The 57,671-nt window shown below is 69.7% G+C and carries 44 protein-coding genes (1 of these 44 only partly in view); 24 read left to right on the forward strand and 20 right to left on the reverse strand.

The genetic code is table 11. The features are described 5' to 3' along the window. The 4 genes from pgm to OHB49_RS38030 form a co-directional block, all read right to left on the reverse strand. Window positions 1-682: the start of a phosphoglucomutase (alpha-D-glucose-1,6-bisphosphate-dependent) gene (pgm, locus tag OHB49_RS38015; RefSeq protein WP_329165446.1), read on the reverse strand. Its footprint begins 959 nt before the window's first position; the window shows 682 of its 1,641 coding nt (coding positions 1-682); it begins with the start codon at window positions 680-682; its stop codon lies beyond the left edge, outside the window. Between the two features lie 47 nt (window positions 683-729). Beyond that, the gene (locus tag OHB49_RS38020) at window positions 730-1,476 is read right to left on the reverse strand and encodes a 4'-phosphopantetheinyl transferase family protein (protein WP_329165447.1); all 747 of its coding nucleotides are present in this window, start codon (window positions 1,474-1,476) and stop codon (window positions 730-732) included. A 670-nt stretch (window positions 1,477-2,146) separates the two neighbouring features. Next, window positions 2,147-2,500: a DUF1622 domain-containing protein gene (locus OHB49_RS38025; RefSeq protein WP_329165448.1), complete on the reverse strand. Its 354-nt coding sequence runs from the start codon at window positions 2,498-2,500 to the stop codon at window positions 2,147-2,149. Between the two features lie 111 nt (window positions 2,501-2,611). Beyond that, a complete protein-coding gene (locus tag OHB49_RS38030; RefSeq protein WP_030973257.1) occupies window positions 2,612-3,259 on the reverse strand; it encodes a cysteine hydrolase in 648 nt (215 codons plus the stop codon). 819 nt (window positions 3,260-4,078) lie between these two features. Here OHB49_RS38030 and OHB49_RS38035 point away from each other — a divergent pair. The 7 genes from OHB49_RS38035 to OHB49_RS38065 all read left to right on the forward strand — a co-directional run bounded on the left by OHB49_RS38035 (window position 4,079) and on the right by OHB49_RS38065 (window position 15,118). Continuing rightward, a complete protein-coding gene (locus OHB49_RS38035; protein WP_329165450.1) occupies window positions 4,079-4,561 on the forward strand; it encodes a GNAT family N-acetyltransferase in 483 nt (160 codons plus the stop codon). 476 nt (window positions 4,562-5,037) lie between these two features. Then, complete coding sequence (locus OHB49_RS38040) at window positions 5,038-9,327, forward strand: discoidin domain-containing protein (RefSeq protein ID WP_329165451.1); 4,290 nt, start codon at window positions 5,038-5,040, stop codon at window positions 9,325-9,327. 219 nt (window positions 9,328-9,546) lie between these two features. Continuing rightward, window positions 9,547-10,971: an extracellular solute-binding protein gene (locus tag OHB49_RS38045; RefSeq protein WP_329165453.1), complete on the forward strand. Its 1,425-nt coding sequence runs from the start codon at window positions 9,547-9,549 to the stop codon at window positions 10,969-10,971. 87 nt (window positions 10,972-11,058) lie between these two features. Continuing rightward, window positions 11,059-12,018 (forward strand): carbohydrate ABC transporter permease, encoded by a 960-nt coding sequence (locus OHB49_RS38050; RefSeq protein ID WP_329165454.1) that lies wholly within the window; start codon window positions 11,059-11,061, stop codon window positions 12,016-12,018. Window positions 12,019-12,031: 13 nt separating this feature from the next. After that, a complete protein-coding gene (locus OHB49_RS38055; protein ID WP_329165456.1) occupies window positions 12,032-12,982 on the forward strand; it encodes a carbohydrate ABC transporter permease in 951 nt (316 codons plus the stop codon). Window positions 12,983-13,098: 116 nt separating this feature from the next. Next, window positions 13,099-14,721: a glycoside hydrolase family 13 protein gene (locus tag OHB49_RS38060; protein ID WP_329165457.1), complete on the forward strand. Its 1,623-nt coding sequence runs from the start codon at window positions 13,099-13,101 to the stop codon at window positions 14,719-14,721. A gap of 79 nt (window positions 14,722-14,800) precedes the next feature. Then, on the forward strand, window positions 14,801-15,118 hold the full coding sequence (locus tag OHB49_RS38065) for a hypothetical protein (protein WP_030973271.1): 318 nt from the start codon (window positions 14,801-14,803) through the stop codon (window positions 15,116-15,118). A gap of 67 nt (window positions 15,119-15,185) precedes the next feature. Here OHB49_RS38065 and OHB49_RS38070 read toward each other — a convergent pair whose 3' ends face one another. Continuing rightward, entirely contained in the window at window positions 15,186-16,433 is a 1,248-nt protein-coding gene (locus tag OHB49_RS38070; RefSeq protein ID WP_329165459.1) for an MFS transporter, read from the reverse strand. An 80-nt stretch (window positions 16,434-16,513) separates the two neighbouring features. On the opposite strand from OHB49_RS38070, the gene OHB49_RS38075 reads away from it, so the two are divergent. Next, window positions 16,514-17,407, forward strand: coding sequence for a LysR family transcriptional regulator (locus OHB49_RS38075; RefSeq protein WP_037852580.1), 894 nt, complete (start codon window positions 16,514-16,516; stop codon window positions 17,405-17,407). A 7-nt stretch (window positions 17,408-17,414) separates the two neighbouring features. On the opposite strand, the gene OHB49_RS38080 is transcribed toward OHB49_RS38075, so the two are convergent. Both OHB49_RS38080 and OHB49_RS38085 read right to left on the reverse strand, forming a co-directional pair. Further along, entirely contained in the window at window positions 17,415-18,716 is a 1,302-nt protein-coding gene (locus OHB49_RS38080; RefSeq protein ID WP_329165461.1) for an RNA polymerase sigma factor, read from the reverse strand. Beyond that, complete coding sequence (locus OHB49_RS38085; RefSeq protein ID WP_030973279.1) at window positions 18,716-19,072, reverse strand: YciI family protein; 357 nt, start codon at window positions 19,070-19,072, stop codon at window positions 18,716-18,718. Before OHB49_RS38085 ends, OHB49_RS38080 begins: the two co-directional genes overlap by 1 nt. Before the next feature lie 198 nt (window positions 19,073-19,270). Between OHB49_RS38085 and OHB49_RS38090 the strand changes: the two genes are divergently transcribed. The 5 genes from OHB49_RS38090 (at window position 19,271) to tmpA (ending at window position 25,775) form a co-directional block, all read left to right on the forward strand. After that, complete coding sequence (locus tag OHB49_RS38090) at window positions 19,271-19,897, forward strand: GNAT family N-acetyltransferase (protein ID WP_329165463.1); 627 nt, start codon at window positions 19,271-19,273, stop codon at window positions 19,895-19,897. A 165-nt stretch (window positions 19,898-20,062) separates the two neighbouring features. Continuing rightward, window positions 20,063-20,944: an ABC transporter substrate-binding protein gene (locus OHB49_RS38095; RefSeq protein ID WP_329165464.1), complete on the forward strand. Its 882-nt coding sequence runs from the start codon at window positions 20,063-20,065 to the stop codon at window positions 20,942-20,944. An 86-nt stretch (window positions 20,945-21,030) separates the two neighbouring features. Beyond that, window positions 21,031-21,915 carry a hypothetical protein gene (locus tag OHB49_RS38100; RefSeq protein WP_329165465.1) on the forward strand — a complete coding sequence of 295 codons (885 nt, stop codon included), beginning with the start codon at window positions 21,031-21,033 and terminating at the stop codon, window positions 21,913-21,915. Window positions 21,916-22,411: 496 nt separating this feature from the next. Next, complete coding sequence (locus OHB49_RS38110) at window positions 22,412-24,040, forward strand: transposase (RefSeq protein ID WP_329165466.1); 1,629 nt, start codon at window positions 22,412-22,414, stop codon at window positions 24,038-24,040. Between the two features lie 100 nt (window positions 24,041-24,140). Then, window positions 24,141-25,775, forward strand: a complete 1,635-nt coding sequence (tmpA, locus tag OHB49_RS38115) for a 2-trimethylaminoethylphosphonate dioxygenase (protein ID WP_329165468.1) — start codon at window positions 24,141-24,143, stop codon at window positions 25,773-25,775. 33 nt (window positions 25,776-25,808) lie between these two features. Here tmpA and OHB49_RS38120 read toward each other — a convergent pair whose 3' ends face one another. The 3 genes from OHB49_RS38120 to OHB49_RS38130 all read right to left on the reverse strand — a co-directional run bounded on the left by OHB49_RS38120 (window position 25,809) and on the right by OHB49_RS38130 (window position 30,584). Then, complete coding sequence (locus OHB49_RS38120) at window positions 25,809-26,615, reverse strand: GntR family transcriptional regulator (RefSeq protein WP_030973289.1); 807 nt, start codon at window positions 26,613-26,615, stop codon at window positions 25,809-25,811. A 200-nt stretch (window positions 26,616-26,815) separates the two neighbouring features. Then, a complete protein-coding gene (locus OHB49_RS38125; RefSeq protein WP_329165470.1) occupies window positions 26,816-28,783 on the reverse strand; it encodes a phosphocholine-specific phospholipase C in 1,968 nt (655 codons plus the stop codon). A 31-nt stretch (window positions 28,784-28,814) separates the two neighbouring features. Continuing rightward, window positions 28,815-30,584, reverse strand: coding sequence for a hypothetical protein (locus OHB49_RS38130; RefSeq protein WP_329165471.1), 1,770 nt, complete (start codon window positions 30,582-30,584; stop codon window positions 28,815-28,817). Between the two features lie 457 nt (window positions 30,585-31,041). Here OHB49_RS38130 and OHB49_RS38135 point away from each other — a divergent pair, with 457 nt between their 5' ends. Both OHB49_RS38135 and OHB49_RS38140 read left to right on the forward strand, forming a co-directional pair. Next, window positions 31,042-32,691, forward strand: a complete 1,650-nt coding sequence (locus OHB49_RS38135) for a phosphodiester glycosidase family protein (RefSeq protein ID WP_329165472.1) — start codon at window positions 31,042-31,044, stop codon at window positions 32,689-32,691. Window positions 32,692-32,918: 227 nt separating this feature from the next. Then, window positions 32,919-33,182, forward strand: coding sequence for a type B 50S ribosomal protein L31 (locus OHB49_RS38140; protein ID WP_030973297.1), 264 nt, complete (start codon window positions 32,919-32,921; stop codon window positions 33,180-33,182). A 32-nt stretch (window positions 33,183-33,214) separates the two neighbouring features. Here OHB49_RS38140 and OHB49_RS38145 read toward each other — a convergent pair whose 3' ends face one another. The 5 genes from OHB49_RS38145 to OHB49_RS38165 all read right to left on the reverse strand — a co-directional run bounded on the left by OHB49_RS38145 (window position 33,215) and on the right by OHB49_RS38165 (window position 37,775). Continuing rightward, entirely contained in the window at window positions 33,215-34,762 is a 1,548-nt protein-coding gene (locus OHB49_RS38145; RefSeq protein ID WP_329165473.1) for an acyl-CoA synthetase, read from the reverse strand. A 166-nt stretch (window positions 34,763-34,928) separates the two neighbouring features. Continuing rightward, window positions 34,929-35,753, reverse strand: coding sequence for an SDR family NAD(P)-dependent oxidoreductase (locus OHB49_RS38150; protein WP_329165474.1), 825 nt, complete (start codon window positions 35,751-35,753; stop codon window positions 34,929-34,931). Beyond that, on the reverse strand, window positions 35,750-36,121 hold the full coding sequence (locus tag OHB49_RS38155; protein WP_030973303.1) for a MaoC/PaaZ C-terminal domain-containing protein: 372 nt from the start codon (window positions 36,119-36,121) through the stop codon (window positions 35,750-35,752). Before OHB49_RS38155 ends, OHB49_RS38150 begins: the two co-directional genes overlap by 4 nt. Then, window positions 36,118-36,576, reverse strand: coding sequence for a MaoC family dehydratase N-terminal domain-containing protein (locus OHB49_RS38160; RefSeq protein ID WP_329165475.1), 459 nt, complete (start codon window positions 36,574-36,576; stop codon window positions 36,118-36,120). Before OHB49_RS38160 ends, OHB49_RS38155 begins: the two co-directional genes overlap by 4 nt. Next, window positions 36,576-37,775, reverse strand: a complete 1,200-nt coding sequence (locus OHB49_RS38165) for a lipid-transfer protein (protein WP_443079605.1) — start codon at window positions 37,773-37,775, stop codon at window positions 36,576-36,578. The genes OHB49_RS38160 and OHB49_RS38165 overlap by 1 nt, the downstream gene beginning before the upstream one ends. Window positions 37,776-38,110: 335 nt before the next feature. Between OHB49_RS38165 and OHB49_RS38170 the strand changes: the two genes are divergently transcribed. Beyond that, window positions 38,111-39,268, forward strand: a complete 1,158-nt coding sequence (locus OHB49_RS38170; RefSeq protein ID WP_329165478.1) for an acyl-CoA dehydrogenase family protein — start codon at window positions 38,111-38,113, stop codon at window positions 39,266-39,268. A gap of 169 nt (window positions 39,269-39,437) precedes the next feature. Continuing rightward, entirely contained in the window at window positions 39,438-40,268 is an 831-nt protein-coding gene (locus OHB49_RS38175) for an acyl-CoA thioesterase (RefSeq protein WP_329165479.1), read from the forward strand. Here OHB49_RS38175 and OHB49_RS38180 read toward each other — a convergent pair. Beyond that, window positions 40,258-41,460 carry a TetR/AcrR family transcriptional regulator gene (locus tag OHB49_RS38180; protein WP_329165480.1) on the reverse strand — a complete coding sequence of 401 codons (1,203 nt, stop codon included), beginning with the start codon at window positions 41,458-41,460 and terminating at the stop codon, window positions 40,258-40,260. The genes OHB49_RS38175 and OHB49_RS38180 overlap by 11 nt on opposite strands. A 254-nt stretch (window positions 41,461-41,714) precedes the next feature. Here OHB49_RS38180 and OHB49_RS38185 point away from each other — a divergent pair, with 254 nt between their 5' ends. Further along, window positions 41,715-42,647, forward strand: coding sequence for a carbohydrate kinase family protein (locus OHB49_RS38185; protein WP_329165482.1), 933 nt, complete (start codon window positions 41,715-41,717; stop codon window positions 42,645-42,647). 77 nt (window positions 42,648-42,724) lie between these two features. Here the strand turns inward: OHB49_RS38185 and OHB49_RS38190 are convergent, their stop codons facing one another. The 4 genes from OHB49_RS38190 to OHB49_RS38205 form a co-directional block, all read right to left on the reverse strand. Next, window positions 42,725-46,042: a S8 family peptidase gene (locus OHB49_RS38190; RefSeq protein WP_329165483.1), complete on the reverse strand. Its 3,318-nt coding sequence runs from the start codon at window positions 46,040-46,042 to the stop codon at window positions 42,725-42,727. After that, window positions 46,039-46,371, reverse strand: coding sequence for a sulfurtransferase TusA family protein (locus tag OHB49_RS38195; protein ID WP_329165484.1), 333 nt, complete (start codon window positions 46,369-46,371; stop codon window positions 46,039-46,041). Before OHB49_RS38195 ends, OHB49_RS38190 begins: the two co-directional genes overlap by 4 nt. A gap of 94 nt (window positions 46,372-46,465) precedes the next feature. Next, window positions 46,466-49,597, reverse strand: a complete 3,132-nt coding sequence (locus OHB49_RS38200; RefSeq protein WP_329165486.1) for an ATP-binding protein — start codon at window positions 49,595-49,597, stop codon at window positions 46,466-46,468. 387 nt (window positions 49,598-49,984) lie between these two features. Next, on the reverse strand, window positions 49,985-51,298 hold the full coding sequence (locus OHB49_RS38205; protein WP_329165487.1) for a hypothetical protein: 1,314 nt from the start codon (window positions 51,296-51,298) through the stop codon (window positions 49,985-49,987). A gap of 284 nt (window positions 51,299-51,582) precedes the next feature. On the opposite strand from OHB49_RS38205, the gene OHB49_RS38210 reads away from it, so the two are divergent. The 6 genes from OHB49_RS38210 to OHB49_RS38235 all read left to right on the forward strand — a co-directional run bounded on the left by OHB49_RS38210 (window position 51,583) and on the right by OHB49_RS38235 (window position 57,585). Further along, a complete protein-coding gene (locus OHB49_RS38210; RefSeq protein ID WP_329166768.1) occupies window positions 51,583-52,668 on the forward strand; it encodes a beta-ketoacyl-ACP synthase 3 in 1,086 nt (361 codons plus the stop codon). Then, complete coding sequence (locus OHB49_RS38215) at window positions 52,655-53,884, forward strand: beta-ketoacyl-[acyl-carrier-protein] synthase family protein (RefSeq protein ID WP_030973326.1); 1,230 nt, start codon at window positions 52,655-52,657, stop codon at window positions 53,882-53,884. The genes OHB49_RS38210 and OHB49_RS38215 overlap by 14 nt, the downstream gene beginning before the upstream one ends. Before the next feature lie 71 nt (window positions 53,885-53,955). Continuing rightward, window positions 53,956-55,827 carry an acyl-CoA dehydrogenase family protein gene (locus OHB49_RS38220; protein ID WP_329165489.1) on the forward strand — a complete coding sequence of 624 codons (1,872 nt, stop codon included), beginning with the start codon at window positions 53,956-53,958 and terminating at the stop codon, window positions 55,825-55,827. Next, window positions 55,824-55,997 (forward strand): hypothetical protein, encoded by a 174-nt coding sequence (locus tag OHB49_RS38225; protein ID WP_158711190.1) that lies wholly within the window; start codon window positions 55,824-55,826, stop codon window positions 55,995-55,997. Before OHB49_RS38220 ends, OHB49_RS38225 begins: the two co-directional genes overlap by 4 nt. A gap of 89 nt (window positions 55,998-56,086) precedes the next feature. Then, window positions 56,087-56,365: an acyl carrier protein gene (locus OHB49_RS38230; protein WP_329165490.1), complete on the forward strand. Its 279-nt coding sequence runs from the start codon at window positions 56,087-56,089 to the stop codon at window positions 56,363-56,365. Beyond that, window positions 56,362-57,585 (forward strand): beta-ketoacyl-[acyl-carrier-protein] synthase family protein, encoded by a 1,224-nt coding sequence (locus OHB49_RS38235; protein WP_329165491.1) that lies wholly within the window; start codon window positions 56,362-56,364, stop codon window positions 57,583-57,585. Before OHB49_RS38230 ends, OHB49_RS38235 begins: the two co-directional genes overlap by 4 nt. Window positions 57,586-57,671: the final 86 nt, after the last annotated feature.

Consider the following 57,671-nt stretch of genomic DNA (forward strand, 5'->3'; position numbering starts at 1 on the left):
CGGCGGCACGGACCGCGTCGAGGTCGAGCACGGACGGCAGATCCGCCACGTAGCTGCCGAGGAAGTCGTACGTCGAGGTGGTCGGCGCCGCCAGCGCGCGGACGTACGGCAGCCGCCGCACGTCCTTCATGCCGGCCGCGATGATCTCGTTGGCCCGCTCCTGGATCCAGCCGGTCGCCTCGGACCCGGCCGGGCCGCCGTTCGGCGGGTTGTACTTGAACCCGCCGTCGCCGGGCGGATTGTGGGACGGCGTCACCACCACACCGTCGGCGAGACCCGACGTACGGCCCCGGTTGTGGGTGAGGATCGCGTGCGACACCGCCGGGGTCGGGGTGTAGCCGTCGGCGGAGTCGATCAGCACCGTCACGTCGTTGGCGGCGAACACCTCCATGGCGGTGACCCGAGCGGGCTCCGACAGCGCATGGGTGTCCGCCCCGAGGAACAGCGGCCCGTCCGTGCCTTGTGAGGCCCGGTACTCGCTGATGGCCTGGCTGGTCGCGGCGATATGGTCCTCGTTGAACGCAGTGGCCGTCGACGAACCGCGGTGGCCGGAGGTGCCGAACGAGACCCGCTGGTCCGGCTCGGCCGGATCGGGGTGCAGCGTGTAATACGCCGTCACCAGCCGGGCCACATCGGTGAGGTCCTCCGGCCGCGCCTGCTGTCCAGCTCGTTCGTGCGGCATCTGCCCACTCCTCCGTATCGGTCGGTCGTCCTGCTCTGCCCGCCGGATCATTTTCGCCGGTGGCCGTCCGCGACCGGTGGCTGCCCCGCCGCACGGACGGCCACCGCGGCCGCATAGCCGGCCGGAACCAGCACATCGGCGACCGTCCAGCCCGCCGGCCCGGGCCGCGGCACGGGCCCGGTGCCCAAATGGTCGAGGGAGAGATCGCGGGCCAGCCCGATGCCCTCGCCCTTGAGATACGCCTCCTTGCGCGTCCAGGCCCGGGCGAAGGCGACGGGCCGGTCCGACGCAGGGAGCGCCGCCAGCTCCCGGGACTCCGCCGGATGCAGCATCGCTCCGACCTCCGCCGCGGCCTGACTGCCCGGTACGGCCTCCACATCGACGCCCAGCGGCACGGCGGCGAACGCGAGAAGCGACAGGTCCCGGCTGTGCGAGAGCGAGAAGTGCACCCCGCCGTCGGTCACGGGCCGGCCGTGCGGACCACCGCAGGACGGGCACGGCTCGCGGACCATCCGTACGTCGCGGGGTTCGACGCCCAGCCGGGCACCGAGCAGTATCCGCAGCGCCACATGGGCCGCGACATAGCAGCGGCGGTCGGCCGACGCGGCGAAGCTCTCGGCGCGCCGCTGTTCCCCGGCGTCGAGGATCCCGGGGGCGAGCCGCTCCGCACGATCACCGTGCCGCACGGCGTCCACGATCCACATGACAGGTATCCGGGCAGGCCACGACGGCAGCGCACCCCGGTTGGCATCCTCCGGGTCGAACTCGATGGGCTGATGCACAGGTCGAGTCATCCATCCCTGTTCTTGCGCGGTATCCCCGGTTTCAGCCGGGGAGGGGAACGCATTCTAAGCCCGGAGGCGCGAAGCGCCGGAGTTCGCTCCGCCTCTGTCGTCACGGTCGGATAGGCCGCTTCTGGCCTTCGATGTACTGGCCGATCACGGTCAACGGTGCATCGCCGCATGACCTTGCGAAGTAGGAGCGCCAGGACCCTCGCAGCCCCGGCCCTCGACCTTCGCCTAGACCTCCCGACCTCGAAGCCGCCGCCCGCAGGTCGGCCACCCGCGCCTGCGCCCTCGTCAACCGCGCGCTCTGCGACGACCAGGAGAACGCCCCACCGAACGATTCGCTCGGTACTACAACTGGCCGCTGCGCTGCCTGAACGAAGTTTCGAACACCTCGCCCGCCAGGAATCACGGAACTTGTCCACCCCCGACGACCGGGACGCTTTGACTCCGCTCAGGCGAATGCGGCACTGCGGCACCGAAACGTCCCGGGCGTGCCACCTGTCGGGCTTCATCTTTGTGATGGACCAATATTTGGCTGGATACACCACGAGGAAAATAATCAACGTGTACAGGGGCACAAGCAATGGTGCCGCGAACGTTCGATGAGACTGAGCCCTGGCCTAAGAATTCACGGCAGGGATGGCGCCGCTCCGCTGGCCGACGGCGCCACGCGGGGTCAGTCTTCGGCTTCGGCCACTGGCTTCTGCCATGGCCACCGCCCGGTGATCTCGAGCTCGAGAGAAAAGCTGAGGAAGGTGCGGATGCCCACGATCACGGCCAGCACTCCGACGCCTGCGTACGTCGGTTCGACGGCGACTGTACGGATGATATCGCCGGCTACGAGGAACTCCAGCCCCAGCAAGATCGATCGCCCGACGCGACGGCGATAGCCGCGGTACACGCCCGCCTGTCGGCGACTGATCCGGATAGCCGCGAGAACGGTCGCCAAGAGCGTTCCCACGACTATGATGGCTACGCCGGCGGCGTCAACGCCTCGACCGACCAGTTCCACGATGTGTTGGAACTCCACAGCATCCCCTTCTCGCGCCGACCCGAATCCGCCCGTTTGTGGACCGCAACCTCTGTTGCCACCGACTAAATCTCGGACGGAAGCGAGCTCTATTTACCGGCTGCGAGTTCCTCAGTGCATTCGATCGAGTACTTCGTCAGTCGACAGCAACGCATGGGCGAAGAAACGGTAGTTGATGATCGCCGCCTGATAGCCGTCGCCCCAGACCGGGTGTCGGGGTCCAGCTGTTGCGTCCCTGACCACGGCGACCTCAAATCCCTCCTCGATGAGGTGACGCATATGGGACTCGACGCACATGTTCGCCAGCATCCCGCCAAGAATAATCCTTTGTATTCCCCGCTTGCGCAGCTGCAGAACCAAGTCGTTGGTTTCCGGTCCGAATACCTTGTGCGGGCTGGCGACCACCGTTCTGCCGTCTTCGATATAGGGTTTGAAGCGGTCCAGCCAGTCTGCCCCGGAGTTTTGGAACCCGGTCAGATCGAGCTGTCCCGTCCGTGCGAACGTATGGGTCTCGAGCTCGCTTGTCTCGAGCGGCCCGTTCATTCGCCATCCGTTGTCGGTCGGGTAGAAGTAATGGGGCGAGATGAAGACCTCGTATCCGCCCGCCTTCGCCGCCTCGAAGATTCTCTCCATATTCTCGACGGTCCTGTTCTCTGTGACGCTCGCTCCCACCGCGTCCCAGTTCGCTCCGTCCTCGCTCAGCACGTCGTTCTGTGGATCGATGAACACAACCGCCGTGTCGGTCTTCTTGATTTCCACCTGGCGCTCCTCACGCGTCAACAAACCACTGGTGTGCGAGCATTCGGTACAGCAGATGTCCTTGAAGCACATTCCGATTCCGGTGACGCGAGGTCGCTTCCTGAGCCGGTGCGGATTGTTCCGACACCAAGCGGCATCACTCGAGTGCCATGCTCACTTCGGGGTGTGTGCCCTGAGGAGGCGCTGTCCCGGTCATTCGCCCTCCGTTCCACTGTGACCCATCGCGGGGCGTTCTGCATCGGTGAATTGCTGCACCTCGGTCGCCGTCCCTGCCAATTCCACCGGCCCGGCTGAGATCAGTCGGCCCGCGGACGAGCACAGAACCGCGTCCATCGCGACCGGACACGGCGCCGAGCCAGGTCCTGTCCGGCGGATCATGTGACTGCCTTGCGACCCCACTCGAACGTTCGCCTGCGGGCAATTGCATTCTGGTGCGCCGCACCAGAGCGCCCGATTAGCCTCCCTGTCATGCCCATTGAGATGAATGACACCGTGCGCAGCCTGCTTGACGCCCGTCGGCGGGGCCTCATGGGGACAGATGGGGTCAGTTGGGGGCCGGAAGGACGGGGAAACCCCGTGAACGATCATCGTGCCCTGAGTGCGCCCATGTGTGCTGACCTGCTGAAACGGCGAATCCGGGGGCGGTCAGGGAAGGGGCGCGCTCTGGTGAGGTGAGGAAGCGTCAGCGGCGTGAAGCGCTGCCCTGATTCTATTTGTGTGGCGGTCCGCACGGCCTCCGGCATAGGTTCGTCCGCGATGCGAGCAGCTCACCGCGCACGGGGAGGCGCGAAGGGCTCCGCCCGGACACGGAGAGACGACATGGCACCGAACGAGCCCGCACCCGCCGGCCGCCCACTGCTGCGGAAGGCCGCAGTCAAGGACGCAGAGCCCCTCACCCGGCTCTTTCTCGCCTCCCGCGCCCAAACCATGTCGTATCTCCCGAAGTTGCACAGCGACGCGGACACCCTCGCCTGGATGACCCACGTCGTCCTGCCCGGGACCACGGTGTGGGTCGCCGAGACCGGGACGGGCGACATGCTCGGGTTCGCCTCCGTCGAAGGAACCGAGCTCGAACACCTCTATCTGCGCCCCGATGTACGACGCCGGGGCATCGGTTCGCTGCTTCTGGCGAAGGCCCGCGAGATCTCTCCCGAAGAGCTCACCCTGCATGTCTTCCAGCGCAACACCGATGCCCGGGCGTTCTACGAGCGGTACGGATTCACCGCCGTCGACTTCAACGACGGCAGTCGCAACGAGGAGAAGGAACCGGACGTCCTGTACCGGTGGACGGCGCGGGGCTGACCGCATCCGCCGGATGTACGCCCCGGGGCACGGGTTCGCCCAGGGGCCTCCTCTGCACCACCGGTCTCTGACGCCGACCGGCTGAATCAGCACCACGCGCGCGGGGTCCGCATCTGCGGGCCCCGCTTCGTGCTGCGCCGCGTGCCATCGTCCCGCCCACCCGTGAGCAGGTACCTTGCATGACCTTTCACGGTTACGCAAATTGATTGCATAATTTACAGATCACTTACGGAGTGATCGGTACACCCATAAAGGCCTATCTCTAGGCCCAGTTGGCTGAGAGTCGCTGCCATCCCGCGCGCATCCTTCGGCTATCCGTTCTGCGAAAACTGTGGACTGACTCTCAATCCTCTGCAACTCTCTGACCGCAAAACGCAAAAGTCCCGTCAGGCAGTGCAGAAATGCGTGCCGTGCACGTCCGCAGACAGAGCCGCGCCCTCGACGCGCCCTGCGCCGAGGCCGAAGATCGGGGACATATGAGAACCCAATGCTGGAGACGGCGGGTCCTTTCCGCCGTCGTCACCACCAGTCTTCTGATGATCGGCTGGCCGGCGCTCACCGCCTCGGCGGCCGGCGGTCCGAACATCGCCGTCGGCCGACCCGCCGCCGCGAGCAGCGCCAACAGTGAGTACACCGCCCGGAACATCACCGACGGAGACCGGTCGACCTACTGGGAAGGAGCCGGCAGCAGCCTGCCCCAGTGGGTGCAGACCGACCTCGGAACCGGCACCCGCATCGACCAGGTCACGCTGAAGCTGCCCGCGGGCTGGGAGAGCCGGCAGCAGACACTCTCGCTCCAGGGCAGCGCCGACGGCACCAGCTTCTCGACGCTGAAGACCTCCGCCGCCTACACCTTCGCTCCAGGCAGCTCCAACGAGGTGACCATCGCCTTCCCGGCCACCCAGACCCGCTTCGTGCGTGTGAACATCACGGCGAACACGGGCTGGCGGACCGCGCAGCTCTCCGAGCTGGAGGTCCGTGCGGCGGGGGAGTCGTCGGTCAATCTTGCCGCGGGACGCACGCTGAAGGCGAGCAGCTACACCGAGACGTATGTGGCCGCCAACGCCAACGACGGCAACCCGGCCACCTACTGGGAGTCGCGCAACGGCGATCTGCCGCAGTGGATCCAGGCCGACCTGGGAGGCTCGGTGCGCGTGGACCGAGTGGTGCTACGGCTGCCGGACGGCTGGGAGCCCAGGACCCAGACACTGAAGATCCAGGGAAGTACCAACGACTCGGACTTCACCGACCTCACCCCGTCCAAGGACTACGCCTTCAGTCCCACCGGCGGTGAGACGGCGACGGTCTCCTTCGACGCCACCACCACGCGCTACGTGCGGGTGCTGGTCAGCGCCAACACCGGCCGGGCGGCCGCCCAGCTCTCCGAACTGGAGATCTACGGTCCCGGGACCGGCGACACCGATCCGCCGACGGCGCCCGGGGGGCTGGCGTACACCGAGCCGACGACCGGTCAGATCAAGCTGACCTGGCAGGCGTCGACGGACAACATGGGCGTCACCGGCTACGACATCTACGCAAACAACGCACTGCTGACCAGCGTGGCCGGGGACGTCACCACGTATACCGACACCCGTCCCGCCGATGCCACCGTTGCCTACTTCGTGCGGGCCAAGGACGCGGCGGGCAACGAGTCGGCCAACAGCAACACGGTGACCCGCAGGGCGGACACGGGGGACACGCAGGCGCCGACCGTGCCCGCGGGCCTCTCCTTCACCGAGCCGGCCTCCGGTCAGATCAAGCTGACCTGGCAGGCGTCGACGGACAACAAGGGCGTCACCGGCTACGACATCTACGCAAACAACGTCCTCCGCAAGAGCGTGGCCGGCGACGTCACCACGTACACGGACACCCAGTCCGCGGGCACCACCGTCTCGTACGTCGTGCGAGCCAAGGACGCGGCGGGCAACATATCCGGCGACAGCAACACCGTCACCCGCAACGGCAGTGGCGGATCGGCCTCCAACCTCGCCGTCGGCAAGCCGATCACCGCCTCGTCCGTGGTCCACACGTTCGTCGCCGAGAACGCCAACGACAACCAGCTGACGACCTACTGGGAGGGCGCGGGCGGCAGTTATCCGAACACCCTCACCGTGAAGCTGGGAGCCAACGCCGACACCGAGAGTGTCGTGGTCAAGCTCAACCCGGACAGCAGCTGGGGCGCCCGGACCCAGAACATCCAGGTCCTCGGACGTGAGCAGAGCGCCACGTCCTTCACGAGTCTGGTCGGGGCGAAGGACTACGCGTTCAGCCCCGCGACCGGCAACACGGTAGCCATCCCGGTCGATGCCCGGGTCGCCGACGTCCAGCTGAGGTTCACCTCCAACACCGGATCCGGTGCCGGCCAGGTCGCGGAGTTCCAGGTCCTGGGCGCCCCGGCTCCCAACCCGGACCTGCAGGTCACCGCGATCGGCGCCGCTCCTGCCGCCCCGGTCGAGTCGGACGCGATCACCCTGGCCGCGACCGTGCGCAACAGCGGAGCGGTCGCTGCGCCGGCGAGCAAGCTCGAATTCCGGCTCGGCGGCTCCAAGGTGGCCACCGTGCCGGTGGGCGCGCTCGCAGCCGGATCGTCCACCCAGGTCAGTGCGGACATCGGGCCGCGCGACGCGGGCTCGTACGAACTGAGCGCCGTCGCGGACGCGGCGGGCGAGGTCATCGAGCAGAACGAGACCGACAACACCTATACACGTGCGGACGCGCTGGTGGTGAAACCGGTGTCCAGCTCGGACCTGGTGGCCACCGCGGTCACCACCTCGCCGTCGGCACCGGCCGACGGCGACAACGTCACGTTCTCCGTCGCGGTGAAGAACCAGGGCACCGTGGCATCCGCGAGCGGCAGCCACGCCATCACGCTGAGTCTGATCGACTCCAAGGGCGCCACGGTGAAGACCCTCACCGGTACGCACAGCGGAGCCATCGCCGCCGGTGCGACCACCGCGCCGGTGAACCTGGGCAGTTGGACGGCCACCAACGGCTCGTACACCGTGAAGGTCGTGCTCGCCGACGACGCCAATGAGCTCCCGGTGAAACGGGGGAACAACACCAGCACCGAGTCGCTCTTCGTCGGCCGCGGGGCCAACATGCCGTACGACACGTACGAGGCGGAGGACGGCGTCACGGGCGGCGGCGCCCAGGTCGTCGGCCCGAACAGGACCGTCGGTGACGTCGCGGGCGAGGCGTCGGGCCGCAAGGCCGTCACCCTCAACAACACGGGCAACTATGTCGAGTTCACCACCAGGGCGAGTACCAACACCCTGGTGACGCGGTTCTCCGTTCCGGACTCCGCGGGCGGCGGCGGCATCGACACCGAACTCAATGTGTACGTGGACGGCACCTTCCTGAAGGCGATCGACCTCACCTCGAAGTACGCGTGGCTGTACGGCGCCGAGACGGGCCCCGGCAACGCGCCGGGATCCGGGGCGCCCCGGCACATCTACGACGAGGCGAACATGATGCTGGGAAAGACCGTTCCCGCCGGGAGCAGGATCCGGCTGCAGAAGGACGCGGCCAACACCAGCACCTATGCGATCGACTTCGTCAGTCTGGAGCAGGTCGCGCCGGTCGCCAACCCGGCCCCCGCCTCGTACACCGTCCCCGCCGGATTCACCCACCAGGACGTCCAGAACGCCCTGGACAAGGTCCGGATGGACACCACCGGACAGCTCGTCGGCGTCTATCTGCCGGCAGGTGAGTACGAGACGTCCAGCAAATTCCAGGTCTACGGAAAGGCAGTGAAGGTCGTCGGTGCGGGGCCCTGGTACACCCGGTTCCACGCCCCGTCCGGGCAGGAGAACACCGATGTCGGATTCCGCGCGGAGGCCAGTGCGAAGGGTTCATCGTTCGCGAACTTCGCGTACTTCGGCAATTACACCTCGCGCATCGACGGACCGGGCAAGGTGTTCGACTTCTCGAATGTCTCCGACATCGTGATCGACAACATCTGGAACGAACACATGGTGTGCCTGTACTGGGGAGCGAACACCGACGGCATCACCATCAAGAACTCCCGCATCCGCAATCTGTTCGCCGACGGCATCAACATGACCAATGGCTCGACCGACAACCTCGTGACCAACAACGAGGCCCGGGCCACGGGCGACGACAGCTTCGCACTGTTCTCGGCGATCGATGCCGGGGGCTCGGACATGAAGAACAACGTCTACGAGAATCTGACCTCGATCCTCACCTGGCGTGCCGCGGGAGTCGCCGTCTACGGCGGCTACAACAACACCTTCCGCAATATCCGTATCGCGGACACCCTGGTCTACTCGGGGATCACGGTCAGCTCGCTGGATTTCGGATACCCGATGAACGGCTTCGGGACCGAACCGACCACGATCGAGAATGTGTCGGTCGTCCGTTCCGGCGGCCACTTCTGGGGGTCGCAGACCTTCCCCGGGATCTGGTTGTTCTCGGCGTCCAAGGTGTTCCAGGGCATTCGCATCAACAACGTGGACATCGTCGATCCGACGTACAGCGGCATCATGTTCCAGACCAACTATGTGGGAGGGCAGCCCCAGTTCCCGATCAAGGACACCGTCCTCAGCGACATCTCGATCTCCGGAGCCCGCAAGAGCGGCGACGCGTACGACGCCAAGTCCGGCTTCGGGCTGTGGGCCAACGAGATGCCGGAGGCCGGCCAGGGGCCGGCGGTCGGTGAGGTCACCTTCAACGGCCTGACGCTGAGCAACAACGCGCAGGACGTGAAGAACACGACCTCCACGTTCCGGATCAACATCAACCCGTAACACGGAACCGCAGGTCAGGGACGCCGCCCGGAAGGCTGGGCGGGCGGCGTCCCGGGCCGCGCGAAAGCTCCGCCACGCACGTCACATGCGTAGCACTGTCAAACTTTTACGAAATCTGCGCGAGATATTGCGCACTCATGTCAGCGGTGGTTGAGTGTGCCGCGCCCCGGCAGAGAGCCGGCCGAGGGACTTCCACGCCCATGCCCGAAGGGACCATCGATGAGAAGTGCTGGGTTCCGCAGTCATCGCCGTACACGCCGCACCTCCGCGGCCGCCCTCGTCACCGCGCTCGCCCTGACCGCTCTCGCCTCATGCGGCACGAGCAGCAGCGGCGACAACAACAACGGCGGCGGCTCCGGCGGCTCGTCCGACCCGTCAGCTCCGCTGGACCCGAAGGCGAAGGTGACCCTCTCGATCGACTGCATGCCGCCGGCCGCGAAGGCCGCGGAGCTGCGGGAGTGGAACGAGGACATCAAGACGTTCAACAAGAAGTACCCGAACGTCAAGATCAACGGAAAGTCCACCCCGGGCCAGTGCCTGGAGCCGCCGCGCTTCACCGCCATGCTCAAGGCGAAGTCGCAGCCCGATGTCTTCTACGCGTACTTCACCGACCTCGAACAGGTACTGGACAACGACGGGGCGACCGACATCTCCGCGTACGTCACCGACAAGTCGGTCCCGGCGCTGAAGGACATCCAGCCGCAAGTCCTCGACGTGGCCCGCAAGGACGGCAAGCTCTACGCCCTGCCGACCAGCAACTACACCATGGGCCTGATGATCAACCGGAAGCTCTTCACCCAGGCCGGTCTCGACCCGGACACACCGCCGGCCACCTGGGAAGAGGTCCGGGCCGCCGCCAAGAAGATCGCGGGCCTCGGCAAGGGCATCGCGGGCTACGGCGAGTACAGCGCGGCCAACACAGGCGGCTGGCACTTCACCGCCGCCCAGTACTCCCTCGGCGGGGACGTGGTCGACTCCACCGGCAAGAAGGCCGCCTTCAACGACGACACCGGCAAGCAGGTTCTCCAGCAGCTGCACGACATGCGGTGGGAGGACAACAGCATGGGCCAGACCCAGCTGCTGAAGTGGGGTGATCTGCAGAAGCAGATCGCCAGCGACAAGCTCGGCATGTTCCTCGCCGCGCCCGACGACATCACGTACATGGTCCAGCAACTCGGCGCCAAGTACGAGAACTTCGGCATGGGCCCCATCCCCGGCGCCAAGGGCACGCTCTTCGGCGGCAACAACTACATGATCAAGAAGGGCAGTTCGCCCGACCAGATCAAGGCCGCCGTCGCCTGGCTCAACTTCAAGAACCTCACCCAGGGCAAGGGCCAGTTCGACTGGGCGCGCACCAAGGCCGACCAGCTGCCCGTCGGACTGCCGCAGCCGAACTTCTTCCTGGGCGACACCAAGACGAAAGACGACGCACAGCGGGTCGCCAACGCCACGATGCCGGTGGAGAACTTCAAGGCCTTCATGGACAACCCGGTCACCGGCAAGGCCGAGCCGCCGAAGGCCCAGGAGATCTACAAGATCCTCGACAACGCCATGTCCGGCGTCCTGACCAACAAGAACGCAAACATCGACAAGCTGCTCTCCGACGCCGAGAAGCAGGTCAACCAGGTGCTGGCGAACCAGTGACGGACGCGCGGGGCCGGGTCACGCGGACCCGGCCCCGCCCCCGACCGTCCATCCGCGTCTGAAGTACACCGGCACCGAGGAGACACCATGTCGGCCCCCACCCTGTCCACCAGCAAGGCGACCAGGCCACGCCACGGACACCCGGGCCCCGCCCGCCGGAACTCCGCCCGCGAGGAGTTCGTACGAGCCGTGCGCCGCAACATCTCGGCGCACGGATTCCTGATCGGTGCGGTGCTCTGCTTCTCGTTCTTCTCCTGGTATCCGATGGTCCGGGAATTCATCCTGGCCTTTCAGAAGAACGAGAACGGAAAGACCACCTGGGCCGGCTGGTCCAACCTCAGTTACGTCGTCAATGACCCGGCCTTCTGGCAGGCCTGGCGCAACACCCTGCTCTTCACCGGCCTGGCCCTGCTGCTGGGCTTTCTGGTCCCGTTCGTCGTCGCCGTCGTACTCAACGAATTCCGGCACGGTCAGGGCTACCTGCGGTTGCTGGTCTATCTGCCGGTGATGCTGCCACCCGTCGCCTCGGTCCTGCTCTTCAAGTACTTCTACGACCCCGGCTACGGACTCTTCAACCGCATCCTGGAGGTCTTCCACCTCCCCGCCCAGCAGTGGCTGCAGTCCACGGACACCGCGATGCTCTCCGTCGTCATCGCGGCCACCTGGATGAACATGGGCGGCGCCACCCTGATCTACCTCGCCGCACTCCAGTCGATCCCCGGCGAACTGTACGAAGCGGCCGAACTGGACGGCGCGGGACTGCTGCGCAGGGTCTGGCACGTCACGATCCCGCAGACCCGGCTCATCCTCTCGTTGCTCCTGCTGATGCAGATCATCGCGACGATGCAGGTCTTCACCGAGCCTTTCCTCCTCACCAACGGTGCGGGCCCCGAAGGTTCCACCACGACCGTCGTCTACCTCATCTACCAGTACGCCTTCAACTTCAACAACTACGGCAGTGCGGCGGCCCTCGGACTCGTCCTGCTCGTCGTCCTCGCGGGTTTCTCCGCGGTGTACGTACGACTCAGCCGCAGCAGCGAAGACTAGGAGGGGCCCGACCATGGCATCGAACGCCTTCGTCTCCCGACGGCGCGTCTCCGGACAGCGCAGGGCCGAACGGCGCGCCGCCGACCTGGGACGCCAGCGGACCCTGATCTCACCGGCCCAGCTCGCCCGGCCCCGCGGCAGGACCATCTACTGGATCGTGTTCGCAGTGGTGATCGCTCTGTTCACCGTGGCCTTCCTCGGGCCGCTCTACTGGATGGTCACCGGCGGACTCAAGACCACCCAGGAAGTCGTGCAGAGCCCGCCGACCGCCTTCCCCACGTCGGTCCACACGGAGAACTATTCCCGGGCGTGGACGGTGATGGACCTGTCCCGGCTTCTCTTCAACACCCTCTACTACGCGTTCGGCGCGCTCGTCTTCCAGCTGCTCTTCGACGTCGCCGCCGCCTACTCGCTCTCCAAGCTGCGGCCCATCTTCGGCAAGGTCATCCTCGGCATGATGCTGGCCACGCTGATGATCCCGGCCACCGTCCTCGTCGTACCCCAGTACCTCACCGTCCTCGACGTGCCGATCGTGCAGCGCAATCTGCTCAACTCCCCCTGGGCGATCTGGCTGCCGTCGGTCACCAACGCCTTCAACATCTTCCTGCTGAAGCGGTTCTTCGACTCGATCCCGCGTGAACTCCTCGACGCCGCCGCGATCGACGGGGCCTCGCCCCTGCGCACCCTGCGCTCCGTGGTTCTGCCGATCTCCCGGCCGATCCTCGGCGTCGTCTCCATCTTCGCGATCGTCGGCGTCTGGAAAGACTTCCTCTGGCCGATGCTCACCCTGCCCGACCCCAGCAAGCAGACCCTCAACGTGGGCATCTACTCGCTGGCGAGCGGTGTCCCGGAGAACGTCCTCATCGCGGCACTCACCATCGCGTCCATCCCGACGCTGCTCATCTTCCTGCTCTTCCAGCGAAACATCATGAGCGGACTCACCGCGGGTGGCCTCAAGGGCTAGAGGCCACCCACCGCAGCAGCCTTCTCCTCCTCAGCGCTCCGCCGCCGGCCCTCCCATCCAGCGCCCCGCTGTCCGGGGCCGACGGCGGAGTCCCACCTGCCCGAAAGGAACGCCACGTGGCAGCCAACCGTCCGTCCGAGGCCACCGTGAACTGGTGGCGCGACGCCGCTATTTACCAGATATATGTACGCAGCTTCGCCGACGGCGACGGTGACGGCACCGGCGATCTCGCGGGGGTACGGGCCAAGCTGCCCTATCTCGTCGAACTGGGCGTGGACGCACTCTGGTTCACCCCCTGGTATCTCTCGCCGCTCGCCGACGGCGGATACGACGTGGCCGACTACCGCACCATCGACCCCGCCTTCGGCACCCTCGCGGAGGCCGAGAAGCTGATCGCGGAGGCCCGTGAGCTGGGCATCCGTACGATCATCGATATCGTCCCCAACCACGTCTCCGACCAGCACGTCTGGTTCCGGGCCGCCCTCGCGGCCGGCCCCGGAAGCCCCGAGCGGGAGCTCTTCCACTTCCGGCCCGGACGCGGCGCGGACGGCGAGATCCCGCCCAACGACTGGGTCTCCGAATTCGGTGGCACGCCCTGGACCCGGCTCGACGACGGCGAGTGGTACCTGCACCTGTTCGCCACGCAGCAGCCCGACCTCAACTGGGTGCACCCGGCGGTCCGTCAGGAACACGAGGACGTCCTGCGCTTCTGGTTCGAGCGAGGTGTGGAGGGTGTACGGATCGACTCGGCGGCCCTGCCCGCCAAGGACCCCGCACTGCCCGACTTCGTCGAGGGCCGCGACCCCCACCCCTACATCGACCGGGACGAACTGCACGACATCTACCGCTCCTGGCGCGCCATCGCCGACGAGTACGGGGCCATCTTCGTCGGAGAGGTCTGGCTCCCGGACGCCGAGCGCTTCGCCCGCTATCTGCGCCCCGACGAGCTGCACACCGCCTTCAACTTCAACTTCCTGGCCTGCCCCTGGGACGCCGGACGGCTGCGCTGCGCCATCGACGACACGCTCGCCGAGCACGCCGCGGTCGGCGCCCCCGCCACCTGGGTCCTGTGCAACCACGATGTGACCCGGACCGTCACCCGTTACGGACGTGAGGACACCGGCTTCGACTTCGCGGCGAAGACCTTCGGCACCCCGACGGATCTCGCACTCGGCACCCGGCGTGCGCGCGCCGCGGCGCTGCTCTCGCTGGCCCTGCCGGGCGCGGCCTACCTCTACCAGGGCGAGGAGCTGGGCCTTCCGGAAGCGGACATCCCCCGCGGCCGGATCCAGGACCCGATGCACTTCCGCTCCGGCGGGACCGACCCGGGACGCGACGGCTGCCGGGTGCCGCTGCCCTGGTCGGCGCAGGCGCCGTACGCCGGTTTCGGATCCACCGTCGAGCCCTGGCTGCCGCAACCCGCGGACTGGTCGACGTACGCCGCCGATCTGCAGCGCACCGATCCGGACTCCATGCTCAGCCTGTACCGCGCGGCGCTCCGGCTGCGCCGCACCGCGCCCGGCTTCGGCAGCTCGGGGGCACCGGGGGAGCAGCTGGTGTGGTTGCCGACCGCGCCCGGGGTGCTGGCCTTCACCCGCGGCGAGCGCCTGATCTGCATCGTCAATCTGACCGAGGAGCCCGTCGAACTGCCCAGCCACACCGAGGTCCTGCTCATCAGCGGCCCGCCGGCCGACGGAGGGAGGCTCCCGCAGGACACCGCGGCCTGGCTGCGGGTCTGATCCCGGCGCGTACCCGCGGGCCGACACGCGGGTCCGCGGGCGGATCGCGGCGGACTCGAGGCTGCGGCAGAGTGGGCACATGGATGATCTCAACGCCCTCGCCGACGAGCATCTGGCCGCCGCGCGTACGTCCCCGCACGGCCGCAGCGCCCACCTGCTGCTGCGACAGGAGCCGCTGCGGCAGACGGTCATCGCGCTCACCGCGGGCTCGGCCCTCGATGAGCACAACGCGCCGCCCGCGGCCTCGCTCCAGGTGCTGCGCGGGGCCGTCCGCCTCACTGCAGCCTCCGGCGACGTGGAACTGACCTCGGGAGGACTGCAGCCCATCCCGCACGAACGGCACGGGCTGCTGGCGCTGGAGGACGCGGTGGTCCTGCTGACCGCGGTCAACGACTGACTCCTGCCACCGCTCCGGGATGCGCGTCGGGACCATGGCGCGCCCGGCGCGGATGCCCGTGACGGCGTCACCAAGTCCGTACGCGTACCCGCTCCCACACCCACAGCACGAGGCTGCCCGCGGCGAGGGAACCTCCCAGGACGCATACGCCGGACCAGCCCGCGTGCGACCAGACCACCGAGGCGAGTGCGGCCCCTGCCGCCCCGCCCAGGAAGAACACGGTCATGAAGCCGGAGTTGATCCGGTTGCGGGCTTCGGGGCGGAGCGCGTAGATCACGTACTGACTGCTGTTCAGCCCCGCCTGCTGGGCCACGTTCAGGGAGATCACGCCGACGGCGAGCCACAGCGGAGAGGACTCGCCCGCCAGGAGCAGTGGCCAGGAGAGGGTGAGCAGGGCGGCCGACACCCCGGAGACCAGCTGCACCCGGCCGCGGTCACCGAGCCTGGCCGCGACGTTCATACCCACCACGCCGATGACGCCCAGCAGACCGAAGAGCCCGATCGCGGCCGCGTTCCAGCCGAAGGGCGGCCGGGCCAGCAGAAAGGTCAGCGCGGTGAGCTGCACGCTGTACGAGGCCATCGAGAAGGCCGCGACGGCTGACCGCATGCGCAGCAGGGGCTCCTCGCGCAGCAGCGCGAGTGTGGAGCGCAGCAGTCCGCCGTAGGGCATCGGAGTGGTGGCGCCAGGCCTGGGCAGCCGGGGCAGGTTGCGGTGCAGAAGCACGGCCATGGCCGCCATGAGCAGGGCGTTCATCCAGTAGGCGGTGCGCCATCCGCCGAGTTCCGACAGCGCGCCGGAGGCCAGCCGGCCGACCAGTCCGCCGAGCAGGACACCGGACATGACGACGCCGACGATCCTGCCGCGTTCGGCCGGAGCCGCGAGGGTCGCCGCGAACGGCACCACGATCTGGGCGCCGACGGACATCAGCGCGGTAAGAGCCGTCCCCGCTATGAGCAGGGGGCCGCTGGGGGCCGTGGCCGTCAGCAGCAGGAAGAGCGCGGTGAGACCGAAGAGGCCCACGGCGAGCCGGCGGCGCTCCATCACATCTCCGAGCGGCACCAGCAGGATCAGGCCCAGCGCGTACCCGGCCTGGGCCGCGGTCACGATCAGCCCCGCCGCCGTGACACCGATGTGCAGGTCGGCCCTGATCACGTCGAGCAGGGGCTGGGCGAAGTAGTTGCCCGCGGCCGAGAGCCCGGCTGCGACGGCCATCAGAGCGACGAGTCCGCGCCCGAGCACGGGCAGCGGCTTCGGAGTGGTCGTCGGGACGTCGGGGTGCCGCGTCCCGTGGTGTCTCTGTGCGGAAGATGCCATGTCCCACAGCCTCGGGGTGCGGCCACTGATGAGTCCAACACATGTTTTTCATTCCATCGATCGTGATCCACGATGGATGGATGGAGCTTCAGCAGATGCGATACGTGGTGGCGGTGGCGGACCTGCGGAACTTCACCCGCGCCGCGAAGAAATGCCTGGTCGTCCAGTCCGCACTGAGTCATCAGATCGCGCGTCTGGAGAAGGAGCTGGGGGCCCGGCTGTTCGACCGCACGAGCCGTCATGTCCGGCTCACCGCAGCAGGTGAGGCGTTTTTGCCCGCGGCCCGCCAGGCCCTGGATGCGGCGGAGCGGGCCCGAGCCGAGGTGGCGGCAGCGGCGGGGGAGGTCAGCGGGCGCCTCGCCATCGGGGCGATCCCGACGCTCTGCGCGGTCGACATCCCGGCCGCGCTGCGGGAGTTCCACCTCCGCCATCCGAAGGTCCGTATCGACCTCAAGGAGGGGCCGAGCAAGGATCTGGTCCAGGGAGTGCAGGACGGCACGCTCGATGTCGCCTTCCTCGGTGTGCTGCCGAGCTATCGGCCGAAGGGCGTGAGCGATCACGAACTCGCCCGGGGCGAGCTCGCCGCCGTGGTCGCTCCCACCCACCCGCTGGCGCGCGAGGCCGAAGTGGGTCTGGAGCGGCTGGCGGCGGAGACGTTCGTCGACTACCCCGAAGGCACCGCGGCCCGCGCCCAGTCGGAGGAGGCGTTCGAGGCGTCCGGGCTCACCCGTGTGGTGGCCTTCGAGGTCAGTGGGACCGACTTCATCGTCCGGCTCGTGCGCAGCGGACTGGTCGTCGCGCTGCTGCCTGCCGCGTTCGCGGCCGAACTGGCAGGAGTCACCGTGCTGCCGGTGCGCGATGCCCCGGCCCGGACGGAACGCCTGGTCTGGAGCAGGTTCCGCCCCACCCCCGCGGCCGCGGCGTTCCTGACCGGGCTCGGTATCGATACGGAGGCTGCCGCCGACCGGCCGTGACGTGCCCTCAGACAGAGGGCAGCGCGAGGCGGCGGCGCCGCAGGAACTCCTGCTCGGCGGCGTTGTCCGTCCGGGCGATGGCGGCGTCGTACGCCGATGCTGCTTCGGCGCAGCGGCCCAGCCGGCGCAGCAGATCGGCCCGCACGGCGTGGAACACGTGATAGCGGTCGAGCCCGAGCTCCTCGACGAGGACGAGCGCCGCACCCGGTCCGTCGACCTCCGCCACCGCGACGGCACGGTTGAGCGCCACCACCGGAGTCGGTGCCTGCGCCAGCAACTGGTCGTAGAGCCGCAGGATCTGCCCCCAGTCGGTCGCGGCCGCGGTCGGCGCATCGCTGTGCACCGCGTTGATCGCCGCCTGGATCTGGTAGGGGCCGGGCCGGTTCCGGCGCAGGCACCGGCGTACGAGCGCCTGCCCCTCGTCGATCAGCGCGCGGTCCCACCGGTCGCGGTCCTGGTCGGCCAGGGACACCGGTGCGCCGTCCGGTCCCGATCTGGCGGTGCGGCGCGCCTCGGTGAGCAGCATGAGGGCGAGCAGGCCCAGCACCTCCGGTTCGTCCGGCATCAGACCCGCCAGCAGCCGGCCGAGACGGATGGCCTCCGCGCAGAGATCCTCGCGTGCGAGACGGTCGCCCGAGCTCGCCGTATGCCCCTCGTTGAAGATCAGATACAGGACGGCGAGCACCGCCCCGACCCGGTCGGGAAGGTCTGCGTCGGCCGGGACCCGGTAGGGGATCCGGGCGTCACGGATCTTGCCCTTGGCGCGCACCAGCCGCTGTGCCATGGTCGGCTCCGGGACCAGGAACGCGTGCGCGAGCTCCGAGGTGGTCAGCCCGCCCAGCAGTCGCAGGGTCAGCGCGACCTGCGCGGAGGTGGAGAGTGCGGGGTGGCAGCAGGTGAAGATCAACCGCAGTCGGTCGTCACGCACGGGACCCTCCTCGGCCGGTTCGCAGCGGACGTTCAGCTCCTGCGCGAGCGCGGCCCGGGCTTGGCGGTTGGCGCGGGACGCCTCGCGGCGCAGGCGGTCGATGGCCCGGTTGCGCGCGGTGGTGATGATCCAGCCGGCCGGGGCGGGCGGCAGCCCGGCGGACGGCCACCGCTCCAGCGCGGTGGTGAACGCCTCCTGGACGGCTTCCTCCGCGATGTCGATGTCGCCGAAGGCGCGGACGAGCACGGCGACCGCGCGGCCGTACTCCGCGCGGAAGAGGCGCTCGATCTCCGCGGTGGGTACGGCCGGTGCGTCGTCGGGTGTGTCGTCCGGTGTGCGGGGCACTTCGGAGGCGCCGGGCGGCCCGGGTGAGTCGGGCATCAGCCCTCCACTTCACCCTCGAAGGGCCGGACCTCGACGGGCAGGGTGATCGCCCGCGCGGCCTTGCGACCCCAGTCGAGGGCGGCGTCCAGATCGGGTGCCTTGATGATGCACAGCCCGCCGAGATACTCCTTCCCCTCGGCGTACGGCCCATCGGTGATCAGTGTGTCCCCGTCCTTCGGCCGCACCATCGTGGCGGTGCTGGGGGCGTGCAGTCCGCCCGCGAACACCCAGGCCCCGGCCGCCTGGAGCTCCTGGTGGAAGACCCCCACGTTCCGCATGATCCCTTCCAGCACCTCGGGCGCGGGCGGCTCGCCGTCGGTGGGCGTGACGACGCTCAGCAGGTAGTGCTTCATGGTGGGCCTCCTCCAGTACGACGCCGGCACCGTGCCGGCGTCTCACCTTCTATACGAACGGCTTCCGCTCGGATCGACACGCAACACAGTCGTGTTCGCAGAAAGTCTTCCGGGCAGCACCCCGGGACGCTCGTGATCCCGAGGACGCTGCCGTACGGAGTCTTGTGGGAGCGCTCCCAGTACCGACAGGATGGGGCGATGACCAAGCCTGCCGGCCTACGGGCCTACCACCCCGACGACCGTGAGGCCCTCGCGGACATCTGTGTCCGGACGGCCGACGACGGCGGCGACTCCCGGCACCTGTATCCCGACCTCGACCTGATGCCGTCGATCTTCGCCGCACCCTATGCGTACCTCGAACCCGACCTGACGTTCGTGGTCGACGACGGTACGGGCCGGGCGGTCGGCTACATCCTGGGGACCGCGGACACGCCGCAGTTCGTCGCCGCATTCCGGAAGCAGTGGCTGCCGCTCGTCGAGGACCGCTTCCCGCAGCTGGACGGCGCGCCGCGGACCCCCAGCGAGGAGATGATCGCCCTCCTGCACAACCCGGAACGCATGCTCGTCCCCGAAGTCGCCGCCCACCCCGCCCACCTGCACATCGATCTGCTGCCCGCATGGCAGCGGAAGGGGTACGGCAGAGCGCTGATGCGGACGTTCCTGGCCGCCCTGAACGCCAAGGGCGTGGAAGCCGTGCATCTCTCCATGGTCACGGCGAACACTCCGGCCAGGGCCTTCTACGACCGCCTGGGCTTCGAGGAGATCGACGTACCGGACCCCGGACCGATCACCTACCTGGGGCGCAGTACCGCAGCGGACCTGTGAGGCGCTACGTGCACACCGGCTGATCCCGCCGGTTCCTCCGAAGGCGGACAGCCCTAAGGGGCCGGGAACTCCGCCCGGCAGGGGTGTCGCGCCGAAGAGGTGGGCAGGTACTCGTGTACGAGCCCGGAACAGGGGCGAGTCAGCCGGTACAGAGGGGTGTGTGGCGTGAGGGAGCAGACCGTGTGGCAGTTCTCCGACGACCGTGGGCAACTGTCGGCAGCCGAGCGGCGGCCGTCGAAGGTACTCGCCTATGTCCAGGCCGGCGCCACGCTGTGGGACTACGGGATACATCCGTGGGGGATCTTCGGCTCGGGCCACGACGGCGACGAGCCCGACCGTGCGAAGACCGGCTCGCTGCCGCTGACCGAGGTCGAGTACCTCGGTGCGGGCGGCGTCCTCGACGTGGACACTCTGTTACGAGGCGGGCCGGACCTCGTCGTGGCCGTCAGCTACGGGGGAGGGCATGTCTACGGGCTCGCCCCCGAGACAGCCAAACACCTGGACGAACACGTTCCGGTCGTTGTCGTCGACGTGGGCCAGGCGCGCACCCTCACCGACATCGGCAACCGGTTCGCCGAGCTGGCCCGCTCGCTCGGCGCCGAGGAGGCCCCGACGGCGACGCAGGACCTGGCTGCCGCCCGCGACCGGCTGCGCACCCTCGCCGCCGGTCCGTCCCGGCCCCGGGTGCTGGCCCTGTCACCGGCCGGGCAGGACCAGGCGCACCTTGCCCGTCCCCGGATGTGGCCGGAGCTGCGCGTGCTGACGGAGCTGGGCGTCGACGTCCTCGAACCGGCAGCCGGGACCGGTGCCAACTGGTCGACGGCCGGCTGGCCGGAGGTGACGACCCTGCGGCCCGGGATCCTGCTCACCGACATCCGGTCCAACGCCACACCCCTGGACCGGCTCCGGTCGGACGCTGCCCGGTCGGTGCTGGAGCCGGCGGCCGCAGTGGTGCCGTGGAATCCGGAACCGATCTGCAGCCCCCAGGCCCATGCGCGGTTCCTGACGCTCGTGGCGGACGCTGTCGAGGCGGCGCACGGCCGTTAGCGCGCGCCGGAACCACTGCGCCGCCCGGTACGTCCGACCGGCAATCAGCACGGGCTGATGCCCGAGCGCGGACAGGGGTGGGGCATATGAACAGAGGCAGGGTGGGCGGAACGGTCGCGGTGGTCCTGGTGACCGCGCTGTCGGCGGTGGCATGCGGCGGGGGTGTGCCCGACGACCTCGTGACCGAGGGGAACCGACCGGCCGCGCCCTACAGCGGCCCTCTCTACCTGCCCCACCCGCACGTCGAAGGCGACACCCCGCAGGCCAGGAGGACGGAATCGGGGGCCGCCGGCCGCGCTCTGGAATGCGACGGTGACATCTACTCCGGCGGCGGCAGCGAACCCTGGAGCAAGGGCGACGGCGGGGCGACGCCCGAGGAAGGGCTGAAGCTGCACTTCGAGATCGAGCAGCCGGATCTGCCGCAGTACGGCTACCGCGTGGAACGCAAGGAAGCGGACCGGGTCCTGTACTCGTTCGACGTGGACCGCAGGACGAAGATCGCCGTCATCGTCGCCAAGGACCGCAAGGGACGCCCGGGCTGGGGTCCGGAGACCACCGCCACGTGCGACCCGGCGGAGCTGCCGTCGAGCTATACGGACAAGCAGCCGTACCGGGTCTGGACCGACAAGGACGGCCGCCGGGTACCCGTGTCCAAGGTGAGCAGTTCGGCAGGCCCGGCGCACTGCGACTGGCAGGAGGCGGACTTCCTTGAATGGGGCGCGGGTTCGGGAGGGGAGGGCTCGGCCGACCGGAAGGTGTACGCGCGTGATCCGGAGGGCGTCCTCCCCTCGGGCATGCTCACGTCGGCGTACGACGGGGACGTGACGATGCCCGCCGGTGCCCGGTCCACGGGCTACCACCTGGACGACTGGGAACTGTGGCTGACGGACGACATGTCCAGGGTCTATGTCCGCACCTCGGACGGGGTAGAGGCGTGGCCCGCGATGAAGCAGCACATGGGATGTCGATGACCGGTCCGGCGTACCGAGCCCTCATGACGGGGCCGAGGTCCGTCATCGAGCGCCGGACCGGCGCAGTACGGCGCCGGGGCCCTGTCCGGCAGATCACGTGACCATCCCCGGGGCGGGGGCGTCGTGTCCGCCCCGGGGAGGGGAGATCTGACGAACGACGAGTGGCTCGGCTGATGGCGCATCTGCCCAAGTTCGCTCAGCGGGGCGGTTGTGGGGCCGACCACCGCAAGGTGATCAACGGGCTTCTGTGCCGGGTGCGGACCGGGGCGCCGCGCTCACCGGCGCGCCGACGCAGCGCCCGGGTCGGCTTTCCGGCGGGGGTTGTGAGCTGCTGTCGGTTTACTGAGCTGAAGTGAGTAGTGGTGAGCGGGAGTGAGTCCTGCCGGTGAGTTCGCAGGGGTGGGAACGGGAGTTCTGGAGCCGAATGGGTGACCTTGGCGGCTGCTGCTCGTTGGGCTGGGTGGCAGGGGTGCGGCCTTGAGGGCGGGGTGATGTGGTGGGTGGGTTGCGAGAACTGGCCGCGTCTTTCGTGGCGCCTGGGCCTTGCGGGGTGGCGGTCCGGGACCGTCTCAAGCACCTCACGCCCCAGGACGAGGGGGTGCTGCGTGCGGTCGGTGCGCATCAGGGTGCGCTGGCGTCCGGTGATCTCAAGGCCCGTTGTGCGGATGGTCTGGAGCACGGTGCGGACACCTGGGCGTCGCGAAAGCGGGAACTGACCGCACGGTCCTCGTCGCGGATCGCGGGTGCGATCACGAAGGCCACGCATGATCAGTGGGCGCTGGCGCGCCGCTGCCAGGCGGCGTATATCCAGAACCTGGATGCCGGGATCAGGGCGTTGCGGCACCGGCTGTCCCTCCCGCTCGGGGAGAAGGGCACCAGGCGTACGGCGGGTGGCTACCGGTCGAAGAGCGAGTGGTTCCGCAAGTCCCGCCGCCTCGCGATGCTGGAGGCGCGGCACGCCGCGGCTGTAGCCGACTGGCAGGCCGGACGGGTCCGGGTGGTACGGGGCGGCAAGCGTCTGCTGAACACCCGCCACCACCTCACCGAGGCCCGTCTCACCGAAGACGAGTGGCGACAACGGTGGGAGGCGGAGCGCTGGTTCATCGCTGCTGATGGTGAGTCGGGGAAGCGGTTCGGGAACGAGACGATCCGCGTCACCCCGGACGGCGAAGTGTCCATCAAGCTGCCCGTTCCGCTCGCGCACCTGGCCAACACCCGAAACGGCCGGTACACCCTTACCGCCCGTGTCGGGTTCGCGCATCGGGGTGCGGAGTGGGCCGACCGCATCGAAGCCAACCGGGCCGTCGCCTACCGCATCCACCTCGACACGGAGCGCGGCCGCTGGTACCTCACGGCCTCGTGGCAACGCCCCGCCGTGCAGACCATGCCGCTGGAGACCGCCCGCGCCCGGGGCATGGTCGGCGTCGACACCAACGCGGACCACTTCGCTGCCTACCTGCTCGACCGGCACGGCAACCCCAAGGGAGGGCCGCACTGCTTCGGCTACGACCTGTCCGGGACTGCCGGTCACCGCGACGCACAGATCCGCCACGCCCTGACCCGCTTGATCAGCTGGGCCAAGTGTGCTGGTGTCGCCGCCATCGGCATCGAAGACCTTGACTTCACCGCCGAAAAGACCCGGGAGAAGCACGGCCGCAGGAAGCGGTTCAGGCAGCTCATCTCCGGCATGCCCACCGGGAAGCTCAAGGCCCGGCTGGTGTCGATGGCCGCCGAACAGGGTCTTGCGATCGTCGCGGTCGACCCGGCCTACACCAGCATGTGGGGTGCGCAGCACTGGCAGAAACCGCTGACCACCCCACGTCGAAAGATGTCCCGTCACGATGCCGCGGGTATCGCGATCGGGAGACGCGCTCTCGGGCACCCGGTCCGGCGTCGGACGGCACCGCCCCCACACGACCGGAGTGATCGTGCGGGGCATCGGACCGCCCAGGCCGCACCAGGCAACCGGGGACGTGAGGGAACCCGCCCACCCACCACGGACCGGCCCCCCGGAGGGCCGCCGCCGAACGGGAAGCGAAAGCGGGGGACCAGCGCATCCAGCACCGTTCGGGATGCGCCCAGTACGGAGCAGTGGGTCCAAGACTCACTTATGTGCACTGGCTAGGAACGGTTGGCCCGGCAGACGCCTTGCGGTCATGTTCCGGTCGTATCCGCCTGTGACGGTCGAAAAAGTTGGCTATACAACTTTGACCCGAGGAGTGACCGTGCCGGCCCTGCCCACCTTCCCGATCGACGACTTTCCGGTGATGTGGCTTCGCGACAACTGCCCGTGCGCAGACTGCCGCGATCCGCGCTCCGGACAGAAGCTCTTCCAGATCAGCGCGCTGCCCGCCGCGCTCCGGCTCGACGCGGTGACCGACACGGACGAGTCAGAGGGGCCTGCCGTCGAGGTGATATGGGCCCCCGACGGACACCGCTCGACCTACCCGGTGACCTGGCTGGAGGCCAACCGGCCCGGTGGGCCGGCGACCGGCGACCGGCGCACCGACGACCGAAAGGAACTGTGGAAGGCCGGTGACCTCACCCGACGGCTGCCGCAAGTGGGCTGGGACGAGTATCTGGGCGAGCCGGGTGTGCGGGCCCGCATGCTGGATTGCGTATTGCGGCTGGGTTTCATGCTGCTGAGCGGGGTACCGGAGCGCGAGGGACAGGTGCTCGACGTGGCGGAGACCTTCGGCTACGTCCGCGAGACCAACTACGGGAAGCTCTTCGACGTACGCGTCGAGCCCGACCCGAACAACCTCGCCTTCACATCGGCCCGCATCACGCCGCACACCGACAACCCGTACCGCGATCCCGTCCCGACGATCCAGTTGCTCCACTGCCTGGTCAACGACGCCGACGGTGGCGACTCGGGTCTCGTCGACGGCTTCGCCGCGGCCGCTCTGCTGCGGGAGGAGGATCCGGAGGCGTTCGACGTCCTCACCCGTACGCCCGTGCCGTTCGTCTTCCGCGACGCGGGAACCGAACTGCGAGCCGACCGTCCGCTCATCGGCACCGACCCCCTCGGCCGGGTGCGCGAGGTGCGGTTCAACAACCGTTCGATCGGCGCGCTCCGGCTGCCCGCCGCCCAGGTGGAGGCGTTCTACGCGGCCTACCGCACGTTCGCGGAACTGCTGCTCCGCCCCGAGCTGCAACTGGACCTGCGGCTGTCGCCGGGCGACTGCCTGGTGTTCGACAACACCCGGCTGCTGCACGCCCGTACCGCCTTCGCCCAGGACGGAGCACGCCACCTCCAGGGCTGCTACGCCGATCTGGACGGTCTGGCGAGCACCTTGGCGGTGCTGCGGCGCGCGGACACCCTGGAGCCGCTGGCCCAGTTGTTCGCCGGACCGGGGTCGGCGGAGTATCTGGGCGAGTCGGTCTCCATGGCCGAGCACATGCTCCAGGCCGGTGCGAGGGCGGAGGCCGACGGCGCCCCGCCGCACCTGGTGGCCGGGGCGCTGCTGCACGACGTCGGGCACTTCGCGGGCGCCGTGACCGGCCACGAACTGATGTCCGGCACCGACAACCGGCACAGCCACTCGGGAGCCGACCTGCTGGCCCGCTGGTTCGGGCCCGAAGTCACTGAGCCGGTGCGCCTGCACGTGGCCGCCAAACGCTACCTGTGCGCTGTGGAACCCGGGTACCACAACCGGTTGTCGGAGGCGTCGCAGTACACGCTGCGCGTGCAGGGCGGCGTGATGTCCCCGGCACAGGCGGCGCAGTTCGCCGCCCTGCCGGGCGCGGCCGACGCGGTCGCCGTCCGCCGCTGGGACGAGGAGGCGAAGGATCCGGACGCACCCACCCCCCCGTTCGAGCACTTCCTTCCGTTGCTCACCGCACTGCTGCGGGGTTAGGCCACAGGTCCCGGCCGCCGGTGCCGCGACGCGTCACGCAGCCGGCGGCCCGTCGGTGTCGACCGGTACCGTGCGGGGGCTGTGCCGCCGACCCAAGGTCGAGGTGGCCACGGAGTTGTGCACCGTGAAGGCGATGGTGCCGGGCAGGTAGCGGTCCTCGGACCACTCCACCGGCACTCCGGCCGGGTTGGTGGTGCGGCGCCTCTCGCGCAGCAGCACCTGCCCGACCGGGCAGTCCAGGAGTCGGGCGTCGTCCGCGTCGGCCCACGTGAGGTCGATGGTGTGGTCGGCGTCGGTGAAAAGCACCCCTTGCATGACGAGGGCTTCGGTGTGCGAGACGGTGTCAGGCGGCAGTTCGGCGACCAGGGCGCCCACCCTGGCCGGGTAGATCGACCGTTCGACCATGACCGGCTCTCCCGACAAGGTCCGCAGGCGCAGCACCAGATATACCTCCGCCCCTGCCTCCAGGCCCAGTTGCTCCGCATCGAGGGGCTCGGCCGGCCGTCGCACCACGCGATCGACCCGGCCGCCCGGCGTCTCGCCGGTGGAGCGGGCCCAGTTGGTGAAGCTGAGCAGCTCCGAGAAGCTCTGTGCCCGCGGGCCACCGAGCACCGTACGCCGCGTTCCGCGCCGCGAGGTGACCAGGCCGTCCGTGCGCAGCACGGCCAGCGCGTGCCGGACCGTACCCCGGGAGACGTTGTAGCGCTCGGCGAGTGTTCCCTCCGGCGGTAGCTTCGCACCGGCGGCGTACTCGCCCGCGATGATCGCCTCGCGTAGTTCGGCGGCAACCCTGCGGTAGCGAAGATCTCTGTCCGGGGTGCCGTGCTCCTCCTGCACCATGTCTCCTGGCCGCTGCTGTGTCGTGAGGCCTTCTGGCCGAACATCACCAGACCCTACCGGCCGCGCCACCCGGCCGAGCGGCCAGGTGGCGCGGCCGCTTCCCGATCCGCCGCGGCCCAGGGCCAGGGGCGTGTCGCGAAGAGTGTGGGCCGGGGACGGGACCGGGTCGGCACTGCGGCCGTCACCCGGTCCCACCCGCCTCACACGGTGTGGACGGTTCCCGCGTAACGCTGGGCGAAGCGGGTGCCGGTGCCCGCCGTGACGGTGACGTCGTACCGCCCGTCGTCAGTGGGCCACGTCATCCGGGAGTGGCCGCCCGCACGGACCCAGACGGTCTGCTCCTTGCCGGCGAAGTCGTTCGGCGTGATCGTGAAGGCCACCTCGGTGCCGCCGTCGTTGCGCAGGTCCAGTTCGATCGAGGCATCCTTCGACCGCCCGGCGTGCCGCAGTGGCGCCCGGACCGACGGAACTGCCACGTCGTCCTGTCCCTCGCGGAGGACGGTGCCCGAGAAACGGCGGACGAAGCCGTCGGCACCGTGCACGGACAAGTCGTAGCGGCCGTCGGTCGCCGTGGCGTCCCACACGTAGGTACGGGACGAGCGCGATGGGACCGTGAACGGCGTGCCGACGAACGGTAGGGCGATGTTCGGCAGCACGGTGAAGTGGAAGCCGACGCTGCCCTCGTTGGTCATCGTGCAGGTGACCTTGCCGGTGGCCCGGTCGACCGACACATCGGCCCACGGCCGGTACGGCAACGCGCGGTGCGGTCGCTTTCCCTTCTCCTGCGCGGGCATGGTCTGTTCGGTGGGCACCTTGACCGCGGGCAGATTCTTGTTGGCGTCGGCCTTGGCCATGAGCGCGACCGTGTCCGGCAGGACGGGGATGGTGTAGTCGGGCCGGGTGAAGTCGAAGCAGGTGGTGAGGTCGCCGCAGACCGTGCGTCGCCACTCGGAGATGTTGGGCTCCTGCACACCGGTGACGCGTTCGAGGAAGCGCAGCACCGAGGTGTGGTCGAACACCTGGGAGTTGACCCAGCCGCCGCGCGACCACGGCGACACGGCCCACAGGGGTACCCGGCTGCCCAGGCCCAGTGCCTTGCCGCTCGCGAACTCGTCCTTCGTGCCCGGCTCGGGGAACGGCGGGATCACGTGGTCGAAGTACCCGTCGTTCTCGTCGTACATCAACAGGAAGACGGTGTGCTCCCACACATCCGGGTTGGCGAAGAGCGACTGCAGGGCCGTGTTCACCCAGTGGGCGCCGTAGTCGGGGCTGGCATCCGGGTGCTCGCAGAACAGGTAGGGCGCCACGAGCCAGGAGACCGTGGGCAGGGTGCCGTCCTTGCAGTGCTTGTCGAAGGCGGTCAGGTCGAACTTCGTCATCGCGTTGATGTGACGCGGGTCGTCCTTGGGGAAGGCGTGGAACTGCTTGAAGTACGACAGCGCGTTGTCGTCGTAGTCGCCGTTCCGGTCGTCGGTGCCGTCCGGATTGTGGTAGACGCGCCAGCTGACGCCGGCCTCCTCCAGCCGCTCGGCGTACGTCGTCCAGTCGGCCACCGGATTGCCCGTGACCACCGAGTTGTCGGTGAATGGGCCGGTGCTGCCGTCGGTGCCGGGTCCGGCGGTGCCGGACCAGAGGTAGAGGCGGTTGGGGTCGGTGGGCCCGTTCAGCGAGCAGAAGTAGCCGTCGCAGACCGTGAAGGCATCGGCCAACGCGTACTGGTACGGGATGTCCTCGCGATTGAAGTAGCCCATGGTCCGCTCGCCCTTGGCCGCGACCCACTTGTCCATGGCGCCGCCGTCGACGGCGGCGTGGCCGGTTTCCCAGTCGTGCGGCAGACCGCCCGCGTTCTGCGCGTTGTACTTGGTGGTGTCCATCCGGAAGGGAAGCAGGTGGCCATCGGCGCGTCCGCGGTGCGGCTGACGGAAGACCGAGTCGCCGTTGGGGAAGGCGAGCGCCTGGCGGTCGTCGACGCCTCGCACGCCGTTCAGCGTGCCGAAGTAGTGGTCGAAGCTGCGGTTCTCCTGCATCAGGACGACGACGTGCTTGACGTCCTTGATGCTTCCGTGCCGGTTGTGGTTCTCGGAGGCTATGGCCGTGCCGGGGAGTCCGGCCGCGGCCGCTCCGGCTGCTGCGGTGCCGATGAAGGCGCGGCGGCTGATCTCAGTCATGGGGAAAGGAAGTCCTTAGGATCGTTCGGGGTCAGCCGCGGGCGGACAGGGAGAAGGTCACGACGGCCGAAGCGTGGTCGGAGGGCCAGCCGTTGGGGGCGGTGTCCGACACCGGCGCGGGCCACCCGGTGAAGAGGGTGTGCGCCTCGACCACCTTCAGCGGTCCCGCGCACTGGACCTGGTCGATCCGGTCCTGTGGTTCCGCGCTGCCGTCGTCGCGCCGCGGGCGCACGGGGGACCAGGTGTTGCCGGGTGCCTTCGCCGGGTTGGAGTTGTGATCGCGGAAGGCGTCGGTCAGACCGGCCTTCTCCAGGGCCTCCGTGACGGGCCAGCGGACGCGGCCCACCCCTCCGTGCGCGGGGGACGTCCGGCTCGTCCAGTCGAGGTGGGAAGGTGAGGCAAGGCCGGCCGCGAGCACGACGGGGACGTCGGAGGCGATGTCCTGCCGCATCGCGGCCACCAGTGCCTGCACTTGCCGGTAGCGGAGCGTCTCCTTCTCCGCCGCCTCGACCTGCGCGGCGCTGCGGCCGGCCAGTACGGCGTACGGCCCGTAGCCGGCCTCGTCCAGTTGGGCCGTCCACAGCCGTACCGTGCGCTTGCCGGGCAGTTGCACGGTCGCGGCGGCGGCGGGCACGGCTGCGGTGGGGGCGACGAGGTCGGCGAGAAGGTAGCGGCTGACGATGCCGAGGCCGTCGTCGGCCTGGTACGCGTGCCAGCCGAGAGCCCGGGCGAGGTCTCGGGCGCCGGTGCCGCCGCTCTCCTGGAGCGCGACGAGGTCGAAGCCCTGGGTGAGTACCAGCCGTACTTGCTTCTCCAGGAATCCGTCGATGTGCGAGCCGGCGTCCCAGAGGTTCAGCGTGGCGACCTTGATCCGCAGGCGGTCCTTGGAGGAGCGCACCGGCACCTGGACGGTGATGGTGTCTCGGCCCGCCGCGCTGTCGGTGACGGATACCACCACGCGGCCAGGCGACTTGTACCGGAAGGACGGCGCCTTGCCGCTGATGGTGCCGTCAGCGGTCACCGAGAGCCACCTGTCCCCGGAGACGCGCTGGAACGAGGGGGTGCCCGCGGTGTTGCCCTCCGGCCGGATCCACAGGCCGCCCAGGCTCACCGAGAAGTCCGTGCCCGCTGTCTGCGGGGCGGTTGTGAGGGCGTCCACCACCGCATGCGGCCGCGGAATGACCGGGCGGGGGATGAAGGTGAACGGATCTGTCCGGGCCAGGATGTCGTACCCGTCCTTGGCGAGCAGATAAGCGGTGTAAGGGCCGCCGTTGAGGCCGGAGGTGTCGAGGGCGACGTCGCCGGAGGCAGCGGGCGTGTACTCCCAGACGAGGGAGCCGCCGTTGCCCGGCCGACGGTCACCGTCGTAGATGCCGACCCAGTTCTGCGGGTGGGGTGTGCCGGTCGCCCAGTGGAAGGTGGCCTGGTCACCCTCGTACAGGGTGGCCGGCGCCTTGAGCACGAGCGAGTCGACGAGCGGCTCGCCGGTGAAGGTGAACGGATCCGTCTGGGCCAGGATCTCGTACCCGTCCTTGGCCAACAGGTAGGCGGTGTACGGTCCGTCGCTCAGGCCGGAGGTGTCGAGGGTCGTGTTCCCGGAGGCGCCGGGGACGTATGCCCACACGAGCGAGCCGACGCCGCTGGACGGCTTGCGGTCGCTTTTGTAGACGCCGATCCAGTTGGTCGGGTCGGCGGCGTCCGTCGACCAGTTGAAGGTCAGCTTGTCCCCCCGTCGCGGGGGTGTGGTGGAGCTGATCGCGATGGCGTTACCGGATGCGGCGACACCGGGTAGGGGTGACACGGTTCTGGGTCCTCTCCGCCCGAGTGCCGCCATGGCGGCACCCGGGTGAACCAAGTTGTCTAGATAACTTCGCTCCAGCAAGCCGTTCCACAGCGACGAGTACATGAACGACCGGTTGCCTCAGCCCGGTGGACAGACAGACATCTCGCTCGCCACAGCAACGAGCAGGTCGAGCCGGTCACGGCGCCCGTCAGCAGCAGCGGGCTTCTGCCGTCCGTCGTGGGGCGCCTCCGGGTCCACCGCGTCCTCCCGCGCGAGCCTGTCGCTCTGCTCACGGGCACCGGGGTGGAGGTCCCGCCGTGCGGCGTCCCCGGGCTGAAGCGCCGGGCGCTTGTCACCGAGGGTTTCCCCGGGTGCCCTCGGCACGTGGTGTGCGCGCCCTCGCAGGGGTCTGGGATGGGGTTGGCGGCGTGTGAAAGGACGCGCGCCGCCAGAACACAAGAACGTCAGGAGTGGTATGTCCGACATCGCTGATAAGCCGCGTCGCAGTGCGAGCCGGGTCAAGCGGGCCACATGGCGAGGGGCCGCATTCGGGGCTGCCCTCACTTTGGCCGCTCTCGTCCCTCCGGCCGTTGCGAACGCGGGGGCCGCCGACTCAGGTCGGCCCGTCGCCTCCGGCTCCGGCGGAATCGCGTGGACGACAGCGGGTGTGGCGCCCGGCGTCCAGGTCCGCACCGGAGTTCTTCGGAACTCCGGCGCCGCCGCGGTATGGACGGTCACGGTGCAGGCGCCTGCTGTCAACCGCCTGACGGGCGCGGCCACATGGGCCCCGCTCGGCGACAGGGCCTGGGCCGATTCCACCGCCGGGCGCCTGCGCGAAGCCGGGTTCGAACCGCGCCTGGAACAGGTGTTGTGGGACGAGTACGCCGACGCCCCGCGTGGGACGATGGGTTGGCAGGTCAGGGTCGGCCGGTATGCCACCCAGGACCAGGCGGGCACCATGAACTCGGCCGTGTCGGCTGCCGGGTTCCGTACGTCCGTCGAATGGACCGGCTACGACGGCCGGCAGGCGGCCGACGCGGAGAACATTCACGTCGCCGTTCTGGACCCGGCGCGTCTTCACGGGACGATCGCGGTCAGTGACGGCGGCAACGTGGCCGACCGAGAGAAGACTTCGGCGGTGGCCGCCCGCCTCGGCTCACTGATCGGCGTCAACGGCGGCTTCTTCATCACGTCGGACTCCGACGGCGTCCAGGGTACGGTGGCCGGCCTGTCCGCCGTGCACGGCAGGCTCGAGTCGATGGCGGTCGGTTCCCGTGCCGCGCTGATCCTGGGCGACGGGGGTCGGCGGCCGCGGATCGCCGACCTGTCCACCACTGTCACCGTACGGGCAGGAGCGGCAACGTACGGGGTGCAGGGAATCAACCGGGTGCCGGGCAAGGTCCGCAACTGCGGCCGACCCGGTGCTGCCCCCACCGACCAGCCCCGCCACGACACCACGTGCACCCTGGCGGACGACCTCGTGAAGTTCACCCCCGCGTTCCGCGCTCCGCTCCCCACGGGTCCGGGAGTCCAGACGGTCCTGGACAAGCACGGCATCGTGGTCTCCACAGGTGGCCGCGGTGGTGTCGCGCCGGAGCACGGCTCGGTCCTGCAGGGCACCGGGGCAGCCGGGAACTGGCTCACAGATCATGCGCGCGTGGGCAAGCGGCTGTCGCTGCGGGAGGTCGTCCGGGACTCCTCGGGGCGGCAGGTCAGGCTCGGTCCCGATGACAGCATCGTCAGTGCGGCTCCCACCCTCGTCGAGGACGGCCGCGTCCACATCGATGCCGCCACCGAAGGCACGCTCGACCCGCAGGACCTGTCGTTCGGATTCGCCTGGTCCAACGTTCGCCAGCCCCGTACCCTGGCCGGCATCGACGGGCGGGGACGGCTGCTGCTGGTCACGGTGGACGGGCGGCAGCCGGGAGTGAGCGAGGGCTTCACGCTGGGCGAGGCCGCGCGCTTCATGCGGTCGCTGGGCGCGGTGCAGGCTCTCAACCTCGACGGAGGCGGGTCCTCCGCGATGGCGGTGAAGGGCTCCCTCGTCAACGTCACCTCGGACGTCACGGGTGAACGCGCCGTCGGCGACACGATTCAGGTCCTGCCAGGGCGCCGTACCTCCTGACGCCGGCGGATCATCGGAGGCGGCGACCCGCCCGGCAGCCGTGCCGGAGCGTGTCTCCTGGGCCGCCGCCCCCGGGCCCGGGCTCCGGTCAGGCCGCCTCCATGCCTGCGGCCCCGCAACGGGGTGATGCCTCGCGCCCCCGTACGGACCGTCTGCGATCGCGCCCACCGGATTCGTTCGCGAGGCTGGGCTGAGCCGAGTCCGTCCGTACGTCCCCAGGAGCAGGCATGCAGCAGGACAAGCACCCTTCCTACCGTCCCGTCGTCTTCCGCGACCGCTCCGCGGGCTACGCCTTCCTGACCCGGTCCACCGCGTCCAGCGACCAGACCATCGACTGGGACGACGGCAACACCTACCCCGTCATCGACGTGGAGATCTCCGCCGAGAGCCACCCCTTCTTCACCGGCAAGGCGCGGGTCGTCGACACCGAGGGGCAGGTCGCGAAGTTCGAGCGGCGGTACGGGGAGGAGGGGGGCAAGGACGTCTCCTGACCCACCACCGCTCCGGAGCCCCGCAGGCGAATTCAGTTGACCGATCGCTCGGCGTTCTCCCAGTACGGCTTGCGGAGATCGCGCTTGAGGATCTTGCCCGCCGGAGACAACGGCAGCGACTCCACGAATTCGCAGGTCCGGGGTGACTTGTAGCCGGCGATCAGGGCCTTGCAATGCTCCCTGATCTCCTCGGCGGTGCTGCCCCGTCCGGGCTGCAGCACGATCACAGCGTGGATACGCTCGCCCCATGTGGCGTCGGGGACCCCGATGACCGCGCATGAGGCGACGGCGGGGTGTTTGGCGACGGCGTTCTCCACCTCGGCGGAGTACACGTTCTCACCGCCGGTCACGATCATGTCCTTCATCCGGTCGACGAGGTAGAGGTAGCCCTCCTCATCCAGGTAGCCCGCGTCGCCGGTGTGCATCCAGCCGCCGCGCAGCGCCTCGGCCGTCTCCTCCGGCTTGTTCCAGTAGCCCAGCATCACGTTGCCGCCCCGCGCGACGACCTCGCCGACCGTTCCCCGCGGTACTTCGCGGTCCTCGATGTCCACGACACGCACCTCGGTGGAGGCCAGGGCTCTGCCCGCGGAACGCAGCCGGTGCTTGTGCAGGTGGTCCTCGGCGGTCAGCCCGGTGGCGGCGGGGGAGAGCTCGGTCATCCCGTAGGCCTGGACGAAGCCGGCCCCGGGGAAGGCCGTCATGGCCCGGTCGAGCACAGCCTCCGAGATGGGAGAGGCACCATAGGCGATCCGTTGGACGCTGGACAGGTCGTAGTCGCGGGCCGTCGGGTGGTCCACCAGCATCTGGATCATGGCGGGGACGAGCAGCAGGCTCGTGGGGCGGTGCGTGTGGATGCTCTTCAGGACCGAGACCGGTTCGAAGGCCGGAAGGAATACGTTGGTGCCGCCCGCCACCACCGTTCCGTTCAGCGACGCGAGTGCGGCAAGGTGGAAGAGGGGTGCGGACTGCAGGCTCGTGCCCTGGCGTGCGTACACCTGCAGGCTTGCCGCGGAGCCGAGCACCGACGTCAACATGCTTGCGTGGCTGAGCATCACGCCCTTGGGGAGGCCGGTGGTGCCGCCGGTGTAGAAGACGCCGGCGAGCCGGTCGCCGCCCAGCCGCTCGTCCTGGACGGGGTCGTGCGTCGCGATCAGCTCTTCGTAACCGAGCATGCCCTCGGGGGTGGTGCCTTCGCCGCAGTGCACCAGGGTGGTGAGCCCGTCCCACAGTCCGACGAGTTCGGGCACTCGTCCGACGAAGGTGTCGTCCACGAAGAGAACCCGGGTGCCGGACTCCTCCAGGGAGTAAGTGATCTCTTTGTTGCTCCAGCGGGTGTTGACCAGGTTGACGGCACCGCCCATCCACCACACCGCGTACAGGAACTCCTGGTAGCGGTCGGAGTTCTGGGACAGGATGGCGACCCGGTCGCCCTGGGCGACGCCTGTCGCGCGCAGCGCCCCGGCCAGCGCGGATACTCGGTCCACGTGCTCGCGGAAGGTGCGCACGCGTTCCCCGCAGACCGTCGCGATCTGGTCGGGTGTCTGCTGCACGGCTCTGTGCAGGCTCTGCGTGAGATACACGACGGCTCTCTCCTGAGGAATGACAGCCGTTCTCCGGCGGGAGAACGGCCAGGACGAACGGGGGGCGGCGGCCGGTGCGAGAGTTCGCCGCGGCCTGGTCCTGTGTGGACCGCGGGCACGTCCCGGCTCCTGCCGGTTCCCGCGCGCGGTCCACGGTCGGTGCCTTCTAGTAACCGCCGGAGCAGTTGATGACCTGACCGCTGATGTAGTCGGCCTCGGGGATGCAGAGGGTGTACACGGCGCCGGCGGCCTCCTGCGGGGTGCCGGCGCGGCCGAGGGGGATGCCCTTTTCCAGCGCTGACAGGAGCTGGGGGTTGACGCCGACCGGGAGTTCGCGGCCCTGGATGTCGATCGTGGCTGCTCCGTCGGCGGGGGCCTCGGTGAGCCGGGTGCGGATCAGGCCGTAGGCGACCGCGTTGACGTTGACGTTGTAGCGGCCCCACTCCTTGGCGAGGGTCTTGGTCAGGCCGATGATGGCCGCCTTGGCCGAGGAGTAGTTGGCCTGTCCGGCGTTGCCCTTGACGCCTGCACCGGAGGAGATGTTGACCACCTTGCGGTGCACACGCTCACAGCGGGCGGCTTCCGCCTTGGCCAGGCGGGAGATGTGCGGCTGGGCGGCACGAAGGATCTGGAACGGTGCCTTGACGTGGACGTCGAGGATGGCGTCCCACTGTTCGTCGGTCATCTTCTGGATGACCGAGTCCCAGGTGTAGCCGGCGTTGTTGACGATGATGTCGAGGCCGCCGAAGCTTTCGATCGCCGTGCTCACGAAGCGTTCGGCGAAGCCGTCCTCGGTCACGCTGCCCACGACGGCGACGGCGTTGCCGCCGGCTGTCTTGATGTCATCGACCGTCTCCTCGGCGGGCAGAGGGTCGAGGTCGTTGACCACGACGTTGGCGCCCTCCGAGGCGAACTTCAGGGCTATCTCCCGGCCGATGCCGCGGCCGGAGCCCGAGACGATGGCGGTCTTTCCTGCGAGCTTGGTGCTCATGCGGTGAGTTCTCCTTCGATGATCGCGGTGCCCGCGAGGGTGACGGTGCCGTCTTCGAGCGTCATGGTCAGGTCGAGGTGGGTGAGTCCGTCCTCGACCTCGGTCACGGTGGCCGTGGCGGTGGGCTTGCCGTGGAGGGGCGTGATGGAGGTGAACCGCACGCTGTACGAACGGATGCGCTCCTGAGCCACGTTCTCGGTCAGCAGCCGGCCGAGGTAGGCCATGCTCAGCATCCCGTGGGCGAACACGTCGTCCATGCCCGCGGACCGCGCCACGTCCAGGTCGATGTGCATCGGGTTGTGGTCACCCGACGCGCCTGCGTAGAGGGCGAGAGTGGTCCGGGTGATCTCCGGCAGTTCGAGCTTCACTTGGCCCCCTTCAGGGAACGCACGACGAGGCTGTTGACGAGCTCGGCCACCAGGTCCCCGTCGCGGGTCACCTCGGTGCGGCGGACGACGAACTCCAGAGCCCCGCCCTTCTTGCTGAAGACATCAGTGATCTTCGAAGTGAAGGTCAGCTGATCTCCCGCGTGGATCGGCTCGTGATACGTGAAGCCCTGCTCACCGTGGAGCACCACGCGGATGTCGACCTTGATCACGTCGAGCAGATTCAGACTGCCGGGCGGGCGCTCGCCCTCCAGGCAGAACAGGAACGTCGGCGGCACCAGCAGATCGCGGTGTCCGGCGGCCTTCGCAGCCTCCAGGTCGGAGTAGACCGGGTCGCTCTGGCCCGTCGCCTTGGCGAAGAACCGGAGCCGGCCCCGTTCGACATCGACGGTGTGCGCCGGGAATTCGGTCCCGATCACATCGTGACTGACAGCCATCACTTCACCTTCTCGTAGAGGGTGACGACGGCGGCGCCGCCGAGACCCAGGTTGTGCTGCAGGGCCAGACGGGCACCGTCGACCTGGCGGGCCTCGGCCTCGCCGCGCAGCTGCCATACGAGCTCGGTGCACTGGGCCAGGCCGGTGGCGCCCAACGGGTGCCCCTTGGACATCAGTCCGCCTGACGGGTTCACCACGACCCGCCCGCCGTAGGTGTTGTCGCCGTCCATCACGAACTTCTCGGCAGTGCCCTCGGGGGTCAGCCGCAGTGCTTCGTAGGTGATGAATTCATTGCTGGTGAAGCAGTCGTGCAGCTCCACCACCGGGATGTCTTCCGGCCCGACACCCGCGGCTTCGAAGACCTGACGGGCCGCGTCCTTGGTCATGTCGTAACCGATGACGCGCATCATGTCGCCCGTGTCGAAGGTGCTGGAGAAGTCCGTGGTCATGGCCTGCGCCTTGATCCGCACATCGGTCCGCAGCCCGTGGCGACGTGCGAAGTCCTCGCTCGCGATGATCACCGCGGCCGCGCCGCAGGTGGGCGGGCAGCACATCAGACGGGTGAGCGGCCCGTACTGATGCGGGGAGGCGAGGACCTGCTCCTCGGTGATCGGGTCCCGGAAGACGGCGTACGGGTTGTTCGCGGCGTGCCGACGGGACTTCACCGCGATCTTCGCGAAGGCCTCGTTGGTGATGCCGTACTTGTCCATGTACGCCTGGCCGCCGCCGCCGAAGAGCTGCGCGGCCATGGGTGCGCTGTCCTGCAGGCCCTGGATGCCCTTCATGGTTTCGATGCCGCGGGCCATCGCCCGCGGGCGGTCGTCCCAGTTCCCCTTGAGCGCGCCCGCCTGCATCTGCTCGAAGCCGAGCGCGATGACGCACTCGGCGGCGCCGCCGGCCACGGCCTGGCGGGCCAGCCAGAGAGCGGTCGAGCCGCTGGCGCAGTTGTTGTTGACATTGATGACCGGGATGCCGGTCTGGCCCAGCCCGTAGATCGCGGCCTGGCCACAGGTCGAGTCGCCGTACACATAGCTGACGTAGGCCTGCTGAACCAGTTCGTAGGCGATGCCCGCGTCCTGGAGCGCGGCCCTGGCGGCCTGCTCGCCCATCACGTCGTACGAGTCGGTGCGACCCGGTTTCCCGAACGGGATCATGCCGACCCCAACCACCTGAACGTTGGCACTCACGGAGCTCTCCATGGCTAATGACGGTTTACAAAGCGGTTGCCAAGAGCGTCGCACCCGGCGAACGGAACGTCGCCCCCGGTGAGCTGTGATTTACGCAACGCGGATGAGTGCTGGCGGTGGAGAGCCGTGTGCTGTGTCATCGAGCCTTGGGAGTGGCGGCCAGGCGCCGCTCGGGTGTGTATCGACTCGCGTGCTGCCTGGTGCCGCAGAGGATCTGCGCTCCAGCTAGGCCGTGTTCACTTCCCGCGACTGTGACCCGGTCGGCGCCGGACCCTGCGCCGCGACCTGGCCGGTTCGCCGGGCGGACGCCCGCCACGTATGGCAATACAGACAGGAGAGGCCGACAAATGCGCCGCAGCGTGTTCAACGAGGACCACGAGGCTTTCCGGGAGACCATCCGGGAATTCATCGCCAAGGAGGTCACGCCCTTCTACCCGGAGTGGGAGAAGGCCGGGCACCCGCCGCGCGACTTCTACAACAAGCTCGGCGAGCTCGGCGTCTTCGGGATCGAGGTGCCCGAGCAGTACGGCGGCGCGGGCGAGACCAGCATCAAGTACGAGACCGTGCTCATCGAAGAGCTGTCGCGCGCCGCCGTCGGCCTGGGTGGCTCCGGCGTGCACACCGGGCTGTGCCTGGGCTACCTGCTCCGCTATGCCTCCGAGGAGCAGTTGCACCGTTGGATGCCGCAGTTCGTCAGCGGCGAGACCATGTACGCCATCGCCATGACCGAGCCGGGCACCGGCTCCGACCTGGCCGGAATGAAGACCAGGGCCGAGCTCTCCGAGGACAGCACCCACTACATCCTCAACGGCGCGAAGACGTTCATCACCGGCGGTGTGCTCGCCGACCGGGTGCTCGTCGTCTGCCGTACCTCGTCGGCCCCCGAGGAGAACCGCCGCCTGGGCCTGTCCATCCTGGTCGTGGACACCAAGAGCGAGGGCTACGCGGTCGGCCGCAAGCTCGACAAGATCGGCATGCTCACCTCCGACACCGCCGAACTGTCCTTCTCCGACGTCGAGGTCCCCGTCGAGAACGTCCTCGGCGAAGAGGGCAAAGCTTTCGGCTACCTCTCCGAGAACCTGGTCAAGGAACGGCTCATCATCGGCATCCGCGCCTGCGCCACCGCTGAGGCCGCGATCAGGTTCGCCGTGGACTACGTCAAGGAGCGCCAGGTCTTCGGCAGGGCGGTCGCCTCATTCCAGAACACCAAGTTCGTGCTCGCCGAGTGCGCCGCCGAGCTCGAGGCCGCCCAGGCCATGGTCGACAAGGCCATCGACCTGTTCGACGCGGACCAGCTGACCCCGGCCGACGCCGCCAAGATCAAGCTCTTCGGCACCGAGACGGCCGGCCGGGTCATCGACAAGTGCCTGCAGTTGCACGGCGGCTACGGCTACATGCTCGAGTACCCGATCGCCCGCCTGTACGCCGACACCCGCGTCAGCCGGATCTACGGCGGCACCAACGAGGTCCAGAAGACCGTCATCGCCAAGTCCCTCGGCCTCTGACCTGTCCGGTTCGGACCGGCCCGCCCGGTTCCGGCGATGCCGCGTGCGTCGCCGGAGCCGGACGGGCCTGCCGCGTCGGCGTGGAGCGGGTGGCGCATTCGACCTCGTGGAGAGGATCGCCACACTCTGTGTCGTGGGCCTGGAAGTGAAGGGAGATTAACCTGTGATCATGCAAGATATCCCGACTGACGCTTTCACCGGACGGCTCGCGCTGGAGAAGGTGGAGGAGAATCTCTTTCGCGGCACCTGTCACCCCGGAGCGCCGCTGAGGGCGTTCGGCGGGCAGGTGGCGGCCCAGTCCCTCATCGCCGCCGGTGCAACGGTGGCACCGGACCGGGTGGTGCACTCCCTGCACGGCTACTTCATTCGCCCGGGGCGGACCGACCGTCCCATCGTCTACCAGGTGGACCGCACTCGTGACGGTGGCTCCTTCACCACCCGGCGCGTGGTGGCGGTGCAGGACGGAGAGACGATCTTCAGCCTGTCAGCGTCCTTCCAGCGCCCCGAGGCGAGCCCCGAGCATCAGGCGGATATGCCCACGGTGGCAGGACCCGAGATCCCGCCCGCCGCCTGGGACACCGAGGACGGTGACGGGGTGCTCTCGATCTTCGGAAGTGCTCTGGAGGTGCGGTGCGTCGGTGATCCCGGGCGAGGCCTGCCCAGTACCGGTCAGGGCCCCCGCCAGCAGATGTGGGTGCGGGTCCGCGATCCGTTGCCGGACTCCGCTCTGCTCCATGCCTGTGCCCTGACCTACATCTCCGATGTACGGCTGGCAGTCACAGCGGACCTGCCGCACCGGAGTGAGCCCGCCGTCCCGCTCGTCGCCTCGCTGGATCACGCCGTCTGGTTCCACCGGCCGTTCCGCGCGGATGCCTGGTTGCTCTTCGACATGGAGAGCCCGAACTACGCCTCGTCCCGCGGCCTGACACGGGGCCAGTTCTTCACCCGGACCGGCGAGTTGGTCGCCTCCGTCGTCCAGGAGGTGCTGATCAGAAGGTAGCCGGCTCGACGAGTCGATCGGTTGCCGGCATTCCCAGTACGTCCAGGCCGAGTTCGATGAGCAGCGCGGTGGGCAGCGGATGCTCCAGCAAGGGGGTCCGAGCCGCGACGGAGACCAGTGCGAACACGGCGTGGACCGTTACCCGTGCTTCGGCTTCGTTCAGATCCGGCCGTGAGGCGGTCAGCAGGGAGACCCACTCGGTGAGGTAGTCGAGCTGTGTGCGACGAAACGTCTGCTGCTCGGCCGGGGCAAGGTACCCGAGCTCGCTGATGACCAGGGCCACCGAACCGCTGAGCACGGTGACCGAGGATGCGAATGAGCGGAGTACGCGCACCAGTGCCTGGGCCGGTGAGGAGCTCACTGTCAGAGCCTGGTCGAGTGCGAACCACAGAGCTTCAGCCTCGCGGCGGACGACGGCGGCCAGCAGCTCTGCCTTCCCCGCGAAGTGCTTGTAGACGCTGGGGCCCGCGATGCCGGCCGCCGCACCGATGTCCTCCATGCTGACCGCCTGGAAGCCGCGCTCCTTGAACATCCGCATTCCCGCCAGCAGGAGAGCCTCTCTGCGGGTGGCGGGTGACAGGCCTGGGACAGAGCGCTCGGCGGGACGCGTCGCCGTGCCCGTGACGGGTAGCGCCGATGTACGGCACACCTCCGAGGCGCGCTCCCACAGCAGTGTTTCGAAGCGGGAGGCCGGGAGGGTGGTGTGGTGGTAGGACGGGCTGACGAGAACGGCGGTTGCGGCCAGCGCGAGTTGGTGCGCATCCGTCGCCGACAGCTCGTGGCGCTCGGACTGCACGGCAGCGGCGACGGTGCCGATGATGCGCTTGTGGCGCTGCCGGATCTCGGCGCGCTGCTCCACGGACAGCGCCTGCGTCTCCTTGTCCCACAGCGCCGCGTAGGCGCGGTGCTCGACGCTGAAGCGCGCGATCGAACGGAGCAGGGCATCGAGTCCCTCCTCGTTCCGTACGGCCTCTTCGAGCAGATCGAGCCCATTGACCAGCCCCTGCGCAAGCAGCTCCTGCTTGCCGCGAAAGTGCCGGTAGAGCGCTCCGGCCGTGATCCCCACGGTCGTGGCGATGTCTTCCATGCTCGTCGCGTGGTAACCCGACCGGTGGAAGGCGTCGACGGCGGCAGCCAGGATCTGTGCCTTGCGGTTGTTCGGGCGATGGGCGCGGCTGCCGGTGGTGGTCATCGCCGCCATCCTACGATCCGTGTCCGGCCACGCTGTCGCCCACGTCATCAGGGCCCACGGCAGGCGGGAGAGTGGCACATCTCCACAAAGTGAATGATCCTTTCTCCCGTCCGTGGGGAACGAGTACTCGTCCGCCCGGTCATCGATGTGACCGACACCCGCTGTGCACGCGGCAGGATCGGGCTCAAGGTGTTCGGAGGCCGCACCGCCTACCAGGGCACTTTCGTTCGCGCACCCTAGGAGATCCCACCCTCATGCTCGACAGACTCGACCTGCTGGTCATCGGTGAATGCGTCGCCGACATCGTCCGGCTGCCGGGTGCGGCCGATCAGGTCCACCCGGGCGGCAGCCCGGCCAATGTCGCGTACGGTCTGGCCCGGCTCGGGCGCAGCGCCACCCTGCTCACCCAGCTCGGCCCGGACGACAACGGGTGGCTGATCAGGGACCATCTGGCCACCGCCGGGGTCGAGGTCCGCACGGACGGTGCTACAGCGCCCACCCCGTCCGCCGCCGTGACCCTCGACGGCGCCGGCCGGGCGGCGTACACCTTCGCGATCACCTGGACGCTGGACCCGGTCTCACTGGACCGGCCGCCGCACCATTTGCACACCGGTTCCATCGCGGCGGTGATGGAACCCGGCAACGCGACCGTCCTGGGCGCCGTCGAGTCACTGCGGGCGGGCGCGACGGTCAGCTACGACCCCAATGTGCGGCCCGAGTTGATGGGGGACCACGATGCAGCTGTGCGCAAGGTCGAACGCTGTGTCGCACTCAGCGATGTGGTCAAGGCCAGTGACGAGGACCTGGAGTGGCTGTATCCGGGCCATGAGCCGGATCAGGTCGCCGAGCGGTGGCGCGCCACCGGACCGGCCGTTGTCCTCGTCACCCGAGGGGGCGACGGCGCGCTGGCCGTGTTCCCGGGCGGGCACGTGACGGTCGACGCCCTTCCCACCGACGTGGTCGACACGGTGGGGGCGGGCGACGCCTTCATGTCGGGCACGCTGCACGCCCTCGCCTCGCGAGGGCTGCTCGGCGCGGGCGGCCGGGAGCGGCTGCGTTCCCTGGACCAGGACACCGTGACCGATGTCCTGCGACACGCGGCGGCCTCGGCCGCTGTGACCGTCGCACGGGCGGGCGCCAACCCGCCGGACGAGGCGGAGTTGGAGGAGGCACTCACCCGCTTCTGAACAGGGTCCCGGTATGACGGTGCCACCGCCCCCTCGCGGGAACGGTGGCACCGTCATGTCCTGCCCTCAGCGTGGGGTCACCCGACCGGGACGGCCCGGGGGAGCGCCGAGTCGACGGTGTTGCCGTGCCGGTCCTCGGCCGTCACACGGAGGCCCAGGAAGCCGCCGGACTTCAGCGCCGTGTGCGGCGCGAGGAACCGGTATTCGCCGTCGTGGCCGAGGACCAGGACCTGCTTCCAGGTCACTCCGTTGTCGGCGGTGACCCAGGCGCGGACCTTGCGCAGGCCGTTCACCGCGCCCGTGACATCGGCCTTCACCAGGAGCGGCAGGCCGGCCTGTGCCTGGTTCAAGTTGTTCAGCGGAGCGTCGAACGACACATTGAGCAGCTTCACCGGGGTCGCCGTGTCACCCGTGCCACCTGCGGTGAAGGTCCACTTGGAGGTCGCCTCGCCCCCCATCGGGAAGATCCCGGCGGAGGTGAAGGTGCGGCTCAACTCGTAGGAAGCTTTGCCGGCGTCCGCGAAGGTCTTGTCGATCAGAGAGCCCCGGTCGGCGACGAGCACGCCGTTGCGGTAGAGCTGCGTCGTCGACTGGAAACGCTGCGGGAAGTTGAAGTCGGAGTACTCGCCGACGAGCCCCTTCGGGTCGACGTTGTCGTCGAGCTTCAGCTGGAGCCGGGCGCCCGTGGCCTGTCCCGAAGCGCCGACCGAGAACGGTCCGGTGAACCAGGTGTCATGGGTCGAGCTGCCCGGCTCGTAAGTGAACTGGCGTGGTTCGTAGTCCATTTCCACGCCGCTGGAGTGACGGTAGGTGAACCGCAGCCAGGTCCTGTCCTCGGCCTGGATGTACTCCGTGCGCTCCCGGGGGACGGTCAGGTAGGACGGCGACGACACATTGAGGCCGTTGAGCCCGGTCCCGTAGACCGTGCTTCCCTCCTGGTAGCGGAGCTTCTCGTTCATGCCCTTGTACGTCGTGCGGACCTTGGCGAACTTCTTGACCTCGCCGCGCGTCAGCCGTCGTTCCGGGGTGTCGCCGACCTCGTCCTGGGCGTAGGCCGCGTCGTAGAGGGTGGAGGTGTCGCCCACGGTGATGTCGCTGTCCGCGTCGGCGAGGCGCCAGCGCTCGTTGAACGCGACCTTGCCGAGGTGGGCTTCCGTGGTCGGCGTGATCCACAGCGCGTCGCGTGGGAAGGCTCCGTAGGCGCCGCCGGCCAGCATGCTGTGCCGGATGCCGAACTGACCGTCGTCCGTGGTGCGGGTCAGGTTGCCTGCCATGAACTCGGGCCGGGTGTCCTTGCCCTCCACGGACGCCGTCCAACGGCGGGCCTTGCGGGCATCGAAGACGATCTCGTTCGAGCCGGCCTTCAGATCGGCGCTGACGATCGCGATCTGCGGCACCCCGTCGGTGATCATTCTGATCATCGCCAGACCCATGTAACGGCCCTCGGGCACCCGCAGGTCCCGGGTGCCCTCCGCGCGGACCTCGGCGTTCATCGCGGCACCGTTGTCCGCGTTGAGCAGGGAGATCTGGGCGGCGGCGGGCTTGCCCGCGCGGTCGAGCGTGGTGACCTTGACGGTCTGCGCGCGATCGAGGAGGAGCGGGATGCGCAGCGACTGGCCGCCGCCCGCCGGGAGTGCGGTCAGGGAGCCGCTGTACGTGCCGGTCGGCGTGCCCGCAGTATCGACGGTGAGCGTGACATCGGTGGACTCACCGGCGCCCAGTGTGACGGTGGACGCCGACAGCTTGAGCAGGCCGGTGGGCGGGGTCGAACCCGTGGCGGCCAGCGTGCCCGTGAGGCTCAGGGTCGCGGAGGCGTCGCCCGTGTTGGTGAGCTTCACGGTGCGGGTCGCGGTGCCGTCGGAGACGTCCAGGCGGCCGAAGTCCACGGCGCCGGTGTCCGCCACGACGGACTGCTTCAGTGCGGCCGGAAGGTTCACCACACCCGTTCCGACGTCGAACACCGACTGGCTGCTCTGCGGTGCCGTCGCGGTGCCCATCAGCGTGTGCTTCAACTGGTCCGGGGTCCAGTCGGGGTGCTGCTGGGCCAGCAGCGCCGCGGCGCCCGTGATGTGCGGGGCGGCCATCGACGTACCGCTCAGGGCCGTGTACGCCGGGTCGGACTGCACGGTGCCGATGTTCGTGCCCGTGGCGCGTGCCGCGACGACGTTGACGCCGGGGGCGGCGATCTCGGGCTTCACCGTGCCGTTGAAGGACGGTCCTCGGCTGGAGAACGAGGCGGTGCCGCCCGCGAAGTCCACCGCGGCGACCGACAGGGCGTGCGGGGCGATCGACGGGGCCGACACGGTGCTGATGTTCGGACCGTTGTTGCCCGCCGACACCACGAACAATGTGCCGGACGAGGTGGCCAACGCTTCGAGCGACTGGGTGACCGGGTCCTGGCCGTTCGTCGGACCGCTGCCCAGCGACATGTTGACCACCTTCGCGCCCTGCGCGACGGCCCACTCCATGCCGGCGATGACCGACGAGTCCGAACCGGAGCCGTCGTCACCGAGCACCTTGCCGACGATCAGGTCGGCGTCCGGCGCGACACCGGAGCGTATGCCCGGGGCCCCTGCCCCGCTGCCCGCCACGGTCGCCGCGACATGGGTGCCGTGGCCGACCTTGTCGAGGGTGTTGCCGCTGCCGGAGAAGTCCTTGGCCTCACTGATCCGGCCTGCGAGGTCGGCGTGCGTCTGGTCGACGCCGGTGTCCAGCACGGCGACCTTGACGCCCATGCCGGTGCGGCCGGACTGCCAGGCGCTGTCCGCGCCGATCTGGGTGAGGTTGCGGTCCAGCGCGTCGGCGTGCACCTTGCCGTCCAGCCAGATGCTCGCGACGCCGTTCAACGCGCCCTTGGTGTCGAGCGCTTCACCGACCTCGTCCGCGTCGTCCTTGTCCAGGACCGCCGTGCTGGCCTTCAGCGCGTGGAAGTCCCGCTTGGCAGGGAACAGCCCGTCGCTGGAGAGCGCCTCGGGGCGGCCCGCGCCGGTTCGGCGCACGATCAGCGGCAGCGAGTCGACGTGGGAGTCGTCGTAGCCGTCGCGGATCAGGCCGTCGACGTTGAACAGTTGCGGGTCGAGGAGGGAGCCGACCTTGCCGATCACGTCGGTCGGGTAGAAGTACGCGTCGCCGTCGATGTCCGTACGGGCGAGCATCGTGCCAGGAGCCGAATCGGCGGCGGGCACCGCGCTGTACGACTTCCTGCCGTCCGCGGTGGTGGTGACCGTCACCCGGTCACCGGTGATCAGCGTGACCGTGCGGCTCACCGCGGAGCCGAACGCCGCGGCTGCCGGCTCCGGTGCGGGCCCGGCGGTGGCCGAAGGCACGACTGCGGGCGAGCACAGGGCGGCGACGGTGATCGCCGCCACAAGTCTGGCGCGGGCAAGAGGTCTCATGAGGACTCCGGCTTCTGGAAGTTGGACGGACGCGGCGTGCCCGGCACGGGAGGCGTCGGCAGCTTGATGCGGTACGCGCTCTGCTCGCCGGTCTCCTCGTCGGTGAGCAGGGTGGAGCCGGTCAGCCGGCACCAACCGCGCAGCGACGAGCGGACCCGAGGATTGGCGCTGTGCAGTTCCAGCACGCTGCCTTCCGGCAGCTCGCGGCAGCGCCGTTCCAGCAGGCCGAGGATGCGCTCCCAGGGTTCGCCGCCCGCGTCGACGACGGCACGGACCGAGTCGTCCGGACCCGACGCGTCGGACGAGGCGGGGGACGAGGCAGCACACATGGGCATTTCTTCCTCGGCAGAGAGAGCACGGGGCACACACACCCCGGGGTTCCGGGGCCGACCAGGACCGTAGGGAAACCCCGTTACCCGTGAATTACCGCTGCTGCGAAGCGGTCGGCGGCTGCGCGGCGCGGGCGGCTGCGAGCTCCTCCGACAGCCTTCGCATGCCGTCCAGCACCTGCGGATCACGCGCGAGCGACACCGCGTCGCCGCACTCCCGCAGAGCCTCGTCCGCCTCGGCGAGGCGCCCGCATCGCAGTTCCACCTCGGCAAGCCCCACCAGCGCGTACGGCAGCACCCACGACGTGCCGAGCGAACGGGCCAGCCGGACCGCGGCGTTGGCCAGCGCGGTGGCCCGCTGGTGATCGCCCACGAGGAGTTCGGCACCCGCCAGATTGCTCTGGTCGAAGGCGAGCACCGTGGGGTCACCGGTGCGGCGGGCGACCGACACGGCACGCCGCGCACAGTCCCGTGCGGCCTCCGACCTGCCTTCCTCGCGGGCCAGTTCGCCCACTACGGACAACGCGCTGGAGAGCAGCGCGGCGTCTTCGGTCCGCTCGGCAGTCCGCAGCGCCTCCTCGGCCGCCTCGCGGCTCTCGCGTACCTGCCCGGATACCAGAAGGGAGGCGGCGCGGATCGTGAACAGCCGGGAAAGCAACGGATCCCGGCCCGCGTCGGGAAGCCGCGCTGTTTCCTGCTCGGCGCGGCGCAGAGCGGACGCGGTCTCGTCGAAATGTCCGGCGTAGAAGCTGAGCGCGGCGATGGCCAGCTGCAGCCCGGCACGGTCGACCGCGGGTGACTGCTTGGACGCCGGTGCCGCACGGAGCACCGCGAGACCGTCGAGCGGGCGCCCGGCCCGGCCGAGCACCTCGGCCATGGACACTGCGGCCCGCAGTGCCCCGATGTGGTCGGCGGCCGACGTCAGATCCCGCAACGCGCGGTGCAGCACCTCCTCGGCCTCCGGGTAGCGGGCCGCGCGGCGCAGCACCTGGCCCCAGGCCAGTCTTGCATCGGCGGCCCCGGCCGGGTCCAGCGCATCCAAGTGCGCCACAAGTTCCCGGTAGTAGTCGCAGGCGCTGTCGTTGGCGTAGAGGGCGGCCGCCCGGTCGGCGGCGGCTCGCAGGAAGACCGGCGCGCGGCTGTCGTCCGACACCGTCAGATGGAAGGCGACGGTGTCGACGGCGTCGGGACGCAGACGCAGTACCGCGTCCGCGTAGGCCCGGTGGAGACGTCGGCGCGCGGCCCTGCTCAGCTGCTCGGTACAGGCCAGGCGCACCAGGGGGTGGCGGAAGGCATAGCCGAGGGCGGGCCGGCCGGCCAGGACGACGTCCCGTTCCTCGACGATGCCCGCACCGGCGGCTGCGTCGAGCGCCGCCGCGACCTCGCGGCCGTCCAAGGGCGGGTGCAGACCGGCGGAGGTCACGGTCTCCAGTTCGGTGAGCGAAACCGCGGTTCCGCCGGCCACCGACAGCGCGGCCAGTGTGCGCCGGGCATCCGCGGGCAGCCGGGCCAGCCGGCCCGCGACCAGTCGCCGGATGCCGTCCGGAACGGCATCGCTGTCCGGTTCGGCGGTGGTGCGCTGTCGCGGTCCCATGCGCTCCAGGTCCGCCACCGGACTGCTGGTCAGTTCGAGGGTGAACAGCGGGTTCCCGAGGGAGAGGTGGAAGATACGTGATGCCGTGCGACGGTCCTCGGCGCGCCCGCCGAGACCGGCCGCCGCCACGGCGAGACCGGCGCAGTCCGCACGGCTCAGACGGAGCAGGTCGATCTCCACCGCCATGCGCTGCCGCAGGATCGCGTCGAGCACCTGCCGCCGTGCGTCGTTCGGGTCCGGACTGTCGTCGCGGCAGGTGGCGATGAACCGCCACCGTCTGGCCTGCGTTGTCCGTACGAGGTGATGCAGCAGGCTCAGCGATCCCGGGTCGGCGGCGTGCAGATCGTCGAGCACGACAAGGACCGGACGGGAGGCCGCGAGATCTGTGAGGAATCCGGCGACGGCCCGGAACAGCCTGGCGCGCTCCTCCTCCGGGCTCGCAGCGGCAGGCGGGCCGCCGCCCAGGGAGGGCAGCAAGGCGGAGAGCCCGATGTGTTCGGCGCTCACCCGGGAGCGTTCAGCGGCGCTGCATCCGGCGAGGTGACCGTCGAGCGACTCCGCGAACACCCCGTACGGGGTCTGCCCCTCGGCCTCGTGGCTCGTACCCCACAGCACGCACACGCCCTGCGCCGCCGCACGCCGGGAAGCCTCGGCGACCAGCCGGGTCTTCCCGATGCCCGCCTCACCGCGCACCACGACGAGCGGAGTGTCCCCATCCGCAGACGACGCGTGCTGGGCCAGGAGCGCCAGCGGATGTTCGCGGCCGAACAGCGGGAGTCGTTCGGGGCGGCGGATCGCGGGTGGCAGTGGCGCGGGGTCCGGCGAGATCCGGGAGAGCGGCGGGGTAGCGAGTGCATCGAGCGCCGCCAGGGCCGTACGGTGCATGGCTTCAAGCTCCGCGCCGGGACGCACACCGAGTTCATCGGCCAGGGCCTCGCGGCAGGCGTGGTACTGGCGGATGGCCTGACGCGGCCGGCCCATGTCGCACCAGACGCGGGCCAGGAGGAGATTCAGGACCTCGTCGGCGGGGGAGCGGTCCACCGCGTCCCGCAGCACACCGACCGCATCGTCGGTGCGTCCGTCGGCCAACAGCCGCTCGGCCAGGGCGGGGACGAGCTGCTCGCGCAGCACCTCGATACGGCGACGGCGCTCACCGGCCCAGTCCGCGAATCGGTCCTCGGGCAGCAACTCCCGCCGCAGTGCACTCAGTGCGGCGCCGAGCGCATCGGCATCCCCTGCGGCGAGCGCGTTGCGCGCGGTCTTCTCCGCCTCGTCGGCATCGACCCGTACCCGGTCCGGAGCCAGGTACAGCAGATCGCCCTCCGCCACCAGATAGGAGGACGGAACGCGGGGAGCCAGCTCCGGCTCCAGTGCGTGGCGTGCGGCGTGCAGGGTCACCCGGAGATTGCGAACCGCAGCATCCATCGGGGCGTCCGGCCACAGCAGGTCCATCACTTCCTCGCGGTGGCGCCGCAGTTCCGGAGCCACCGCGAGCAGCTTCACCAGGGTCTGCGCGGTGCTGCGCCGCCACCTGCGCGGAATCTCCACGCCGTCGTCGCGTACCGCCGCGAAGCCGCCGAGGAGGTGCAGGGACAGCTGAGGAGCGCCCAGGGCTTCAGCGGGTCCTGGCATGGCCACACCTTTGACGGTCAACGGTCGGTGCACGACAGGTGTGTACCGCTGTGCCGTTACTGAGGCGTTACTGCGAATCCGATCGAGTGGGTGTTCTGGTCGGGCACGCCGGCGAAGGCCGCGAGTCCGAAGCGGACCGTGCCGGGCGAGGGAGGGAATGCGGTGTTCGAAGCAGGCCGCCCTCGGCGAGCGCCAGGTCCTTCAGCAGCCGCCGCGCACTCGGCCGGGACCATCGCTCGGCCGGGAGCTCCTCACCCGCGCACTCCACCCGGAATCCGCCGAGCACCAGGATGGTGACGTCTTGCACCGTTGACGGGGCCACCGGAGTACCTCCGTGCGCAGGGCCATGACGTCGGTGCACAGTAGGAAGCCCGCATCACCCGGTCATTACCCGTGCGCCTGCCCATGGGGTGCCGGGAGCAGATGCGGTGTGCTGTCGTCGTCGAGGAACTCCACGACCGCAAGGGCGAAGAGCGCCGCGATCGCGATCCATACGGTGACCATCGCCGTCGGCCGGTCCCACACGATCAGCACAACGGCGGCCACCACGACGACCGTCCAGTTCAGCGGGTCCTTCGCCCGGTGGACCCAGGCGCCGACCGGACCACCGGTGATCCCGGCCGCGTCGCGTACGGCGCCGATGCCGCCGTTCCACATGGCCTTGACCCGGGTGGCGGCGCGACCCTCGCCGGAGAGCCAGGCGGCGAGAGCCACCACCACGCCCAGTGTGATCACCATCCGGATCCCGGCGCGGAGGAAGCCGACCAAGGCATCGAAAATCGAACCGGCCGCCGACTGCGACACCGACGCCGGGAGGCTGTCCAGGTAGAACGCCCGGAACACCCACAACGCCACGCCGAGCACAGCGGCGCCCACCGCGACCGCGAGGGCCGCGGTGACCAGCGCGCGGCGTCGGCGCACGGCGAGCAGCACCCCGCCGGCGGCGAGCACGAGGGTCAGCAACGGCAGCCAGAAACCGACGATCTGCAGCAGCCGGAACCCCTTCTTGGCCTTGCCGATCGCATCGGACGTCAGCACGGTGAAGTCGGTATGGATCTCGGGGATCTTCGCGGCGATCGTCAGCCCGTGGTCGACCAGGAGCTGCGTCACCCGGTCGATCACCGGGGCGAGATCGATGACGACCGTGTCGTTGGTGAGCTTCACGGCCCCGCCTCCGCTGCCGGTCAGCGCCTTGACGGCCGCCGCGTGGGCGTTCCGGTTGAGGGCCACCCACACCTTCTCGAAGGCGTCGGACGTCACGAACCTGTCCACCGTCCCGTGCACGAAGTTCGAGACCCCGGTGGTGATCGGGCCGCTCAGCCGCCCCAGCGCCTTGTCGACGACCGGCCGGTCCGCGGGGGCCACCTGTTCGAGGAGGGAGTGGACGTCCAGATGCGTCATCACGACATCGGTGACGCGGTTCGACACCGCGGCCTGCACATCGGGGTCGGAGGCCAGGGGCTTCACCATCGCCACATACCGGTCGGTGTCACCGATGTCGTTCTTGGCCCAGGCGGCGACGATGCTGAGTGGGGTGAGGACGGCCGCGACGAGGATCAGCAGGACGGCGAAGAACGAACCGATCCGGGGCCGGGACCGCGCCGGAGCTCGCGCCTCCAGTTGCGCCATCCGTGCGCGTAGCGCATCCAGCTCGGCACGGGAGGCGGAGGAATCCGAGTGATCGTGGTCCGGTGTTGCCATGACCCAAGGGGATGCCCTGCGCGTCCGTGCAGCGCGGCGAGTTGCTGCGAAAGGGTGAGCCAGGGGGCTCGCGGGGGGTACGCGTTCACGCCCTCGGGCTTCGCGCGCCCCCGTTCGGCCCAGTAAGCGCATCCTCGCCGGGGCGACGGCCGTTCGACAGCCGGCAGGCGTGATCGAGCACGGAATCGGAGCAGCGAGTGGCGAGGGGATACGTACTCGACGGCGGCGTGCAGCCGGAGAGTGAGCGGGACACGGAACGGCTCACCGGTTCGTCCGCCCGGCCCGTGACCGTGCCCGGCCAGGGCCCCGGCCCGGCCGCCGTACGGACCGCGGTCCTGGAAGCCGTCGCGGGGTGGGTGCCGGGGGAGCCGGTGGGCAATGACGCGTTGCCCGCCGCGTGGGGCGTGGACGATGCCTGGGTACGCGCCCGCACCGGCATCGTCAGCCGCCACCGGGCCGGGGTGGGCCTGGCCACCGGGGACGTCGCCTTCGAAGCCGCCCGGCGACTGGTCGGCGACGGCGGTTCGACCGCCGCCGGGCCGGTGGACGCACTCGTGCTCGCGACCACCACTCCGGACCATCCCTGTCCCGGCACGGCCCCCGCCCTCGCTGCCCGGCTCGGTCTGGGAACGGTCCCCGCATTCGACATCGGCGCCGCGTGCAGCGGCTTCGTCTACGGGCTCGCCGTCTGCCGGGGACTCGTGGCCGCCGGTCTCCACGACCGGGTGCTGCTGGTGGGCGCGGATGTGTACTCGGCCTGGCTGGACCCGGCCGACCGGTCGGCGGGCGTGGTGTTCGGCGACGGGGCCGGGGCGGCACTCGTGGGGGCCGGGCGGGCGGGGACCCCCGGTGAACTGCTCGCCTTCGATCTGGGCAGCGACGGCACCGGGTACGACCTGATCACCGTGCCCGGGGGCGGTGCGCGGTCCCGCTCGACGCCGGAGCAGGCCACCGAGGGGGACGAGTTCTTCCGCATGCAAGGACCTGCCGTGTACCAGCACGCCGTCGAGCGGATGACAGGATCCTGCCGGGCGCTGCTGGCCAAGGTGGGGTGGGACGCCGCCGACGTCGACCACTTCGTACCGCACCAGGCCAACGCGCGGATCCTGCGGGCGGTGTCCGCCCGTGTCGGCATCGACCCGCGGCGCTGTGTCACGCACCTGGAACGGGTGGGGAACACAGGCGCCGCATCGATTCCGCTGGCGCTCGCCGACGCCGCCTCCGAGGGCCGGTTCCGAGCCGGCGACCAGATGCTGATCACCGCCTTCGGAGGCGGTCTGACCTGGGGGTCCGCCGCTCTTCGCTGGCCGGGAACCCGCACGAACGACGCACGGTGCGCGACGGAGGGAACAGAACATGACGCAGGCTGACATGGGGGTCGCGGTGACGGGAGTGGGGCTGGTGACCCCCGCCGGCGCCGATGAACACACCTTCTGGGAGGGGCTGTGCGCGGGGCGCTCCATGGCGCGGCGCTGCGACGAACTGGCAGGACTGCCGGTCGACTTCGCCTGCCCGGTCGACGGGATCGACCTGGACCAGGTGGTGGGCGGCCGATCGGTATGGCGGATGGGACGGTTCGTGAAACTGGCCCTGATCGCCGCCCGGCAGGCTGTGGCTGACGCCGGACTCTCCCCGGAGACCTGGGACGGATCCAGGGTCGGAGTGGTGGTCGGGGTCGGCGTCGGCGGCGTGTCCCTGCTCGTCGACAACGTCCGCAAACTGGACGACGCCGGACCGGAGGCGGTCTCTCCGCTGCTGGTGCCGATGATGATCCCGAACGCGGCGGCCGGTGAGGTCGCGATCGAGCTCCGAGCTCAGGGTCCCAGCCTCGCGCCCGCCACCGCCTGCGCCTCCGGGTCCACCGCGATCGCTGTCGCCCGCGACCTGCTGACCAGCGGCCGGTGCGACACCGTGGTGGCGGGCGGGGCGGAGTCCGTGCTGACACCCCTGGTGGTGGCGGCCTTCGCGAAGATGGGGGCGCTCTCCACCCGGACAAGCGATCCGGCGGGCGCGTCGCGGCCGTTCGCCGCGGACCGGGACGGGTTCGTCCTCGGCGAGGGCGCCGCCATGCTCGTACTGGAGCGGACCGCCGACGCCCGTGCCCGCGGCGGCCGGCTGCGCGCGCTGCTGACGGGCGCGGGTGCCAGTACGGACGCCCGCCACCCCACAGCTCCCGCACCCGACGGCTGCGGTGCGCAACAGGCGGTGGAGGCGGCCCTGTCCGAGGCGGGCTGGACCCCCCGCGATGTCGACCACATCAACGCGCACGGCACGTCCACCCCGCTCAACGACGCGATGGAGACCGAGCTCGTCTCCCGGCTCTTCCCGCACCGTCCTTCCCTCACCGCCGCGAAAGGGGTGATCGGGCACACCCTCGCCGCTGCCGGTGCGATCGAGGCGGTGGCGACCGTACTGACGCTGGAACATGGCATCGTTCCGCCGATCGCCAACCTGGACGCGCTGCCGGACGGGTGGGATCTCGACTGTGTGACCAAGGAACCGCGCCGGCAGGACGTCCGGCGGGCCGTCAGCCACTCCTTCGGCTTCGGCGGACACAACGTCGCGCTGGCCTTCGAGCGGGCCTGACCGGTTGTCCCGCCTGTGCAACGGACGGCGAGGAAGTGTGTCCTCGCCGTTCATCGGTCGTTCTGGTATTCATGACCGCAACGATCGACAGCATCGTCACCGAGGCCACCGCGGACCTCCTCAAAGGTGTGCTCTTCGGGGGTGACTTCCGCCAGGAGCACGGCTCCTGGCGTCAGCTGATCGCCACGGAACCGTTCCGCCGTCCCGTCGACCGCACACCCGACGAGCGCCTCTCCCTCGCGTACGAACGGCTGAGGATCCTCAACAGCAGCCTGGACAGCGCCGCCGGAACGGCCACCGACCCGCGCGCCCTGGCCGCCCTGCACGAGTGGATCGGCCCGGTGGACCCGGCACTCACCACCGTCGCGGGCATCCACTACAACCTCTTCCTCGGCAGCCTCCTCGACCATGACGGTGACACCCGTCGCGATCTGTCGGACTTCCTCCGACTACGGCGCATCGGCACCTTCCTGTGTACGGAGGTGGCACACGGCAATGATGCGGTGGCCGTCGAGACGACCGCGACGTACGACCGCGCACGCGACGGATTCGTCCTGCACACCCCGCACTCCGGGGCACAGAAGTTCATGCCCAACGCCAGCCCGGCCGGCGGCCCCAAGACGGGACTGGTCGCGGCACGCCTGCTGGCCGACGGCGCCGACCACGGGGTCTTTCTCTTTCTGGTGCCCCTCACCGACGAGCTGCGGCCGCTGCCCGGGGTACGGGTCCGCAGGCTCCCGGCACGCCTGGGCAGCCCGATCGACCACTGTCTGACCTCCTTCGACCAGGTCTTCGTGGAACGCGAGGCGCTGCTCGGCGGCGAGCACGGACGGGTAGGCGACAACGGGGAGTTCAGCAGCGCCATGGGAAATCGCAGGCGTCGCTTCCTCACCTCGATCGGGCGCGTCACGGTCGGCAAGATCTCCATGAGCGCCTGCGCGGTCGGCGCCGCGCGCGCGACGCTGGCCGTCGCGGTCCGCTACGGCGGCCACCGGTACATCTCCGGTCCGCGCGCCACGCAGCCGGTGCCGGTGATCGCCCACCGCAGCCACCACGGGCCGCTGGCCGAGGCCATGGCCACTGTCTTCGCGATGAGCCTGCTGCACCGCAGAGCCCTCGACCGGTGGGAGGCACAGGCCGGCACGGGTCCGGGCGCGGCGACGGGGCGGGCCGAGGCGGAGCGGCTGGTCGCCGTGGCGAAGGGGTGGATCACCTGGCGGGCTCGCGCGGTCATCGTCGAGTGCCGTGAACGGTGCGGAGCGCAGGCGTTGTTGGAGAACAACGGCATGGCCGACCTCGTAGCCGGTGCGGAGGGCGTGATCACCGCTGAGGGGGACAACATGGCCATCCACGCCAAGGCCGCTGCCGAAATGTTGTTCGCCGCTCCGCAGACTCCGCAAGAGAGCACTCCTGATGCCGCGCCCGGAGATCTCGCCGACCCCCGGTTCCTCGGGCGGCTGCACGCGCATGTGGAGGATCTCTGGTTCGGCCGGGCCAGGGCGCGGATGAGCGGCGCCCGGAACGACGGTCCGCTGGACCGGTGGAACGCGGCGTCCGGGCCGGCGCTGCGCGGCGTCGAGGCCCACGCCCACCGGCAGGCGGCCGAGGCGTACGCGGACGCGGTCGCCGGCCTGCCCGAGGGGCCCGCACGTGCCCGACTCGCGGAACTGCAGCGGCTGTTCGCCCTCCGGTGGGTGGACCGCAACAGCGGCGATCTGCTCGCCGCCGGTCGTCTGACCATCGACCAGGTCGACGCTCTGCCGGACGTCGTCGAGCGGCTCATCGCGGATGTCGCCGCGCATCTGCCCACCCTGATCGAGTCCTTCGCGCTGCCGGAGGAGGTGCTCGCGGACTGGCCCATCGCGGGCGCCGACTACGCCGACGCGTACGACGACCCGGAGGCGGCGTGGCAGACCGCCGCCGGGACCGAGGGGGAGCGGTGACGGCCCCGCAGGAGCGGGCCGCCGGGCGCACGCGCCGGGTACGGGAGGCCGCGGCGGCCCTCGGTGTCCGGGCGGTGCTGCTGGCGTACTGGGGCACCACATCCCTTCTCGCCCGGCGCCGTGCGAACGCGCGTACGGGCGTAGGCGAATCGGTTCGCCGCAAGGCGTAACTGGAGGAACGTCATCCCGTTACTTCGGCGTCGGGACGGTGCATTCACCCGGCCCGACGCACCTGCACCACAGAACGAAGAGGAAGATCATGAGCACGATTCATCCCGAGATCACCGACATCCTCATCGGCACCTTCAAGGTGCCCGCCGCCGAGATCCTCCCGGACTCCACCATGGACAGCCTGGAGATGGACTCGCTCGCCGTCGCCGAGTTCGCCGTCATCGTCAAGGAGAAGCTGGGCGTCGACGCCGGCTCCGACAAGCTCTACAGGGACGCCACCCTGGCCGACATCACCCGGTTCATCGACGAGACGTTCGGCGGCGTGACGACGGCGGGCGGCGAGGCAGCGATGAGCAACCCCCGATGAACAGGCCCGCCGTCGTCGTCACCGGCCTGGGGATGATCACCCCGGCCGGCAACGACACCGAAACCACCTGGAACGGGGTCTGCTCCGGGATCTCGCCCGCCCGCACCGTCCCCGAACTCGAAGCGTGCGAGATCGACTTCGCGTGCACGGTCTCCGGCATCGATCTGGACGAGGCGGTCGGCGGCCGGACGGCGTACCGGATGGGGAAGTACGTCAAGTTCGCCGTCCTCGCGGCACGGGAGGCGGTCGCGGACGCAGGACTCGACCCGGCCGAATGGGACGGCAGCCGGGTGGCCGTCGTCGTCGGCACCAGCAGCGGAGGGTCCGCCGGCCTGACCGAACAGGCCGTCGCACTCGACCGGCGCGGGCCGGAGGCCACCTCCCCGTCCGGCATCCTGCTCACCATCCCGAACATGCCCGCGGCCGAGATCGCCATCCGGATGCGGGCCACGGGTCCCAGCCTGGCGCCGTGCACCGCCTGTTCGTCCGGGGTCACCGCGCTGTCCGTGGCCCGGGACCTGCTGGTCACCGGCCAGTGCGACATCGCGATCGCCGGTGCCACCGAGTCCATCGTCTTCCCGGTCGCCATGACCGGCTTCGCCCGGTCCGGCGCCGCCGCCCGCAGGGACGGCGATCCGGCCCGGCTCTGCCGGCCGTTCGCGGCCGATCGTGCCGGCCTCGTCATGGGTGAGGGCGCCGCCCTCATGGTGCTGGAGCGGGCGGACGACGCCCGCATGCGGGGCGCAGTGCCGAGGGCTCTGCTGGCAGGTGCGGGGGCGACCACCGACGCCCACCATCCCACCAGCCCGCATCCGTCCGGCGCCGTCGCCCGGGCCGCCGTCGAGGCGGCGCTGCGGGACGCGGGCTGGCGGGCCGAGGAGGTCGAACACGTCAACGCGCACGGCACGTCGACACCGCTGGGCGATGCCACCGAAGCCGCCCTCATCGGCCAGGTCTATCCGCACCGGCCGCCCGTCACGGCTCCCAAGGGAGTGCTGGGTCACTGCATGGGGGCAGCCGGAGCCATCGAGGCCGGGCTGACGATCCTCACGCTCCAGCACGGAGTCGTACCACCGATCGCCAATCTGGACGCCCCGGCACCCGAGTTCGACATCGCCTGCGTCACCAAGGCACCTCTCCTGCAGCCGGTCCGCCGCGCAGTGAGCCACTCCTTCGGGTTCGGCGGCCACAACGCCGTGATCGCCCTCCAGCGCCCGTAAGCCGTGCGGTACCGGCGGTTCGCCATGCCGAACTGGCCCGGATGGCATCGTGGTACGCGACGTCGTGACCGGCGCGGTCCTGCGGC

Origin of the sequence: Streptomyces sp. NBC_01717 (assembly GCF_036248255.1) — a bacterium.
Classification (GTDB): Bacteria; Actinomycetota; Actinomycetes; order Streptomycetales; family Streptomycetaceae; genus Streptomyces.

What these genes read in the sequence shown, in the direction of transcription:
- OHB49_RS38170 (WP_329165478.1), top strand. Translation starts at nt 38,111, where the DNA reads ATGCGCCGCAGCGTGTTCAACGAGGACCACGAGGCTTTCCGGGAGACC.
- OHB49_RS38165 (WP_443079605.1), bottom strand. Translation starts at nt 37,775, where the DNA reads ATGGAGAGCTCCGTGAGTGCCAACGTTCAGGTGGTTGGGGTCGGCATG.
- OHB49_RS38070 (WP_329165459.1), bottom strand. Translation starts at nt 16,433, where the DNA reads ATGGCATCTTCCGCACAGAGACACCACGGGACGCGGCACCCCGACGTC.
- OHB49_RS38235 (WP_329165491.1), top strand. Translation starts at nt 56,362, where the DNA reads ATGAACAGGCCCGCCGTCGTCGTCACCGGCCTGGGGATGATCACCCCG.
- OHB49_RS38195 (WP_329165484.1), bottom strand. Translation starts at nt 46,371, where the DNA reads ATGTGTGCTGCCTCGTCCCCCGCCTCGTCCGACGCGTCGGGTCCGGAC.
- OHB49_RS38135 (WP_329165472.1), top strand. Translation starts at nt 31,042, where the DNA reads ATGTCCGACATCGCTGATAAGCCGCGTCGCAGTGCGAGCCGGGTCAAG.
- OHB49_RS38090 (WP_329165463.1), top strand. Translation starts at nt 19,271, where the DNA reads ATGACCAAGCCTGCCGGCCTACGGGCCTACCACCCCGACGACCGTGAG.
- OHB49_RS38100 (WP_329165465.1), top strand. Translation starts at nt 21,031, where the DNA reads ATGAACAGAGGCAGGGTGGGCGGAACGGTCGCGGTGGTCCTGGTGACC.
- OHB49_RS38075 (WP_037852580.1), top strand. Translation starts at nt 16,514, where the DNA reads ATGGAGCTTCAGCAGATGCGATACGTGGTGGCGGTGGCGGACCTGCGG.
- OHB49_RS38150 (WP_329165474.1), bottom strand. Translation starts at nt 35,753, where the DNA reads ATGAGCACCAAGCTCGCAGGAAAGACCGCCATCGTCTCGGGCTCCGGC.
- OHB49_RS38175 (WP_329165479.1), top strand. Translation starts at nt 39,438, where the DNA reads ATGCAAGATATCCCGACTGACGCTTTCACCGGACGGCTCGCGCTGGAG.
- OHB49_RS38120 (WP_030973289.1), bottom strand. Translation starts at nt 26,615, where the DNA reads ATGGTGCAGGAGGAGCACGGCACCCCGGACAGAGATCTTCGCTACCGC.
- OHB49_RS38220 (WP_329165489.1), top strand. Translation starts at nt 53,956, where the DNA reads ATGACCGCAACGATCGACAGCATCGTCACCGAGGCCACCGCGGACCTC.
- OHB49_RS38200 (WP_329165486.1), bottom strand. Translation starts at nt 49,597, where the DNA reads ATGCCAGGACCCGCTGAAGCCCTGGGCGCTCCTCAGCTGTCCCTGCAC.
- OHB49_RS38140 (WP_030973297.1), top strand. Translation starts at nt 32,919, where the DNA reads ATGCAGCAGGACAAGCACCCTTCCTACCGTCCCGTCGTCTTCCGCGAC.
- OHB49_RS38055 (WP_329165456.1), top strand. Translation starts at nt 12,032, where the DNA reads ATGGCATCGAACGCCTTCGTCTCCCGACGGCGCGTCTCCGGACAGCGC.
- OHB49_RS38080 (WP_329165461.1), bottom strand. Translation starts at nt 18,716, where the DNA reads ATGCCCGACTCACCCGGGCCGCCCGGCGCCTCCGAAGTGCCCCGCACA.
- OHB49_RS38230 (WP_329165490.1), top strand. Translation starts at nt 56,087, where the DNA reads ATGAGCACGATTCATCCCGAGATCACCGACATCCTCATCGGCACCTTC.
- OHB49_RS38205 (WP_329165487.1), bottom strand. Translation starts at nt 51,298, where the DNA reads ATGGCAACACCGGACCACGATCACTCGGATTCCTCCGCCTCCCGTGCC.
- OHB49_RS38035 (WP_329165450.1), top strand. Translation starts at nt 4,079, where the DNA reads ATGGCACCGAACGAGCCCGCACCCGCCGGCCGCCCACTGCTGCGGAAG.
- OHB49_RS38125 (WP_329165470.1), bottom strand. Translation starts at nt 28,783, where the DNA reads ATGACTGAGATCAGCCGCCGCGCCTTCATCGGCACCGCAGCAGCCGGA.
- OHB49_RS38065 (WP_030973271.1), top strand. Translation starts at nt 14,801, where the DNA reads ATGGATGATCTCAACGCCCTCGCCGACGAGCATCTGGCCGCCGCGCGT.
- OHB49_RS38160 (WP_329165475.1), bottom strand. Translation starts at nt 36,576, where the DNA reads ATGGCTGTCAGTCACGATGTGATCGGGACCGAATTCCCGGCGCACACC.
- OHB49_RS38045 (WP_329165453.1), top strand. Translation starts at nt 9,547, where the DNA reads ATGAGAAGTGCTGGGTTCCGCAGTCATCGCCGTACACGCCGCACCTCC.
- OHB49_RS38215 (WP_030973326.1), top strand. Translation starts at nt 52,655, where the DNA reads ATGACGCAGGCTGACATGGGGGTCGCGGTGACGGGAGTGGGGCTGGTG.
- OHB49_RS38085 (WP_030973279.1), bottom strand. Translation starts at nt 19,072, where the DNA reads ATGAAGCACTACCTGCTGAGCGTCGTCACGCCCACCGACGGCGAGCCG.
- OHB49_RS38020 (WP_329165447.1), bottom strand. Translation starts at nt 1,476, where the DNA reads ATGACTCGACCTGTGCATCAGCCCATCGAGTTCGACCCGGAGGATGCC.
- OHB49_RS38185 (WP_329165482.1), top strand. Translation starts at nt 41,715, where the DNA reads ATGCTCGACAGACTCGACCTGCTGGTCATCGGTGAATGCGTCGCCGAC.
- OHB49_RS38190 (WP_329165483.1), bottom strand. Translation starts at nt 46,042, where the DNA reads ATGAGACCTCTTGCCCGCGCCAGACTTGTGGCGGCGATCACCGTCGCC.
- OHB49_RS38180 (WP_329165480.1), bottom strand. Translation starts at nt 41,460, where the DNA reads ATGACCACCACCGGCAGCCGCGCCCATCGCCCGAACAACCGCAAGGCA.
- OHB49_RS38040 (WP_329165451.1), top strand. Translation starts at nt 5,038, where the DNA reads ATGAGAACCCAATGCTGGAGACGGCGGGTCCTTTCCGCCGTCGTCACC.
- OHB49_RS38050 (WP_329165454.1), top strand. Translation starts at nt 11,059, where the DNA reads ATGTCGGCCCCCACCCTGTCCACCAGCAAGGCGACCAGGCCACGCCAC.